Genomic DNA, 40,613 nt, shown 5'->3' on the forward strand with positions numbered 1-40,613 from the left:
CGGCCGTGACGCCCGCCGGGATCTTGCCGTTGCCGGCGACCTTCAGCTTGACCGTGGAGTAAGCCTGGACCATGCTCCGCGGGGCTCCGGTGCCGTCCCGGGTGTCCAGGAGGCGGGTCGGGGCGTACGGGGTGAAGTCCGAGCCGACCGTCGAGAGCGGCAGCTCGTTGACGGACTCCGCCTGGTTCACGGTGTCCGTGACGGTGACCTTGACCTTGTACTCGCCGAGCTCGGCGTAGCTGTGCTTGAGCGACACCTCCTGGCCCGGGTAGGCGTCGGTGCCGTCGGTCGTACCGTCGCCCCAGTCGTACGTGACCTTGAGGGTGGCGCCCGCGACGCTGACGACCTGGGCGCGCAGCTCGATGCCGTGCGCGGAGAAGCTCTTCGCGTCGAGGACGAGGCCCAGCTCCGGGTTGCCGGCGGCTGCGGTCTCCGCGCCCTGCGCGGTGGCGTTCGGGGCAGCCTTGCCCTTCGCCGCGGGCAGGGCCTTGCGGACCGAGCGCTCCTTCGGGCTGTGGAAGGTCTTGGCATCAGCCGTGCCGAGCTTGGCCAGGTCCGCTCCCGGAGCGGACACCCCCTTGGCCACCGGCGCGGACGGACCTGCGGCCGGACCGGCCGCCTGGGCCGGACCCGGGATGAAACCAACGCTGGCCGCGACGACAACGGCAGCGGAAACTACAAGACGGCGACTGCGCACCGGCCCCCCATTTTCTGTTACTGCTTGAACGCGTTCGAAAGCTCGCTCATCGTACAGAGTTCGCACAGCAGTTCATCAGAAAATATTCGGCAAGATCGTACGCATCGTGACGGGGAACCAACGGGGAACTAGCCGCGAACCGTCCGCAGACCGTCCAGGGCCATGTGGACCACCGCGTCGGCCAGCTGGTCCGCCGTCGTGCCCGGGTGCGGGCGGTACCACTCGACCAGCGAGTTCACCATCCCGAACAGCAGGCGGGTGGCCAGCCGGATGTCCACGTCCGCCCGCAGGTCCCCGTCCGCCGCCGCGGCCTTCAGGAGCTCCGCGACCTGGTGGTCGAACTCGCGGCGGCGCTCCAGGGCCCAGCGCTCGGTCCGGGTGTTGCCCCGTACCCGCAGCAGCAGCGTCACGTACGGGAGCTCGGCGACCAGGACCTCGACCGTGCGGCGCGTGACGTACTCGACCCGCTCGACCGCCCGGCCGCGCACCGCGCCCGGCTCCTCCAGCACGGCGAAGAGCCCGTCGAGCGCGCGGCTGACGGCCCGCTGCAGGAGCTCCTCCTTGCCCGCCACGTGGTGGTAGATCGACGACTTCGAGATGCCCGCCGCCTTGGAGAGGTGCTCCATGGAGGTGCCGTCGTACCCGCGCTCGTTGAAGACCTGGACGGCGACGGACAGGAGCGTCTCGGGGGTGTAGGTGTCCCGCTTGACGGTGGTCATGCAGTCTCCTCCGCGGCACTCTCGTCGCTGTCGTCGTCGCCTTCTCCGCCCTCGGTGTAGCCGAGCTTGAACAGCGCCAGCGAGGGCGCGTAGCGGCCGCCGGGACAGCGCTCGTCGAGGTGGTGGAGCAGGTCGTACGCCCAGTCGCGGCCGAGCCGGTCGTGCCATTCGGACGGACCCAGCGGGTAGTTGACGCCGAGCCGCATCGCCGTGTCGATGTCCTCGGCGGTGGCCGCGCCGCGCGCGACGGCGTCGGCGGTCAGGTCGATCAGCATCGCGACGGTGCGGGCCACGATCATGCCGGGCACGTCGCCGATGACGGAGACCTTCTTGCCGAGCTTCTGGAAGAGGCCGACCGCCTCGGCGAGGGTCCGCTCGCTGGTGTCCTCGCCGGCGGAGAGCGCGATCCGGGTGGCCCCGCGGTAGTCGAGCGCGAGGTCGAAGTAGACGACGTCGGCGAACTCGATCGAGGTCTTGCCGTCCGCGAGCACCAGTTGGCCCTCGCCGGGCAGCTGGATGTACGGACCCCCGTGCTCGGTGGAGGTGACCGCGATCCCGGCCTCCTCCAGCAGCTCGACGAGCCCGGCGGCGGGACCGAGGTCACCGACCACCGTGACCTTCTCCGGGGCCTCCTCGGGACCGGCGGTGTGCGGTGCCGCGGCCTCGGCGTCCGGGCCGTACGGGAACCATCCGTGCCCCGATTTGCGGCCCAGGCGGCCCGACTGGACCAGCCGGCGCTGCGCGAGGGACGGGGTGAACTTGGGGCTGCGGAAGAACGACTCCCACACGGACCGGGTGACGGCCTCGTTGACGTCCTGGCCGATCAGGTCGGTCAGCTGGAACGGACCCATCTTGAAGCCGCCGCACTCGCGGAGAACGGCGTCGATGGTGGCCGGGTCGGCGCCCTGCTCCTCGTACACCGCGAAGGCCTCGGCGTAGAAGGGGCGGGCGATCCGGTTGACGATGAAGCCGGGGGTGTCGGCGCAGCGGACCGGCGTCTTCCCCCAGCCCAGGACGGTGCGGTACGCGCGCTCGGCGGCGGCCGGCTCGGTCGCGAAACCGCTGACCACCTCGACGAGCGGGAGCAGCGGGGCCGGGTTGAAGAAGTGCAGGCCGAGGAAGCGGCCGGGGTGCGCGAGACCGGCGGCGAGCTCGGTGACGGAGAGGGAGGAGGTGTTGGTCGCCAGCAGGGCGTCCGGCGAAACCACCTCTTCGAGCGTTTCGAAGAGGGCGCGCTTGACGTTGGCGTCCTCGACGACGGCCTCGATGACGAGCGCGGCGCCCGCGAGGTCGGCGAGGGCGGAGGCCGCCTCGATCCGGCCGATCGCGTCCTCGGCGTCGGCGCGGTCGAGGCGGCCCTTCGCGGCCATGCGGTCGACGCGGTCCTGGACGATCCCGACACCGCCGGCGGCGAGACTGGCGTTGATGTCGTAGATCAGCACCCGGTGACCTGCGAGAAGGGCGACCTGGGCGATGCCCTGCCCCATGGTGCCGGCGCCGACGACCGCCACAGTGCGGGACCGCTCGATTGCTGTCATGTCCTGATCCTCCCGCACCGGGTTATCCACAGGCCTGCCGGGCCCTCTTGTCCCGACCGATCGTTCGGTTACTCTAACTCCAGTCTGCCTCTTCTTCACCCGCCCCTGCCTGATCTCAGTCTGCGACCCAGCCTGATCTTGCCCGGCTCAACGAGGAGTTGGTCCCTGATGGCCGCCGAGCTCACCGTCCCCCAGCTGTCCGACAAGCACCGGTCCACCCTGGACCAGGCTCTGGCGGCCATCCGCAGCCGCGCCTACTGGTCCCCGCATCCGGAGCACCCCAAGGCCTACGGCGAGACCGCCCCGGCCGACGGGCTGGCCGCCTTCGAGGCCGTCCGCGGCACCCGGTTCGACCTGGACCAGCCCGGAACCGACGGCTGGACCGGCGCGGAGGTGTCCCCGTACGGCCCCGAGCTGGCCGTCGAGTACCCGCACGCCGACCCGGACGTGCTGCTTCCCGCCATGAAGGCCGGCATGGGCGCCTGGCGGGACGCCGGGCCCGAGGCGCGCGCCCTGGTCTGCATCGAGATCCTGGCCCGGATCGGCGCGCGGACGCACGAGTTCGCGCACGCTGTCATGCACACCAGCGGCCAGGCCTTCATGATGGCGTTCCAGGCGGGCGGCCCGCACGCCCAGGACCGTGGCCTGGAGGCGGTGGCGTACGCGTACGCGGAGCAGACCCGCGTCCCCGCCCAGGCCGACTGGTCGAAGCCGCAGGGCAAGAAGGACCCGCTGGAGCTCGGCAAGACCTTCACGGCCGTTCCGCGCGGCGTCTCGCTGATGATCGGCTGCAACACCTTCCCGACCTGGAACGGCTACCCGGGCCTGTTCGCCTCCCTGGCCACGGGCAACGCGGTGCTGGTCAAGCCGCACCCGCGCGCCGTGCTCCCGCTGGCGCTGACCGTGAAGGTCGCCCGCGAGGTCCTCGCCGAGGCGGGCTTCGACCCGAACCTGGTGGCGCTGGCCGTGGAGCGGCCGGGCGAGGGCATCGCCAAGACCCTGGCCGTCCGCCCCGAGATCAAGCTGATCGACTACACCGGCTCGACCGAGTTCGGGGACTGGCTGGAGACCAACGCCCGCCAGGCGCAGGTCTACACGGAGAAGGCCGGCGTCAACACGGTCCTCGTCGACTCGACCTCGAACTACAAGGGGATGCTGTCCAACCTGGCGTTCTCGCTGTCCCTCTACAGCGGCCAGATGTGCACCACCCCGCAGAACCTGCTGATCCCGCGGGACGGCATCGAGACGGACGCCGGCCACAAGGCGTACGACGAGGTCGTCGCCGACCTCGCGGCCTCGGTCAGCGGCCTGCTGGGCGACGACGCCCGGGCCAACGCGCTGCTCGGCGCCCTGGTCAACCCGGACGTCAAGACCCGTCTGGAGGCGGCGGCGGGCCTCGGCGAGGTGGCGCTGGCCTCGCGCGAGGTGGTGAACCCGGAGTTCCCGGACGCGGTGGTCCGCACCCCGGTGATGGTCAAGCTGGACGCGGCCAAGGCCGACCCGGAGGCCCCGTACCTGTCGGAGTGCTTCGGCCCGGTGTCCTTCGCGGTGGCCGTGGACTCCACGGCGGACGCCCTGGAGCTCCTGCGCCGCACGGTGCGCGAGAAGGGTGCGATGACCGTCGGCGCCTACACCACTTCGGCGCAGACCGAGCGGGCCATCGAGGAGGTCTGCCTGGAGGAGTCGGCGCAGCTCTCCCTGAACCTGACGGGCGGGGTCTACGTCAACCAGACCGCGGCCTTCTCGGACTTCCACGGCTCGGGCGGCAACCCGGCGGCCAACGCGGCGCTGTGTGACGGGGCCTTCGTCTCGAACCGCTTCCGCATGGTGGAGATCCGCCGCCAGGCCTGACGGCGACGGCAGGGGCGGGCCCGGCGTGGCGGCGCCGGGCCCGCTTGACCCTCGACCTGGTGGAGGTCCCAGAGTCGTGGGTGTGGAGAGCGACATGCGCAGCATCGGCGAGATGGGCCGGGACAGCGGCCTGGGGGTGAGCGCCCTGCGGTTCTACGACCGCGCGGGCGTCCTCGTACCGGCGTGGGTGGACCCGGTGACCGGGTACCGCTGGTACGCGCCCGAGCAGTTCGGCGAGGCCCGGCTGCTGGCCCGGCTGCGGCGCTCCGGAATGCCGCTCGCGGACATCCGGCTGGTGCTGGCCGGCTGGGCCGGCGGGGACACCGGCCTGGTGCCCCGGCTGCTCGACGGGCATCTGCGGCGGCTCGAACGCGGGCTGGCCGACGCCCGCGAGGAGCTCTCCACCGTACGAGCCCTACTCGGACACAAGGAGACCTCCATGACCACCGCCACCGCCGGCACCCGGCTGACCGTGCCGGGCAGCGAGCTCGCGGCCGCCCTGGACGCCGTGCGCCACGCCGCCGGAACCGATCCCGAGCTGCCCGTGCTCGGCGGGATCCACTTCGACATCGAGGGCGACGCCCTGCACCTCGTGGCCACGGACCGCTACCGGATGGCCGTCGCCCGTACGCCCACCGCCGGCCACGGCGGCGGCCGGATCCAGGTGACCGTGCCCACCCCGCTCGCCGACGCGATGCGCGCCCTGCTGACCGGCGAAGCCCCGGCCCGCCTCACCGTGGACGGGGGCAAGGTGGAGCTGGAGACCGAGGGCCGCCAGGCCGCCGGGCAGAGCCTCGGCGAGGATTTCCCCGACTACCGCCGCCTCACCCGGCTGCCCGGGGGCCGCCGCCTCACCCTGGACGTACCGGCCCTGAGGCGGGCCCTCGGCGAGCAGGACGGCGAGGTGTGCGTCCTCGCCCTCACGGACACCGTGGCCGTCGGCGACGACGACGCGGCCGGGGACCGGGTGGGGGTCAACCCCGCCTTCCTGCTCGACGCGCTGGCCGTCGGGGACGAACTGCTGCTGGAGTACATCGGGCCCAAGGCCCCGCTCGTCCTGCTGCGCCCCGACGTCGAGGACGCCTTCTCGCTCCTGATGCCGGTCAGTCTCGAGGCATGACCTTCGGCCCGCCCCAGTGGAAGAGGGTCATGGCCACGCTGGTGGCCAGGTTGTAGCTGGAGACCTGCGGGCGCATCGGGAGGGAGACCAGGTGGTCGGCCCGCTCGCGCAGCTCGGGTGAGATGCCGTGGCGCTCCGAGCCGAAGGCGAGCAGGGCGTCGTCCGGGAGGGTGAGGGCGCGGATGTCCTCGCCCTCCGGGTCGAGCGCGTACACCGGCCCTGCGGGCAGGGTGTCGAGGTCCACCCGGTCCACGGTGGTGGCGTAGTGCAGACCGGCTCCGGCGCGGACCACGTTGGGGTGCCAGGGGTCGAGGTCGCCGCGGGTGACGACGCCGGTGGCGCCGAAGCCCGCGGCGAGCCGGACGACGGCGCCGACGTTGCCGAGGTTGCGGGGGTTGTCGAGGACGACCACGGGCGCGGTCCGCGGCCTCCGGTCGAGCCGGGCCCGCCCCTCGGCCCGGTCGGGCCGCACGGCCAGCGCCGCGACCCCGGTGGGATGCACCCGGTTCACGAGCACCCGCAGCTCTCCCGCGCGTACGAGCCGGGCCACGTCCGCCGCCACGTCCGGAGCCAGGTCGGCGGCCAGCGCCCGTACGCCGTCGGGATCGTCGGCCACCACCATCCGCACGTCGGCCCCGAACCGCAGCGCGTGCTTCAGCGCGTGGAACCCGTCGAGGAGTACGAGGTCCCCCCGCCCGGCGGCCTCCCGCCACTGCCGTGCGCTCTCGTCGGGACTCCCGTGCTGCTCAGTCATACCGCCGAGCGTACGGGCCGCGGCCCGGGCCCTCCGCCCCCTGCCCTCCTGCCCGCCCTTCGCTCTAGCGCGGGCTCGGGCTCGGGTCCGCCGGCGCTGCGGCCGCGGCCGCAGCGGCGTCCGGGGCTTCCGGGGCTTCCGGGGCCGCGTCCGGCGCGGGAAGCACCCTGCGCACCCCGCCCGAGGCCCTGGCGCCCAGCCAGAGGAGAAACACCGTCGGCAGGAACACCGCGTCAGCGGCGATCATCGCCAGAGAGAAGAACGGCAGCCCCAGCAGCACCGCGATCCCCGCGTGCTCCAGCATCATCAAGGCCAGCAGCACGTTCTTGATCCGCCGGTTGAACACCGTGAACGGGAACGCGACCTGCACCGCCACCGTCCCGTACGACAGCAGCATCACCATCGTCCCGCTCCCCGCCAGGACCCCGGACAGCCCCGGCCACGGGGAGAAGTAGTCCAGCCCGAGCGGGTAGTACAGCGCGGTGCCGTCCTGCCACCGCGACCCCTGGATCTTGTACCAGCCGGCCGTCGCGTAGATCAGGCAGACCTCAGCCATGATCACCAGCAGCCCCGCGTTGTGCACCAGGTTCGCCAGGACGTCCAGGACGGCCCGTCCCTCGCCCTCCGGCTCGTAGCGGTCCACCATCCACCACAGCGCGCCCACGACCCACAGCGCCGCGAACGCCGCCAGCCAGCCGAGGCCGAACCCCTCCGTCACCGCCCCGTACGCGAACACCGCGCCCAGCACGCCCCACAGCACCGGCCCGGCCGCCCCCGCCGAGGCCGAACCGCGCAGCCGCGCGCGCCGCGCGTCCAGCGACCACACCTGCGCGCACCGCGTCAGCACCAGGTAGATCGCCATCAGGTGGATGACGTTGTCCCCGCCGTCGCCCATGAACACGCTGCGGTTCTGCAGCGACAGCACCCCGACCATGAACACCACGGACGTCGCCCGCGTCCGCCAGCCCAGCATCAGCAGCAGGCTCGACAGCACCGACACCGCGTAGACGGTCTGGAACCACACTCCCGAGTCCGACCACATCAGCACGGAGAAGGCGTGGTTCGAGGCGATCAGGCGCTCCGCCAGCCCGAAGCTCCAGGGCCCGTCCGGCCCGTACAGCTCGCCGCGGTGCGGGAACTCCCGCAGCAGGAAGAACAGCCAGGTCGCCGAGAAGCCGATCCGGACGACGGCGCTCTGGTACGGGCCCAGCGCCCTCCCGCTGACCCGGGCGACCGCCCGCCCGGCGGCGGCGCGCGCCCGGGCGACCGCCGGCGTGGCCTCCGGTGCCCGCCTCACAGCGTCCACCACGGCAGCTCCCGGTAGTACGTCTGGGTGTCGGTCTTCTCGTCGCTCCACGGCGGCGCCGGCACCGCCCGCGTCGCCGAGCGCAGCTGGATCCGTACGATCTCGCCCCGCGCGCCGGTCCCGTCGTCCGTGAGCCGGCTCAGCGCGATCCGGCGCAGGTACTGCTCCGACAGTTCGCCGCGCTCGCCGATCGGCTTGTTGTCCTCGTCGTGCGAGCCGGTGAAGAAGTCCCAGGCCCGGCGCAGCTCGTTCTGCCGGGTATGGCTCGGCAGCAGGCCGTGCCGGATCGCCGCGCCGTCCTCGGCCGACAGATCGCGCCAGCCGACGGGGATCAGCTCACCGCCGAGGCGGGAGCGGACCTCGGCCCGCACCTCGACCGCGATGTTCTGCTGCAGCGGGTTGGGGGCGAAGAGCTTCCAGTTCTGTTCGAACTCGGGGTAGATCCAGCCGTCGACCGTCTGCGCGTGCTGCTTGCTCACCGTGTTGGACGGGGCGACGTGCAGGAAGACCAGCGCCAGGTGACCGCAGGCGGCGAGGCCCACGACGGCCAGCGCGAGGGCCGTGACGACGCGGTACGGGGCGGACAGGCCCGCGATCCCGGGAACCCGCGGAGGCGTCGCCCGTTCGGCGGCCCCTTCGGCGGGGGGCTCGACCGGCGGATCCGCCGGGGGACGGGCCGACGGGACGGGGGCGGCCGCCGCGGCGGCGACCGGTGGATCGATCGGCGGAACGGCCTGCGGAACGTCTGCTTCCGCGGGCTCGCGCTCGTTCGATTCCATCCCGCCCCGATCATCCGGCGTCCACAGGGTTGACCTCAGAGGTTGACACCCTACGGGCCGCCGACCCACCATTGAAGAGTACGAACCGAACGATCGGTCGGTCGGGCGGTCAACAATCTCTGGCAGGGGGCCGGGATGGTGGCAGTGACCCCGGAAACGGGGCAGGACTCAGGCCTCGGGGCTGACCTCGGGGCACAGCTCGCGGCGGCCTTCGACGCCGCGGTGGCGGCCGAGGAGCGCGTCGAGCCGCGGGACTGGATGCCCGAGGCGTACCGCGCCTCGCTGGTCCGCCAGATGGCCCAGCACGCCCACTCCGAGATCATCGGAATGCAGCCCGAGGCCAACTGGATCACCCGCGCGCCCTCGCTGCGCCGCAAGGCGATCCTGATGGCCAAGGTCCAGGACGAGGCCGGTCACGGGCTCTACCTGTACAGCGCCGCCGAGACCCTGGGCACCAGCCGCGACGAGCTGCTCGACAAGCTCCACTCCGGCAAGCAGAAGTACTCGTCGATCTTCAACTACCCCACTCTGACCTGGGCCGATGTCGGCGCGATCGGCTGGCTGGTGGACGGCGCGGCGATCACCAACCAGGTGCCGATCTGCCGCTGCTCGTACGGGCCGTACGCCCGCGCGATGGTCCGGATCTGCAAGGAGGAGTCCTTCCACCAGCGCCAGGGCTTCGAGCTCCTCATGGCCCTGTCCAAGGGCACCGAGGCGCAGCACGCGATGGCGCAGGACGCCGTGAACCGCTGGTGGTGGCCCTCGCTGATGATGTTCGGCCCGCCGGACGACGAATCGGCGCACTCCGCGCAGTCCATGGCCTGGCGGATCAAGCGGCACTCCAATGACGAGCTGCGCCAGCGCTTCGTGGACATCGCCGTTCCACAGGCCGAGGCGCTGGGCCTGACCCTGCCCGACCCGGACCTCAAGTGGAACGAGGAGCGCGGGCACCACGACTTCGGCGCGATCGACTGGGCCGAGTTCTGGGACGTGCTCAAGGGCAACGGCCCGTGCAACGAGCAGCGGATCGGCCAGCGCCGCCGGGCCCACGAGGAAGGCGCCTGGGTCCGCGAGGCGGCCGCGGCGTACGCGGAGAAGCACAGCGCACACCACGCCGCACAGAACGCGGCGACGAACGAGGAGGCAGGGGTATGACGCAGAACTGGCCACTGTGGGAGGTGTTCGTGCGCTCGCGCCGCGGCCTCTCGCACACGCACGCGGGCAGCCTGCACGCACCCGACGCGGAAATGGCCCTGCGCAACGCCCGCGACCTCTACACCCGGCGCGGCGAGGGCATCTCGATCTGGGTGGTCCCCTCCGCCGAGATCACCGCGTCCTCGCCGGACGAGCGGGACCCGTTCTTCGCCCCCTCGGCCGACAAGCCGTACCGGCACCCGACCTTCTACGAGATCCCCGAGGGGGTGCACCACCTGTGACCGGTACCGATGCCGTTCAGTCCGATGGCGTTCAGTCCGATGACGTCCGGCCCGATGTCATCCCGTCGGCGGCCCTCACGCTCGGGGACGACGCGCTGATCCTCTCCCACCGCCTCGGCGAGTGGGCGGGGCACGCTCCCGTCCTGGAGGAGGAGGTCGCCCTCGCGAACATCGCGCTCGACCTGCTCGGCCAGGCCCGCGTCCTGCTGTCCATGGCCGGCGACGAGGACGAGCTGGCCTTCCTGCGCGAGGAGCGGTCCTTCCGCAACCTCCAGCTGGTCGAGCAGCCGAACGGGGACTTCGCGCACACCATCGCCCGCCAGCTCTACTTCTCCTTCCACCAGCACGAGCTCTACGCGGAACTCGCGGCCGGCGACGGCCCGTTCGCCCCGCTCGCGGCCAAGGCCGTCAAGGAGACCGCGTACCACCGCGACCACGCCGAGCAGTGGACCCTGCGGCTCGGCGACGGCACGCCGGAGAGCCGCGCCCGCATGCGGGCCGCCCTCGACGCGCTGTGGAAGTACACCGGCGAGATGTTCCAGCCGGTGGACGGAGTCGACGGCGTGGACTGGGCCGCCCTGGAGGACCGCTGGCTGGCCGCCGTGGGCGCCGTGCTGGAGCGGGCCGGGCTCACGCTCCCCGAAGGCCCGCGCTCCGGCGCCTGGGCCGCCGGGGCGGGCCGCCAGGGTCTGCACACCGAGTCCTTCGGCCGGCTGCTCGCCGAGATGCAGCACCTGCACCGCAGCCATCCGGGGGCGTCATGGTGACCGACCGGCCGCGCACCGCGGCCCCCGCGGCCGGGCCCGGGACACCCGCGGCTCCCGAGGCCACGACCCGGCTGGAGGCGGAGCTGGCCGAGCTCGCCGGCGCCGTCCCCGACCCCGAGCTGCCCGTCCTCAGCCTCGCCGAACTGGGCGTGATGCGCGGAGTACGGATGTACGAGGACGGCCACGTCGAGGTCACCCTGACCCCGACCTACACCGGCTGCCCCGCCATCGAGGCCATGTCCGCCGACATCGAGCGGGTCCTGACCGGCCACGGAATCCCGGACGTGCGGGTGCGCACCGTCCTGGCCCCGGCCTGGTCCACCGACGACATCAGCGCCGAGGGGCGGCGCAAGCTCGCCGAGTTCGGCATCGCCCCGCCCCGCCCGCACGCGGCCGGGGGGCCGGTCCCGGTCACCCTCTCGGTCCGCTGCCCGAACTGCGGATCGACCGACACCGAGCTGCTCAGCCGGTTCTCCTCCACCGCATGCAAGGCGCTGCGCCGCTGCACCGCATGCCGTGAACCGTTCGACCACTTCAAGGAGCTGTAGATGGCCGCGTCCACGCCGTCGCCCACGTCGGGCTCCGGGCGCCCCGCGCGCCACGGCGCCTTCCACCCGCTGACGGTGGCGGCGGTCGACCGGCTCACCGACGACTCCGTGGCACTGACCCTGCGTGTCCCCGAGGAGCTGCGCGGCGAGTACCTGCACGCCCCCGGCCAGCACCTCACCCTGCGCCGCCGCACCCCCGAGGGCACGGAAGTCCGCCGTACGTACTCGATCTGCTCGCCCGCCCCGGCCCCCGCGGGCCCGGGACCGGCGGCGCTGCGGGTGGGCGTGCGGCTGGTGGAGGGCGGCGAGTTCTCCACGTTCGCCCACAAGGAGATCACCGCCGGCGACGTGCTGGACGTGATGGTCCCGGCCGGGCGGTTCGTCCTGGAGCCGGCCGCCGCCCCGGCCGGCGGGCACTACGCGGCGATCGTCGGCGGCAGCGGGATCACCCCGGTGCTGTCGATCGCCGCATCGCTGCTGGCGGCGCGGCCCGACGCCAGGTTCTGCCTGGTCCGCAGCGACCGTACGGCCGCGTCGACGATGTTCCTGGACGATGTCGCCGACCTCAAGGACCGCTTCCCCGACCGGTTCCAGCTGGTGACCGTCCTCTCCCGCGAGGAGCAGGAGGCCGGGCTGCCGTCCGGCCGCCTCGACGAGGAGCGGCTGAAGGCGCTGCTGCCCGCGCTGCTGCCGGTCGAGGAGGTGACGGGCTGGTTCCTGTGCGGCCCGTACGGGCTGGTCATGGGCGCGGAGCGGGCACTGGGCGCGCTCGGCGTGGTCCGGACCCGGATCCACGAGGAGATCTTCCACGTCGAGGACACGGCCGCACCGGCTCCTGCCGCGGCCCCGTCCCACGTGCGGGTCACGGCCCGCCTCGACGGCCGCTCCGGCACCTGGCCGGTCCAGGACGGCGAGTCCCTGCTGGACGCCGTGCTGCGCAACCGCGCGGACGCCCCGTACGCCTGCAAGGGCGGGGTCTGCGGTACCTGCCGGGCGTTCCTCGTCACGGGCGAGGTCCGGATGGACCGGAACTTCGCGCTGGAGTCGGAGGAGACGGAGGCCGGATTCGTGCTGGCCTGCCAGTCGCACGCGGTGACCGAGGAAGTGGAGATCGACTTCGACCGCTGAGGCGGCAGTCCTCCCACACTGTCCATTTCCCTCGTCCTGCTCTATCTTGACGCACCGTCAGGTCCGGACCGGGCCTGACGGGGAACCGGTGCGCGCGGGAGGACAGGCAGTGGACTTCACCTTCACCGAGGAGCAGCAGGCCGCCGTCGAGGCGGCGAAGGCCGTCTTCGCGGACGTCGCCCCGGACGGCGTGCCCAGCCCCGCACTGACCCCGGGGGCCGTCGCCGAGGACTTCGACCGCCCGCTGTGGGCCAAGCTCGCCGCATCCGACCTGCTGAGCCTGGTCCTCGCGGAGGAGCGCGGAGGCGCCGGCCTCGACGCGATCGCCCTGTGCCTGGTGCTGCGCGAGGCGGCGAAGGTGCTGGCCCGGGTCCCGTTGCTGGAGCACTGCGCCACCGCGATGGCCGTCCAGACCCACGGCAGCCCCGAACTGGCCGCCGCCCTGCTGCCCGGCGCGGGGCGCGGGACGCTCGTCCTCACCGCCGCCGCGCACGGCCGCAGCGGCCACGATCCGGCCGAACTCGCCGTCACCGCCCGCCGTGAGGGCACGCGGTGGACCCTCGACGGGGAGCAGACGGCCGTCCCGTGGGCGCACGGCGCCGACTGGATCGCCGTACCGGCCCACACCGGCGAGGGGGAGGCCGTCCTGGCGCTCGTCCCGCGCACCGCCGAGGGGCTCACTCTGGCCGACCAGGTCTCCACCAGCGGGGAAAGGCTCGCCGAACTCGCCCTGGACGGGGTACGGGTGCCCGCGAGCCACCTGATCGAGACCCCGGGCGCCTGGGAGCGGCTGCGCCAGCTCCTCGCCACCGGGACCTGCGCCCTGGCGCTCGGCCTCGGCGAGAACGTCCTCGCCATGACCAGCCAATACACCGGCAAGCGGGAGCAGTTCGGCTTCCCGGTGGCCACCTTCCAAGCCGTCGCCGTCCAGGCCGCCGACCGCTACATCGACCTGCGTGCCATGGAGGTCACCCTCTGGCAGGCCGCCTGGCGGCTCGACGCGGCGACCGGCGGAGCCGGCGGCCCGCTGCCGAGCGCGGGGGACGTCGCCGTCGCCAAGATCTGGGCCTCCGAGGGGGTACGCCGGGTCGTGCAGACCGCGCAGCACCTGCACGGCGGCTTCGGCGCCGACACCGACTACGCGCTGCACCGCTACCACGCGTGGGCCAAGCAGCTGGAGCTCCAGCTGGGCCCGGCCGCGGCCCACGAGGAGGCGCTGGGCGACCTGCTGGCCGCCCACGCCCTCGCCTGACGGACAGGGGCTAGGGGGTGTCCGCAAAGTCCCGCCTGCCCCGCGACGCCCGGTAGGCGCCCTAGAGCACGAAGGCCGGGTTCCCGTTGTCGGTCACCATCGGGCGCCCGGCGCCGTCCCAGGCCTGCATGCCGCCGTCGATGTTCACGGCGTCGATGCCCTGCCGCACCAGGTACTGGGTGACCTGCGCGGAGCGCCCGCCGACCCGGCACATCACGTGCACGCGGCGGCCGTCCTCGACGGCCTCCGTCACCTCACCGAAGCGGGCCACGAAGTCGCTCATCGGAATGTGCAGGGCACCTTCCACGTGTCCGGCAGCCCATTCGTCGTCCTCACGGACGTCGAGGACAAAACCTTCGGAGGGCACCGCGGCGGCGTCCACCGAGGGAAGCGGTCCGAAGTTCATACGTCGCCTTCTCTCATCGCAGATCTGTTTCCCCAACCTATCCAACGAGCGCGGCGAGCTCCGCCTCACGCTTCGCGACATCCGCGAGCAGCTGCTCCGCGATCTCCTCCAGCAGCCGGTCCGGGTCTTCCGGAGCCATCCGCAGCATCGATCCGATCGCGCTGTCCTCCAGCTCGCGCGCCACCGTCGACAGCAGCTCCTTGCGCCGTGCAAGCCACTCCAGCCGGGCGTAGAGCTCCTCGCTCTCGTTGAGCTGCCGTACGGCCTCGGGAACGGGACCCGCGGCCCACTCCTCGGCCAGCTCGCGCAGCAGCTGTTCCTCGCCCCGCCCGTACGCCGCGTTGACCCGCGCGATGAAAGCATCGCGGCGTTCCCGCTCGGCTTCGTCCCGGGCGAGGTCCGGGTGCGCCTGGCGGACCAGCTCGCGGTAGATGCGGCGCACCTCCTCCGTCGGCCGCACCCGCTGCGGGGGCCGCACCGGGCGGTCGGTGAGCATCGCGGACGCGTCGTCGGAGATGCCCTCCGAATCCATCCAGTCGTGGAACAGCTCGTCCACCCCGGGCATCGGCATCACCAGCGAGCGGGCCTCCCGGGCCCGGCGCAGATCCTCGGGATCACCGCTGCGCTCCGCCTTCGCTTCGGCGATCAGCGCATCCAGCTCGTCGAGCCGCGAGTACATCGGGCCCAGCTTCTGGTGGTGCAGCCGGGAGAAGTTCTCCACCTCCACCCGGAAGGTCTCCACCGCGATCTCGAACTCGATCAGCGCCTGCTCGGCGGCCCGGACGGCCCGCTCCAGGCGCGCCTCGGGTCGCTCGTCGCCCGTCTGTTCAGTCTGCTGCTCGCTCACCCGGCCAGCCTAAGGCCGGTCGGCCCGGGTCGATGTTTCACGTGAAACATCGACCCGCGAACGTGACCCGCGAACGTGACCGCGAACGTGCCCCTCGCCCGGAACCCCCGGGCCGGCCGCCGCACCGATCCGCTCAGACCCCGGCCTCCGCCTCGATCCGCCCGGACTTCACCGCCGCGACCAGGTCCGCGTGGTCCGCCTCGCTGCGGTCGGCGTACGCCACCGCGAAGGTGGCCATCGCCTCGTCCAGCTCGTCGTTCTTGCCGCAGTACCCGGCCAGCAGCCGCGGATCGGCGCTGTGCGCGTGCGCCCGCGCCAGCAGGGCTCCGGTCATCCGCCCGTAGTCGTCGATCTGGTCCGGGGCCAGTGCCGCCGGGTCCACGCTGCCCTTGCGGTTGCGGAACTGCCGCACCTGGTACGGCCGCCCCTCCACCGTGGTCCAGCCCAGCAGGATGTCCGAGACCACCTGCATCCGCTTCTGCCCGGCCACCACCCGGCGGCCCTCGTGCTCCTCGGCCGCGCTCTCGAAGCCCAGCGCGGGCAGGTACGGCAGCAGCACGGACGGCCGCGCCTCCTTCACCTGGAGCACGAGCGGCTCGCCCCGGTGGTCCAGCAGCAGCACCACGTACGAGCGGGTGCCGACGCTTCCGGTGCCCACCACCCGGAAGGCCACGTCATGGATCGCGTACCGGGCCAGCAGCGGCAGCCGGTCCCCCTGGAGGGTCTCCAGGTACGGGCCCAGCGCGGCCGCCACGGCCGCCGCCTCCCCGTCGCCGACCCGGCGCAGTACCGGCAGCGCGTCCACGAAGCGACGGGCCCCGTCCGCGTCGGCCTCGGTGGACTTGGCGGCGAACCGCGCCGAGGTGTTGTTGCGGGCCTTCTCCGAGACCCGCTCCAGGGTGCCCAGCAGATCGCGGGCGTCGGTGTGCGAGACGAGCTCCTCGTCCGCGATGGCGTTCCAGGCATCCAGCGCCGGCAGCTTGGCCAGCAGCCGCATGGTCCGGCGGTACGCGCCGACGGTGTCGTGCGCCGCGGCCCGGCAGGTGTCCTCGTCCGCGCCGGCCACCCGACCGGCCAGGATCAGCGAGGTCGCGAGCCGCTTCAGGTCCCACTCCCACGGGCCGAACACGGTCTCGTCGAAGTCGTTCAGGTCGATGACGAGCCGGCCGCGGGCGTCCCCGTACAGGCCGAAATTGGCCGCGTGGGCGTCACCGCAGATTTGTGCGCCGACGCCGGTCACCGGACCGCCGGACAGGTCGTGCGCCATCAGCCCGGCCGACCCGCGCAGGAACGCGAAGGGGTTCGCGGCCATCCGGCCGACCCGGATCGGCGCCAGCTCGGGGACCCGGCCGACGTTGGACTCCTCCACCGCCCGCACGGCGTCCGGCCGTCCGGCCGGGGCCTCGAAGTGCGCGTGCGCCGAGCGCGGCACCCGCAGGCGCAGGGCCTTGCCCGCCTCCTTGGGCGAGCCGGCGACGACCCGCGCCGCGAACCCGCCGACGGCCGGTATTCGCACACCGGACGGCGCTCCCGCCGCCGCGCCCGCCGCCCTGAAGACCGTCCGGCCCGTCGCTCCGTCCGGCTCCGCAACCCGCTGCTCCGGTACCGCCACCATCCGTGCCGCCCCCGCCCGTACCCGTCGTGCTTTTCGGCCTGACCACATGAGTTCGCCCGGCCGGACAACATCAATCCGGCCTGACCGTATCTACAGCCCGGCGTCCCTGGCCAGCAGGGCGGCCTGAACCCGGTTCTCGCAGCCCAGCTTCGCGAGGATCCGGCTCACGTACGTCTTCACCGTCGCCTCGCTCATGTGCAGCCGCCGGCCCGCGTCCGCGTTCGACAGCCCCTCGCCCAGCAACGCCAGCACCCCGCGCTCCCGCTCGCTCAGCTCCGCCACGCGCCGCCGGGCCTCCTCGCCGCGCGCCGCGCCCTGCCCCGAAGCCAGCTGGTCGACCACGTGCCGGGTCGCGCCCGGCGAGAGGTACGCGTCCCCCGCCGCGGCCGCCCGGACCGCGCCGATCAGCTCGCCCGGTGCCGAGTCCTTCAGCAGGAACCCCGCGCCGCCCGAGCCCAGCGCCCGCAGCACGTTCTCCTTCTCACCGAACGTGGTCAGGATCAGCGCCCGGACCTCCGGCGCCGCACGCCCCAGCTCGCTCAGTGCGGCGAGCCCGTCCATCACCGGCATCTGGATGTCGAGCAGCATCACGTCCGGCGTGTGCGCGCGGGCCAGGTCCACGGCCTCGCGGCCGTTCCCCGCCTCCGCGACGACCTCGATGTCCGGGGCCGAGGTCAGGATCATCCTGATGCCCGCCCGGATCAGCGGCTCGTCGTCAGCGATCACCACGCGGATCACCTTGGCTGTCACCCGTGCTCCTACTGCTCGGACTCGTACGCCTGCTTGTCGACGAGCTTGCCGTCCTTGAAGCAGAACCGGAAAACAGTATTGGTGGTCAGCCCCGAGTCATCCGACGACAGCAGTGCCAGGCAGTCCGTACCCGCGGGCCGCTCCGGGCCCTTGCGGTCCAGGCCGTCGGTCATGAAGCTGTTGCCATCGGGCAGCTTCTTGCGGACCGCCTCCTCCGACTCGCCCACGCTGACCTTGTCGTAGTCGGCCTGGCTGATCATCGCGCTGCCCGCCGAGCCCACGAGCAGCACCATCCCGGCCCCGATCACGATCACCAGCAGCACCACCGCCGCGACGGCGATCCCGCAGCCCATCGCGACGCCCCCGGCGCGGCTGCGTCCCCGTACGGTCATCTCCCGGTCCACCGCCGCCCAGTCCATCGGCGGCGGCGCCACCGCGAACCCCCGGGCCTGGGCCTGGGCCTGGGCCTGCTGCCCGAAGTCGTCGGCGATGTCCTCCACCCCGGCCGGCTCGGCCCCGTACGGGAGCACGCCGGCCACCCGGAAGCCGCCGCCCTCGGTCCCGCCCGCGTGCACCATCCCGCCGACGAGCCGGGCCCGCTCCCGCAGACCGGTGAGCCCCTGCCCGCCCGAGACCGCCGCGCCGACACCCGGCCCGGCCGCCGGCCCGTTGGCGATCTCCACCACCAGCGAGTCGTCCTCGTACCGCAGTTCCACCGTGATCGGCGCCCCCGAGGCGTGCTTGTACGCGTTGGTCAGCGCCTCCTGCACGATCCGGTACGCCGCGTGGTCACAGGCCGCGACCAGCGGCCTCGGCCGCCCCGACACGGCCATCCGTACGTCGGTCCCCGCGCTCCGCGCCGCCTCCACGATCCCGGCGATCCCGGCCACCCCGCGCGCCGCGGGCTGTGCCTCCTCGGCCGGCACCGGCGCCTCGACGCCGTCCCGCAGGATCCCGACGACCTCGCGCAGCTCGTGCATCGCCGCGACCGAGGCCTGCCGCAGCACCCCCACCGCCTCGCGCTGGCGCTCGGTGAGCTGCGGGTCCACCTCCAGGGCGCCGGTGTGCACCGCGATCAGCGCCAGCTGGTGCCCCAGGCTGTCGTGCATGTCCTGGGCGATCCGCTGGCGCTCCCGCAGCCGGGCCTGACCGGCCACCATCACGCGCTCCCTCAGCAGCTGCCCGTTGCGCTCCTGGAGCGCCTGGAGCAGGGTCCGGCGCTGCGACCAGTAGCGGCTGGCCAGACCCGGCATGACCGTCGTCGCGAGGAACATCAGCGTGGAGAACACGATCACGAGCACGGGCCGTTGGTCGGACCACGCCTGCAGCACGCCGAAGCAGACCGCGGCGAGGAAGGCCACGGTGAAGGCGGTCAGCGCCCGGCCCACCCCGACGATCCGGCGCCCCGCCGACCAGCCCAGCAGGATGGTGATCAGGAACGAGCCGGGCAGGAACGGGGAGACCGCCGACGCGACGATCAGGGTCGTCGCCGGGAGCCGGCGCCGCCCCAACGTGAGCAGCACCACAACGGCGGCGCTGGCCGCCATCCGCTTCGCGCTGCCGTTGTCGAGCTCTTCGACCCCCAGCCCGAGCAGCGCGATCACCCCGGCGAGCACCAGGTCGCCCGCCAGCATCCGCGGGGTCCAGGGCTCGGGCCCCTTCAGCCAGTCCCAGCCCGCTCGCATCCACGCCGTCGCATCCACGCGCCCGACCCTAGACACCGCCGCCCCCGCGGGACCGCCCTCTTTCGTCGCGCCCCTGCCGACGAAAGTCGTCCGGCGCACACCGGGCCCGCAGGACCCCAACTCCCCGGGCACGGACCGGGATCGCCGCGCGCGCGATCAACACCCCACCGCGGCACGGGAAATGCGAAACGGCCGCCACCGCTTTCGCGATGACGACCGTTTCGTCGATGTGGGCGAGGGGGGATTTGAACCCCCACGTCCCGAAGGACACTGGCACCTGAAGCCAGCGCGTCTGCCGTTCCGCCACTCGCCCGAGTAGCTCTCCAGCGGATCTTCCCTTTCGGGCCGTTCCCCTGGCGACGTCGAAACATTAGCACGTCGGACGGGGTGGATTCACATCGCTTTCCCGGCACCTCCGAGCCCGGGTCCGATTGCCCCTCCCGCACCGCGCTCCCGGTGCGGGACACTGTCCTCTGAGCGCCCCTACGATCCCTTGTGAGTACCAACACTCATGCGCATGGGACCCAGGGGGAACCAGCCGAATCCGCCACGCGTGGATACGATCAGTAAGCAGTACAGGGCGACAACGACGGAGGAGGTGCCCCATGGGAGTCCTGAAGCGGTTCGAGCAGCGACTCGAAGGTCTGGTGAACGGCACCTTCGCCAAGGTGTTCAAGTCCGAGGTCCAGCCCGTCGAGATCGCCGGCGCCCTCCAGCGCGAGTGCGACAACAACGCGACGATCTGGAACCGGGAGCGGACGGTCGTCCCGAACGACTTCATCGTCGAGCTCAGCACCGGCGACTACGAGCGTCTGAGCCCCTACTCCGGGCAGCTCGGCGACGAGCTCGCGGGCCTCGTCCGCGACTACGCCAAGCAGCAGCGCTACAGCTTCATGGGGCCGATCAAGGTCCACCTGGAGAAGGCCGACGACCTCGACACCGGTCTCTACCGGGTCCGCAGCCGCACGCTCGCCTCCAGCACCTCCCAGGCACCGCCGCAGGCGGCCCCCCAGAACCAGCAGGGCGGCTACGGCTACCCGCCGGTCTCCGCACCGCCGATGCCGGCCGGACCGCCCCCGGGCGCACCCGCGCGCCGGCCGGGCGCCGCCGGACCGGCCCCCGTACCCACCGGAGGCGCCACCCGGCGCCACTGGATCGAGATCAACGGCACCCGCCACCAGATCTCGCGCCCCACGCTCGTACTCGGCCGAAGCACCGAAGCCGACGTGCGGATCGACGACCCCGGCGTCTCGCGCCGGCACTGTGAGATCCGGACCGGAACGCCCTCGACGATCCAGGATCTCGGGTCCACCAACGGCATCGTGGTGGACGGGCAGCACACCACCCGCGCTACGCTCCGCGACGGCTCGCGGATCGTCGTGGGCAGCACCACCATCATTTACCGGCAAGCCGAAGGGTGAAGCGGGGGCAATGTCAGAGCTGACCCTGACGGTCATGCGGTTGGGTTTCCTGGCCGTTCTGTGGCTGTTCGTCATCGTGGCCGTCCAGGTCATCCGCAGCGACCTCTTCGGTACGCGCGTCACGCAGCGCGGCTCACGCCGCGGCGGGAACGCGTCCGGAGCGCCGGCGCAGGGCGGCCGCCAGGCCGCCGCGCCGCCACAGCAGCGCCAGCGCCGCGGAGCGCCGACCAAACTCGTCGTCTCCGAGGGCACCCTCACGGGCACCACGGTCGCCCTCGCGGGGCAGACGATCACGCTCGGCCGGGCACACGACTCAACGATCGTGCTGGACGACGACTACGCGTCCAGCCGCCATGCCAGGATCTACCCCGACCGTGACGGCCAGTGGATCGTCGAGGATCTCGGGTCCACCAACGGCACGTATCTCGACCGGACCCGGCTGACCACCCCGACGCCCATTCCGCCGGGCGCCCCGATCCGCATCGGCAAGACCGTCATCGAGCTGCGGAAGTAGTACGAGAATGAGCGAGCGGAGCGAGCGAGCCGCGGCAGTCCGGACCACCCAGGACACGGACCCGAGCGCGCTCCCGACCGGAGGGTGGGCAGTGTGGCTCGAGACCGGTTGTACCCGGAGGAATCGACTGGGCAGGTGCGCATGAGTCTGTCCCTGCGGTTCGCCGCCGGATCCCACAAGGGCATGATCCGCGAGGGCAACGAGGACTCCGGCTATGCCGGTCCCCGTCTCCTCGCGGTCGCCGACGGCATGGGCGGCCAGGCCGCCGGCGAGGTCGCCAGCTCCGAGGTGATCTCCTCCCTCGTGCAGCTCGACGACGACGTCCCGGGCTCCGACATCCTCACGTCGCTCGCCACCGCCGTGCAGCGCGCGAACGACCAGCTGCGCGTCATGGTCGAGGAGGACGCCCAGCTCGAGGGCATGGGCACCACCTTGACCGCGCTCCTGTGGACCGGCCAGCGCCTCGGCCTCGTCCACGTCGGCGACTCCCGCGCCTACCTGCTCCGCGACGGCGTCCTCACGCAGATCACCCAGGACCACACCTGGGTGCAGCGCCTCGTCGACGAGGGCCGCATCACCGAAGAGGAAGCCACCACCCACCCGCAGCGCTCCCTCCTCATGCGGGCGCTCGGCAGCGGTGACACCGTCGAGCCCGACCTCTCGATCCGCGAGGTCCGCACCGGCGACCGCTACCTCATCTGCTCCGACGGGCTGTCCGGCGTCGTCTCCCACCAGACCCTGGAAGAGACCCTCGCCGACTACCACGGCCCCCACGAGACCGTGCAGGCCCTGATCCAGCTCGCCCTGCGCGGCGGCGGACCGGACAACATCACCTGCATCGTCGCGGACGTCCTCGACACCGACAGCGGCGACACCCTCGCCGCCCAGCTGAACGACACCCCGGTCGTCGTCGGCGCGGTCGCCGAGAACCAGCACCAGCTCTTCGACGGCAACGCCATGCAGACCCCGGCGGGCCGCGCCTCCGGCCTGGGCCGCCAGGCCCCCCCGCCGGGCGCCTTCGGGCCCCCCGGCAGCGGCGAGGCCCCCGGCTACGGATACCCCGACCAGAGCCAGGGCGGCGGCGGCACGTACGGCAGCTTCGGCGAACCCGACCCGTACGAGGACGACTCGCGCTACGAGGACACGTACGACCACCCCCGCCGGCGCCGCGGCAAAGGGCGCAAGTGGACCACCCGCACCCTGATCCTGCTGATCGTCGCCGGTGTGGTCGGAGGCGGCCTCTACGCCGCCCACCGCTGGACCCAGACGCAGTACTACATCGGCGTCAAGGGCGAGCACGTGGCGCTCTTCCGCGGCATCAGCCAGAACCTCGGGCCGCTGGAGCTCTCCAAGGTGGAGACCGACCGCACCGACATCGAACTGAAGTACCTGCCGCCCTTCAAGCGGAAGCTGGTCGAGGCCACCATCACCGAGACCAGCCTCGACGGCGCCCGTCAGAAGATCGACGAACTCGGCGTCCAGGTCACCGCGTGCAAGAAGGACGAGGAGCGCCGCGCCGCGGAAGCGCAGAACCCACCGGCACCCGGCCCCAGCCTGTCTCCCACGGAGCAGTCACTGGTAGGCCTCTGCGGCAAGCAGTAGTACACACCCGCGGGCACAGGGGGCCTGCCACACCATGAGCGTTGTCACCAACACGACCACCATCGGCGCCATCGAGCTGCCGAGCCGGCGGAACACCGAGCTCCTGCTGCTCGCGTTCGCCGTGGTCATCCCGATCTTCGCCTACGCCAACGTGGGCCTGTCGATCCATGGCAAGCTGCCGCCGGGAATGATCGCGTACGGCGGCGGCCTGGCCGTCCTCGCCGGCATCGCCCACCTCGTGGTGCGCCGCTACGCGAAGTACGCCGACCCGCTGCTGCTGCCGATCGGCACGCTGCTCAACGGGCTCGGCTGCGTCCTGATCTGGCGGCTCGACCAGTCGGAGCGGCTGCAGAACCTGGCCAAGCGCCAGTTCGGCCAGTTCTCCGAGTCGGCCCCCCGGCAGATGATGTACACGGCGCTCGCCATCGCCCTGTTCGCCGCCGTGCTGCTGCTCCTCAAGGACCACCGCACGCTGCAGCGCTTCACGTACATCTCCATGGCCGCCTCGCTGGTGCTGCTGATCCTGCCCGTCATCCCGGGCCTCGGCGCCGACGTCTTCGGCGCGAAGATCTGGATCAGCGTCGCCGGCTTCTCCATCCAGCCCGGTGAGTTCGCGAAGATCGTCATCGCGATCTTCTTCGCCGGGTACTTGATGGTGAAGCGCGACGCCCTCGCACTGGCCAGCCGCCGCTTCATGGGCCTCTACCTGCCGCGCGGCCGCGACCTCGGCCCGATCCTGATGATCTGGGCGATGAGCCTGCTCGTCCTCGTCTTCGAGAACGACCTCGGCACCTCGCTGCTGTTCTTCGGCATGTTCGTGATCATGCTGTACGTGGCCACCGAGCGGACCAGCTGGATCGTCATCGGCCTGGTCATGAGCGTGGCCGGCGCGGCCGTCGTCGGTGCGACCGCCAGCCACGTCAAGGCCCGTGTCACCGCCTGGCTCGACCCCTTCGCCTGCTACACCAAGTCGGGCGCCTGCGAGCAGGTCGGCCAGTCGATCATGAGCTTCGGCTCCGGCGGGGTCCTCGGCACCGGCTGGGGCCAGGGCAACTCCGACCTCATCGGCTTCGCCGCCAACTCCGACTTCATCTTCTCCACGGTCGGGGAGGAGCTCGGCCTCGCGGGCGTCATGGCCTTCCTCCTGCTCTACGGCCTGATCATCGAGCGCGGTGTGCGCACCGCCCTCGCCGCCCGCGACCCCTTCGGCAAGCTCTTCGCCATCGGTCTCTCCGGCGCCTTCGCCCTGCAGATCTTCGTGGTCGCCGGCGGAGTCATGGGCCTCATCCCCCTGACCGGCATGACCATGCCCTTCCTCGCGTCCGGCGGTTCGTCCGTCCTCGCGAACTGGGCCCTCATCGGGATCCTCATCCGGATCAGCGACACCGCACGCCGCCCCGCCCCGGCCCCGGCACCGTCCCCCGACTCCGAGATGACCCAGGTGGTCCGCCCGTCATGAACAAGCCCCTGCGCCGCATCTCGCTCTTCTGCGGGCTGCTCGTCCTCGCACTGCTGATCCGGACCAACTGGCTCCAGTACGTCCAGGCCGAGGACCTCAGCACGCGCAAGGAGAACCGCCGGGTCCAGATCGCCCAGTACGCCACCCAGCGCGGCAACATCATCGTCGCGGGCGGCCAGGCCATCACGGGCTCCGCAGCCACCGACGGCAGCGACTACAAGTACAAGCGGGTCTACAACGAGGGCGCGCTCTGGGCTCCGGTGACCGGGTACGCCTCCCAGGCCTTCGGCTCCACCCAGCTCGAGTCCCTCGAGGACAAGATCCTCACCGGCAACGACGACCGGCTGTTCTTCGACCGCACCATCGGCATGTTCACCGGCGAGAAGAAGGCCGGCGGCAACGTCGTCACCACGCTGATGCCCGACGCCCAGAAGGCCGCGTACGAGAAGCTCGGCGACAAGACCGGTGCCGTGGCCGCGATCGACCCGCGCACCGGCGCCATCCTCGCCCTGGTCAGCACCCCCTCGTACGACCCCTCCCTCTTCGCCGGCAACTCCAAGACCGACGAGAAGAACTGGGTCGAGCTGAAGGACAGCCCCGAGAAGAAGCTCGTCAACCGCGCCCTGCGCGAGACCTACCCGCCCGGCTCGACCTTCAAGGTCGTCACCGCCGCGGCCGCGCTGGAGCACGGCGTCGTCACCGACATCAACGCGCCGACGGACACCCCCGAGCCGTTCTTCCTGCCGACGACCAAGACCCCGATGGTCAACCACGCCAAGGGCTGCGAGAAGGCGACGCTCAACTTCGCGCTCCAGGTCTCCTGCAACTCCGTCTTCGCCAACGTCGCCGACAAGGTGACCAAGGACAAGATGCTGGAGACCGCGCAGAAGTTCGGCTTCAACAACGACAAGATCGACACCCCGGTCCGGGCGTTCGCCAGCGTCTACGACAAGAACATGGACCGCCCGGGCAACTCGCTCTCCGCGATCGGCCAGTTCAACACCGCCGCCACCCCGCTCCAGATGGCGATGGTCGCCGCGGCCGTCGCCAACGACGGCAAGCTGATGAAGCCGTACATGGTCGACCAGCTCACCGCTCCCAACCTCGACGTCATCGAGAAGCACGAACCGCAGGAGATGAGCCGCCCGCTCTCCCCGGCCAACGCGCAGAAGCTCCAGCAGATGATGGTCAACGTCGTCGAGAACGAGAACGGCACCGGCGGCAAGGCCAAGATCAAGGACGTCACCGTCGGCGGCAAGACCGGCACCGCGCAGCACGGCGAGAAGAACGCCAAGCGCCCCTACGCCTGGTTCATCGCCTACGCCAAGACCGACAAGGGCTCCCCGGTCGCCGTCGCCGTCGTCATCGAGGACAGCGACGCCGACCGTGAGGACATCAGCGGCGGCGGTCTCGCGGCCCCCGTCGCGAAGGCCGTCATGGAAGCCGTGCTCAAGAACCAGAACAAGGGCTGACGGAAGGGACGCGAGGGACCGACAGCGGCGCGAGAGCCGAACCGGAGTGATCCACATCACTGTTCCCGCCCGGATCCGAGCGTACGGTACCGGTCCGGTATCAGGCTGTGGTCACGAACCGATCACCGACGATCGGCCGGTAGCCTTTGCGCGAACAGCACACCGCCGGACCACACACGGGTGCGGTCGGGACTGACGGAGAGGGCTGCAACGTTATGGAAGAGCCGCGTCGCCTCGGCGGCCGGTACGAGCTGAGCCACGTGCTCGGCCGCGGTGGCATGGCCGAGGTCTACCTCGCCCACGACACCCGGCTCGGCCGTACCGTCGCCGTCAAGACCCTGCGCGCCGACCTCGCCCGCGACCCGTCCTTCCAGGCCCGGTTCCGTCGCGAGGCCCAGTCGGCCGCGTCGCTCAACCACCCGGCGATCGTCGCGGTCTACGACACCGGCGAGGACTACGTCGACAACATCTCCATCCCGTACATCGTGATGGAGTACGTCGACGGCTCCACCCTGCGCGAGCTCCTGCACTCCGGGCGCAAGCTGCTGCCCGAGCGCACCCTGGAAATGACCATCGGCATCCTCCAGGCCCTCGAGTACTCGCACCGCGCCGGCATCGTGCACCGTGACATCAAGCCCGCCAACGTGATGCTCACCCGCACCGGCCAGGTCAAGGTCATGGACTTCGGCATCGCCCGCGCCATGGGCGACTCCGGCATGACCATGACGCAGACCGCGGCCGTCATCGGCACCGCCCAGTACCTCTCCCCGGAGCAGGCCAAGGGCGAGCAGGTCGACGCGCGCTCCGACCTCTACTCCGCGGGCTGCCTGCTGTACGAACTCCTCAGCGTCCGGCCGCCGTTCATCGGCGACTCCCCGGTCGCCGTCGCGTACCAGCACGTACGGGAAGAACCGCAGCCGCCGTCGAACTTCGACCCCGAGATCACGCCCGAGATGGACGCGATCGTGCTGAAGGCGCTGGTCAAGGACCCCGACTACCGCTACCAGTCCGCCGACGAGATGCGCGCCGACATCGAGGCCTGCCTCGACGGCCAGCCCGTCGCCGCCGCGGCGGCCATGGGCGCGCCCGGCTACGGCTACCCCGACCAGGGCCACGGGTACGGACACCAGGGCTACGACCAGCCCACCACCGCCCTGCGCACGGCCGACTCCGGCCAGACCTCCATGCTCCCGCCGATGCCCCCGGGCGACGGCGGTTACGGCTACGGGGACCAGGGCCAGGGCGGCTACGACCAGGGCGGCCACGGCCGCCGTCAGCAGAAGAAGAGCAAGGCCTCGACGATCCTGCTGGTCACGGCCGGCATCCTCGTCCTGGTCGGCGCGATCCTCATCGGCCGCTCCCTCTTCAGCAACAACGCCGACAACCGGCCCAACGTGCCCAAGCTCATCGGACAGACCCTCGAACAGGCGCAGAAGACCGGTGACAACGTCGGCCTCAAGGTCGAGAAGGAAGCCGACGAGGCCTGCGACAACCAGCCCAAGGGCAACGTCTGCTCGCAGAACCCGGAGCCCGACACCAAGGCCGACAAGGGTTCGACGGTCAAGGTCAAGATCTCCTCGGGCGCCCCGAACCTGCCGGTGCCCAACGTCGTCAACCTGACGTTCGACGACGCCGAGAAGGCGCTCAAGGACAAGGGCTTCGTCGTCGAGAAGAAGACCCAGGAGTCCGAACGGCCCGCCGGCACCGTCCTGGACCAGGACCCGAAGAGCGGCCAGGCCCAGAAGGGCTCGACCGTCACGCTGACCGTCGCCAAGGAGCAGGCCAAGTCCGAGATGCCGGACCTCCTCGGGAAGACCCGCGAGCAGGCGATCAAGGCGCTGAACGACGCCAAGCTCAAGCTCGGCAGCCAGACGGAGGTCGACTCCCCCGGAGCCGCGCCGAAGACGATCGTCCAGCAGCAGTACCAGCCGGGCGAGCAGCTCGCGGTGGGCACGACGGTCAACGTCCAGATCGCCAAGGCCTCGCAGCAGACCCAGGTGCCGCAGCTGATCGGCAAGACGGTCGCCCAGGCCAAGGCGGACCTCGCGACCCGGGGCCTGAACCTCCAGGTCATCGCGGGCCCGACGGACGACAAGGCGGTCATCGTGGCGACCGATCCCCAGGCGGGCACCCCCGTCGAAGGGGGCCGGGTGATCAACGTCCAGACGCTGGGCGGCCAGCAGAACGGCGGCAACGACGGCGGGACGCTCTTCGGCGGCCTGTCGGGCGGCGGCCGGCGCTAGTCGGCACTCTTTCCCCCAGAGACGCGGAAAAGCCCCTGTGGGCGGCCTCAGAGCCGCTCACGGGGGCTTTCCCGTATCAGCCGTCCCAGAGGTCCCCGTGCGTCAGCGCAGCTCCGCCGGGAGCGTCCGCTGCGCGTCCACCTTCTCCGTGCGCACCAGCTCGCCCCACACGACGTACCGGAACTTCGACGTGTACACCGGCGTGCAGGTCGTCAGCGTGATGAAGCGGCCAGGCGCCGTCCGCCCCGACTCCTTCGGGACCGCCGAGATCACGTCCACGTTGTACTTCGACGTCTGGCGCAGCTCCGCGAAGACCTTGTACACGTACCAGGTGTCGCGCGTCTCGAAGACGACCGCGTCCCCGTTCTTCACCTTGTCGATGTTGTGGAACTTGGCGCCGTGCCCGTCCCGGTGCGCCGCGAGCGAGAAGTTCCCCGAGGCCTCCCACGGCAGGGCCGCCTTCACGGGGTCCGTGTAGTACCCGGCCACGCCGTCGTCGAGGACGTCCGGCGCCGTGCCCTTCTTGACCAGGACCTCGCCGTTCTTCATCGCCGGCACGTGCAGGAAGCCGATGCCGTCCATGGTGTCCAGCGCCCCCGGCGCCGCGGACCCGTTCGCCCCCGGGGCCGTCTGCCACTGCTGGCGGACCTCGTTGCCGCGCGCCTGCGCCTGCCGGTCGGCGAGCACGTTCGTCCACCACAGCGAGTACGCGACGAACAGGCCGAGGACGAGGCCCACGGTGATCAGGAACTCGCCCAGCAGGCTCAGGAAACCGGCGAGCACACTGCGGTTCTGGGGCGGCGACGCGGCACGTGACACTGCTTGTTCGTCCTTACGGGCTGGCCAGCGCGGGCGGAGCACCCTGGCTGCGGGGGCGTTCGTCGGTCATCCTGCCCCATACGATCATCCGGTAGGTGCTGGTGAACTCAGGGGTGCAGGTCGTCAGCGTGATGTACCGGCCCGGGGCGGTGAAACCCGAACCCACCGGCACCGGTTTGATCACCGAGACGTTCGCCGGCGGGGTCTGCGCCAGCGACGAGGTGACCTCGTACGTGTAGTACGCGTCCCGCGTCTCGACCACGACCGGGTCCCCCGGCACCAGCCGGTTGATGAAGCGGAACGGTTCGCCATGGGTGTTGCGGTGGCCCGCCAGCGCGAAATTGCCCTGCTTGTCCGCCGGCATCGCCGACTTCAGCGCGCCGTCCGCGTAGTGCCCGACCATGCCCTTGTCGAGCACCTTCGGCTTGCTGACGCCCTCGGCCACCGGCACCTTCACGTCCAGCTTCGGGATGTGGAGGATCGCGAAGCCCTCCCCGGGTTCGAACGCCGAGACCTGCGGGGCGGCGGCCCCGCCGGGGTCGCGTTCCCAGTTCTGCCGCAGCGAGCCGGCCGCCCCGTCCGCCGTCCGCTCCGCCAGTACGTTCGTGTACCAGAGCTGGTAGGCGACGAACAGCAGCATCACCACGCCCACCGTGATGAACAGCTCACCGGCGAGCCGGCTCGCCACGACCACCGGACCGCCCGACGCGGGCCGCCTGCGCCGACGGCCCCCGCTGCGCCTGCGCGTGCGCCTCGCGGCCTCCTGAGCTGCCCTGCGCCGCGCGGCCCGGCCCTCCGTGGGCGCGGACGGCGCGACCGCGGTCACGCGACGGCCTTGCCCACCACCGGGGCCAGCCCCACCGAGCGCTCGACGGCCCCCGCGTCCCCGCAGCGCACCAGCCAGTTCGCGAGCATCCGGTGGCCCCACTCGGTCAGCACCGACTCGGGGTGGAACTGCACGCCCTCGACGTCGTGCTCCCGGTGCCGCAGCCCCATGATGATCCCGTCCTCGGTGCGCGCGGTGACCTCCAGCACGTCGGGCAGGGTCGCCGGCTCGGCCGCGAGCGAGTGGTAGCGGGTCGCGGTGAAGGGCGAGGGCAGCCCCTCGAAGACGCCGAGGCCCTCGTGCACCACCGGCGAGGTCTTCCCGTGCAGCAGTTCGGGCGCCCGGTCCACGACGCCGCCGTACGCGACGGCCATGGACTGCATGCCGAGGCACACGCCGAAGACCGGGACACCGGTGTCGGCGCAGTGGCGGACCATGTCGACGCAGACGCCCGCCTGCTCCGGAGTACCCGGTCCGGGCGACAGCAGCACGCCGTCGAAGCCGTCCTGCGCGTGGGCGAGTTCGACCTCGTCGTTGCGCAGCACCTCGCACTCGGCGCCGAGCTGGTACAGGTACTGGACCAGGTTGAAGACAAAGCTGTCGTAGTTGTCGACAACCAGAATGCGCGCGCTCACGGAGTGGCTCCCGATCCCTCGTCCACCGTTACGTCGTTGAACGGCAGGAGCGGCTCGGCCCACGGGAAGACGTACTGGAAGAGCACGAAGACCACTCCGAGGACCAGTACGAGAGAGATCACCGCGCGAACCCACGCGTTGCCCGGCAGATGCCGCCAGATCCAGCCGTACATGCCGTCTGTTTCCTATCCGTCCACGATCGACCAACGCACCGCGGGGGCGGTACGCGAACAGACTAAAGGCAGCGGCCCGGCCGGGTGGGTCAGCTCGGCAAACCCTCGGGCCGCCCCTGGGCGACCGTGCGGGTCTGCGTCAGCTCCGCCCAGACGACCAGCCGGTGGCTGTGGCCCCACTCCGGATCGCAGGTCGTGAGCGTCAGGTACCGCCCGGGCCCGGTGAAGGGGGACCGGGGCGGCACGGGGTCGACCACCCCGATGTCGGTGGGCACGGTGCGCAGCGGCTCGCTGCGGACGGTGTACGTGTACCAGGCCGTCGCGTCCTTGAGGATCACGGCGTCTCCGGGGCGCAGCTCGGGGAAGTCCTTGAAGGGGTCCCCGTAGGTCCTGCGGTGTCCGGCGACCGAGAAGTTCCCGGTGCCGCCGAGGCGGGCGGTGCCCTCGTAGTGGCCGAGGCCCTTCTTCAGCACCTCGGCGGCGGTGCCTTCCAGGACCGGCTTGTTCCAGTCCGTGCCGAAGCGCGGGACGTACATCTCGGCGAAGGCCCGGCCGGGCGGGTATCCGGGCCGCTCCTGCGCCGGCGGCCCGGTCTGCGGGGGCGGTGTCGGCTGCTGCGGGGCGGCGGGGGTGGGGGCGGGGGTGGGGGCGGGGCCGGCGGGCGCGGCGGCCGGCGCCGCGGCCCAGCGGTCGCGCATGCGGGCCATCTCCCCGTCCATGGCCCGGTCGGCCTTGACCCCGGTCCACAGCAGTACGTACGCCACGAACAGCACGATCAGCGTGCCCGCCGTCAGGCACACCTCGCTGAACGTCCGCACCGCCAGGCGCAGTACGACGTCACGGCGTACTGCTCGCGGAGGTGGCGTCCAGCGGCTTCGCATAGTGGAGGTCCACTGTGCCGGAGTAGCCGGGGAGTGTCAGCTCCTTGTGCTCGTCCACTTTCCAGCCCAGCCCGTAGGCCGACACGTACAGCTGGTAGTTCTGCAGGGCCGGGGAGGCCGCCAGCGCCTTGCGCAGGGCGGCCGGGTCCCCGACCGCGCTCACCTTGTACGGGGGCGAGTAGACGCGGCCCTGGAGGATCAGCGTGTTGCCGACGCAGCGCACCGCGCTGGTGGAGATCAGCCGCTGGTCCATGACCTGGATGCCCTCGGCGCCGCCCTGCCACAGGGCGTTCACGACGGCCTGGAGGTCCTGCTGGTGGATCACCAGGTCGTTGGGCTGCGGCTCGGGCACGTTGGGGATGCGGGCGGTGGCGTTCGGCGGGGCGTCGTTCAGGGTGACCGTGAGCCCCTTGCCGGTCAGCGGCTCGGTGCCCGAGGCGGCCCGCAGCGCGGCCAGCTTGGCGTCCTCCGCCTTGGTGCTGCCGTCGTCGCGCTCGGCGAGGGTGTCCACCCGGCCGCGGACGGCGGCGGTGCTCTGTTCGAGCAGCGCGTTGTTCTGGCTGCGCTCGTGGATGAGGTCCGAGAGCTTGAGGAGCGAGGCGTCCGTCCGGATGTTCGTACCCTTGGAGGTGTTGAAGCTGGTGACGAAGATGAGACCGGCCAGGGCGAAAACGGCGGCCGTCAGCAGCCGGACCGGCCTGGCCCGGCGACGGGGACCCGCGGAGGAGTCGTCGGAATTGCTCAACGTACCCTTCTCCTTCAACGCCACAGGTCCACTACGCTAACGGACGCCCGGGGCAGGCAAGGTCCCCAGCGCATCGACAGGAGAGCCCCTCGTGCCGAAGTCACGTATCCGCAAGAAGGACGACTACACGCCGCCGCCGGCGAAGCAGGCGCAGCAGATCAGGCTGGGGAGCCGCGGCTGGGTCGCCCCGGTCATGCTGGCGTTCTTCCTGATCGGTCTCGCGTGGATCGTCGTCTTCTACGTGACCGAGACCCAGCTGCCGATCGAGGCGCTGGGCAACTGGAACATCGTGGTCGGATTCGGCTTCATCGCGGCGGGATTCGGCGTGTCCACGCAGTGGAAGTGACCGGCCCCTGATCAGTCGCCGCAAGCACAGGCGCACCAGGTCCGGCAAGCTCTCCCCATGAGTTATCCACAGCGTCATCCACACCTGAGGAAAAGACAGAAGATCTGTGGATAACTCTGTGGAGTGTTGACGCCGGTGTGATCAGGTGAGTTCGGCCGTACGCACCAGGACCACCGCCGCTGCCAGCAGGAACGCCGCCGCGCAGGTCCCCCATTGGATCAGTGTGCGCGTCCTGCCGGCGGCCGGTCCGACCATGCCCAGACCGACCAGCAGGCCGGTCACCAGGCCCCCGATGTGGGCCTGCCAGGACACGGACAGGCTGCCGCCGAAGGGCACGAAGGTCAGCACCAGCATCAGCACGACCATGGTGATCACCGGCCGCATCTCGTAGCGCAGACGGCGCACCAGCACGACGGTCGCGCCGAGCAGGCCGAAGATCGCGCCGGAGGCGCCGAGGGTCGGCGTGTTCGGCGCCGTCAGCAGATAGACGAGGGCGCTTCCGCCCAGGCCGGACAGCACGTACACGGCGAGGTAGCGGACCCGGCCCAGAGCCGCCTCCAGCGGGCCGCCGATCACCCACAGGGCCAGCATGTTGCCCCCGATGTGCCACCACTCCACGTGCAGGAACACCGAGCTCAGCAGCCGGTGGTACTGGCCGGTGGAGACCCCTTCGACGGGGCCGCCGAAGTATTCGACGTACCGCCCGAGCAGCTCCAGCTGCACGACGACCGCCGGTGCCAGCATGCCCACCAGGAACACCGCGGCGTTGATCCCGATGAGGATCTTGGTGACGAGGTGCGGGTCGGCGGCGACCACTCCGCCCGCCACGGTGCGCGGCACGCTCGCGGCCGGGGCGTGCCCCGTGCCGGAGCCGTCACGGACGCATTCGGGGCACTGGAAGCCGACCGAGGCGCTGATCATGCACTCGGGGCAGATGGGGCGCTCGCAGCGCGTGCAGCGGATCCCCGTGTCGCGGTCCGGGTGGCGGTAGCAGCCCGGCAGACGGTCGGTGTCCATCGGTCCCCTCGATCAGCGGCGGGGCGGGCGGTGCACCCCGCCGGTCGTCCGGCTGTGGCCCCATCGGTTCCCACGCAAGCAGGACGGACGGGCGGGTCGGAAAGGTTCCCGGGGCGGCGCGGGCGGTCAGCGCTTCTCGACGACGACGGACTGGATGATCACGTCGTCGAGGGGGCGCTCGGTGCGCGGGTTCGTCTTCAGGCTCGCGATGTCGTCCACGATCTTCTGGCTGGCCTTGTCGGTGACCTCGCCGAAAATGGTGTGCTTGCGGGTCAGCCAGGCGGTGGGCGCGACGGTGATGAAGAACTGGGACCCGTTGGTGCCCGGCCCGGCGTTGGCCATGGCGAGCAGGTACGGCTTGGTGAAGGCCAGGTCGGGGTGGAACTCGTCGGCGAACTGGTAGCCGGGGCCGCCGGTGCCGTTGCCGAGCGGGTCGCCGCCCTGGATCATGAAGCCGCTGATGACGCGGTGGAAGACGGTGCCGTCGTACAGCGGATCGGTGGTCTTCTGGCCGTCGGTCGGACGGGTCCATTCGCGGGCGCCCGTGGCCAGCTCCACGAAGTTCTTGACCGTCTTCGGAGCGAAGTTCGCCAGGAGCTCGATCTCGATGTCGCCGTGATTCGTCTTCAGGGTGGCGTAGAGCTTCTCGGCCACGGATCTGCCTTCCATAGTCATCACTGTCGGTTCCAGATCCTCCCACGGAGCGCTGCGCGGCACAGAAATCCTCCACCCGTATGCCCTGTCACGCATGCCGCCCGGCGGTATGGCAGGCATGATCCGACAAAGGGTGGAAAGGTGAACTGTGTCCGCCACCGAGGAGGAGGATCCTGTGACCCGCAAGGACAGCGTGCACCTGGCCGCCGAAAGCGCCAGGGAATCGGCGAGGCACGCAGCGGAAGCGGTGGCGCCGTACGCAGCGGCCGCCAGGGAAGCCGCTGCGCACTACGCGGCCGAGGCGAACGAGCGGCTGGCACCGAAGGTCTCGTACGTGACCGCCGAGGCCGCCCGGCAGGCCCGTACGGCGTACGACGAGCATCTGCACCCGAGGATGAGAGCGGCCCGCACGCACGTGCCCCCGAACGTGGACCGGGCGGCGACGATGGCCGTGCACCAAACGCGCCGCGCGGCGCGGCAGGCGGCCGATTACACGCAGCCGAAGCTGGAGAGCGCTCTGGCCGCGGCCCAGCCGGTGGCCGAGGAGGCCGCGTCCCGGTCGGCGGCGGCCCTGGCGGCGCTGCGCGGCCAGGTGTCGGCCAAGGAGGTCCAGCGGCTGGTGAAGCGCCACGAGCGGCGGTGCCGGGCCGGCCGGGCGTTCAAGTACGTGGCCGTGGTCGGCCTGGTGGCCGGCGCCGCGTACATGGCGTGGCGGTGGTGGGACCAGCAGTCGAACCCGGACTGGCTCGTCGAGCCGCCGGCCGCCACGGAACTGTCGCGCGAGCGCGAGCAGGCCAGCTTCGACGACGAGCTGGCGGCGAAGGAGCGCGAGTCCTCCTCGGGCCCGGCGGACGAGTGAGCGGACCCTGACCGCGGGACGGTTGCCGACCGCGGACGACGAGAGGGCCCGGATCCGTCGGATCCGGGCCCTCTCGCGCGTCGTCAGTTGGGGAGGGTGAGCACCTGGCCGGGGTGGAGCAGTTCGGGGTTCGAGCCGACGACCCCCCGGTTCATGGCGTAGAGCTCGCGCCAGCGGGCCTCGTTGCCCAGCTCCAGGCGGGCGATCGAGGAGAGCGAGTCGCCCGACCGCACCGTGTACGTACGCTTCTCGGCCGCCGGCATCGGCATCGGCGCCGGAGCCGCCGGAACCGCCTTGTGCGCGGCGGACGTGGGCGTCGGGGTGTGCGGCATCGGCTTCGGCCGTGACGCCGCGGCCATGCGCTCGGCGGCGGCCTTGGTGGCCGAGACGGCTTCGGTGTACTTCGCCGCGTAGCCGGCGGACGCGGCCGCCGCGGCCTTCTCCGCGGCCTCGTGCTTCTTCTTGTCGGACTTGAGGAAGTCGAAGAGTCCCATGGTCTGTACGCCTCCGGCGTGGTGTCGCCCCCTGGCTCGGTGCCTTCCCCCACTGTCGGACAGCCGGGGCCGCCCGGCCCTGTGACAGGGCCAACCGGGGGACCCGGGCACGGCCCGCCCTGCTGTTACCGTCGACGGATGCCCGAGCTCGTCTTCCCCTCCTCCCGGCTGCACGCCTCCTGGCTCGAAGCCCGCGAGGAATGGGGCCCCGACGCCCACATGGCCGGCGCCGGACTCGGCTACGACGACGACGTGGACAGCCCCGCGGGCTTCGCCGCCTGGACGGAGCGGCTGCGCGGGTACGGGGACCGGACCCGCCCCGTCGAGCAGGGCAGCGTGCACGCCACGTACTGGTGGATCGCCGAGGGGGACACCTATCTGGGCGCCATCGACCTGCGCCACTACCTGAACGGCTTCCTCCTCGACGCCGGCGGCCACATCGGATACGGCATCCGGCCCTCCGCGCGACGGCGCGGGCTGGCCGGCTGGGCGCTCGGCTCGGTCCTGTACGAGGCCCGGCTCCTGGGGATGGACCGGGTACTCCTGACGTGCGACCCCGGCAACACGGGCTCCGTGCGCACGATCGAGCGCGGCGGCGGCGTCCTGGAGGACGTCCGCGACACCCTCATAGGCCCCAAGCGCCGCTACTGGATCGACCTCTAGCCGGGCCGCCACGGGGTGCACCGCACCGTGCACCGCACCACGCAAAGAGGCCACCTGACCTGCGTTTCCGCTGGTCAGGTGGCCTCTGGCGCTGTGGAGCTTAGGAGATTCGAACTCCTGACATCTGCCTTGCAAAGGCAGCGCTCTACCAACTGAGCTAAAGCCCCGAAAAGAGGGACGCGACCGCCTCCCGTGAGGGTGTGGCCGTTCCGCAGAACAGAGTACCGGTTGTACCCCCGCATCTCGCAAAATTATGGGGGCTCCCGCCACGCGACCACGCTCCGTAAGATGCTCGCGAGGTTCGCACCAGCGAAGTAGGGGAGTACTGAGAGTGGACGCTGTTCAGCAAGAGGCCACGGCCAGAGCCAGAGAGCTTCAGCGCAGCTGGTACGGGGAGCCCCTGGGCGCTCTCTTCCGCCGGCTCATAGATGACCTCGGCTTGAACCAGGCCCGCCTCGCTGCGGTCCTCGGACTGTCGGCGCCCATGCTGTCCCAGCTGATGAGCGGCCAGCGGGCCAAGATCGGGAACCCGGCCGTGGTGCAGCGCGTCCAGGCCCTCCAGGATCTCGCGGGCCAGGTGGCGGACGGAAGCGTCAGCGCGGCCGAGGCCACCGACCGGATGGACGAGATCAAGAAGACCCAGGGAGGCTCCGTCCTCAGCAACAGCGGCCAGACGACCACCGGTTCGGGCGCGCCCACCGTCAAGCGCGTCGTCCGCGAGATCCAGTCGCTGCTGCGCTCGGTCTCCGCGGCCGGCGACATCATCGACGCGGCCGACTCCCTCGCCCCCAGCCATCCCGAACTGGCAGAGTTCCTCCGGGTCTACGGCGCGGGCCGCACCGCCGACGCGGTCGCCCATTACGAGTCCCACCAGAACTGACGCGACACCACGCGCACGGGGCGCACGCACGGACGCACGCACGAGACGGGGGACGGGCGCAGCGATGGGTGAGATCTTCGCCGGTCGGTACGAACTGATCGATCCGATCGGGCGCGGTGGCGCGGGCGCCGTGTGGCGGGCCTGGGACCACCGGCGACGCCGGTACGTCGCCGCGAAGGTCCTCCGGCAGAGCGACGCCCACACCCTGCTCCGGTTCGTCCGCGAGCAGGCCCTGCGCATCGACCACCCGCACGTACTGGCCCCGGCCAGCTGGGCGGCGGACGACGACAAGGTCCTGTTCACCATGGAGCTCGTCGCCGGGGGCTCCCTCGCCCACGTGATCGGGGACTACGGCCCGCTGGCGCCGCGCTTCGTGTGCACGCTGCTCGACCAGCTCCTGTCGGGGCTGGCGGCGGTGCACGCGGAAGGCGTCGTCCACCGCGACATCAAGCCGGCCAACATCCTGATGGAGGCCACCGGATCCGGACGGCCGCACCTGCGGCTGTCCGACTTCGGCATCTCGATGCGCAAGGGCGAGCCGCGCCTCACCGCGACCGACCTCGTGGTGGGCACGCCCGGCTACTTCGCCCCGGAACAACTGCTCGGCTCCGAACCGGACTTCCCCGCCGACCTCTTCGCCGTCGGGCTGGTCGCCCTCTACCTCCTGCGGGGCAGCAAGCCCGATTCCCAGGCCCTGGTCGAGCACTTCTTCGCCCACGGCACCCCCGCCGCCCCCGAGGGCGTTCCGGCGCCGCTCTGGGACGTCATCGCGAACCTCCTCCAGCCGGACCCCCGGAGCCGGTTCAAGACCGCCACGGGGGCCCGCAAGGCCCTTGCCGAGGCCGTGGAGCTGCTCCCGCCGCCCGCGGCGGACGAGGACCCGGTGGAGGTGTTCGACCAACTCGGCCCGCTCCCGCCCGGCTTCGGGCCCCAGGGCCCGCAGAGCACGGCCGCGGTGACCCCCGGGGCGCCCACGGCGGCGGGGGTCCCGGTGCAGGCTCATGCGGCCGCGGGGGTCCCGGTGCAGGCCCACGCGGCCGCGGCCGACCCCGTACCGGCCGCCCCGGCGGGGTTCGGCCCACCGCCGGCCGGGGTCTCCGGTCCCTCGGAGACGGGCAGCTTCCACCTCCCGCCGCCGGTGGGCTCCGGTGCGCCCGGCACGACCGGAGCCACCGCCACCACCCTCGCCCACGAGGCCGCCACCGCGCCCGGCCCGGAGCCCGTGCGGACCGGCGGCATCGCCCCGCCGTCGGCGAAGGTCACCGCCGGGATCCTCAGCGCCGCGCTGCTGTGCTTCGCGGTGGGCGTCTGGGCCCTGACCCGGATCTGAGCCGCCCTACGCGCGCCGGCCGCGCCGGGCCAGCAGCGTCCAGCCACCCAGTACGAGGAGCAGCGCGGTCCCGGTGCCGAAGCCCGCGGCGGCCACCACCCGCATCGCCGAGCGCCCCTCGGCGGCCTCCGCCGCCTCCGGGGCGGTGAGCCCGTCCTGGGCCGCGGCCCGCTCGTCCGCGCCCACCCCGAACCCGGCTGCGGTCAGGCTCTCCTTGTACGCCGGCCCCTTGGCCGGGCCGCCGGTGACGTCCATGCGCAGCGTCAGCGGCACCGGGCTCGCGTCCTGCGTGAACTCGGCGACCTTCCCGCCCAGGGTCACCGCGATGTAGTACCAGCCCGCCAGCCGGGCCCCCCGTACCGCGTCGGCGTCCGAGAAGCGGTTCTCGTACGCCACCGGCGCCGTCTTCGGCAGGGTGAGCCCCGCCTGCTTGCCGCCGTACGAGATGTCCTTGTCCTCGACCAGGCCCCGGTACGGGCTGTACAGCGCGACGCTGAGCCCGCCCGCGGCCGAGCCGTACGGCTTGGTCATCCTGGCGTCGGCGAGCTCGGCGCTGAGCCCCAACTGCTGCCCCCAGTCGAGCGGGACCCGGTAGAAGCGGGTCTGCCCGGGCCGCAGGTCGTCCCGCCAGACCCCGCTGCCCAGCGCCCGGGCGTCGTTGAAGCCGGTGCCCCCGCTGCGCGCCACCGGCTCGCTGCCGGGCAGCGTCGGCGAGGCCGAGGGCCACACCCCGGGCGCGGTGGTGGGGGCGCTGCCGGCGGTGAGGCCGGGCTCGCGCTGCAGCAGCAGTTCCACGGGCCACTCACCCGGGGCGGAGCCCTTGGCGGCGGTGCGGGTGACCTTCGCGAAGTAGACGCCGGCGCCCTGGCATTCGGCGTCCTCCTCAAGCCTCCGGACCGCGACCGCGCCGAGGGGGACCGGGTCGTACCCGAAGCCGGCCCGGCCGGGGTTGTTCGGGCAGCGCTCGCCCTCCTTGGACATGATCTCGACTTCGAGGCCGTCGCCGTAGGCGACCTTGGCTCCGTGCGGGGGCTGCAGAACGGCGGAGAAGTACGCGCTGGAGGCGTCGTCGAGAGTGAGCCGGTAGAAGCGCTCGCCCGGACCGAGGGTGTCCGCGTAGACCTGCCCGGCGGCCACGAGCGGGGCGTCCGCGCTGCCGGGCGTGCCCTCGATCCTCTTGGCGCCTTCGGCTCCCCGGTACGCGGGCACCGGCCGCGGGGGCGCCACGGCGGCGTGCACCGCCCCGGGAAGGCCCCAGGCCAGCCCCAGGGCCGCCGCCCCCGCCAGCACCGTCGTCCGTACCCGCCCCATCACGCCACCCTGATTTTGCTAGCGCAAGCCAAATCTTTGCATAACGTAACTTTTTGTCACAGAACAGCACAAAGCCCCGGCCGCAGCGGCAGCCGGGGCTTCATGAGATCAGCTTTGGGTCTCACACACCGGAACCAGAGGGCACGGAGTCAGTTGCCTCCGTCCACAGGTCCTGCTCGGCGCGGTCCGCCTGGATCTGGCGGTACACGAGGAGCCCGCCGATGGCGGCCAGTGCGACCAGGAGCAGCTTCTTCACCGCGCGACCTCGTCTTTCATTGACGTTGGGGACTTCTGACGGCCAACAATACACACGCACCGATACCGTTCGGTGACCTGGGAAGCCCTCAACTGACCCTACGAAGAAGACCCCCAGGCCGGGGGCCTGGGGGTCTTCTTCACTGTGGGGCTAACAGGATTTGAACCTGTGGCCTCATCCTTATCAGGGATGCGCTCTAACCAACTGAGCTATAGCCCCATCCGCGCTGCGCGCTGACTCCTGAAGATTAGCGCACAGACACGGTCGAGCCAAAATCCGTTCCCCGGGGCAGTCCCCGCAGGTCAATCAGCGGTCATTCGTCCTCGGCGAGCGTGAGCTCCACGCCGCCGACGAAGCCCGCCGACAAGTTGTAGATGAACGCGCCCAGCGTCGCCAGCGCCGTCGCCAGCACCACGTCGATGACCGCGATCACCGACGTGAAGATCAGAACGCGCGGCAGCGACAGGAACGACTGGAGGTCGAAGCCGTTGCTCTCGTTCGATCCGGTCGCCTCGCTGATGGTGCCGCCGACGGTCGAGAAGACGCCCATGGCGTCCATGACCATCCACAGCACCGACGCCGCCACGATCGTGCACACGCCGAGCGCGATCGACAGCAGGAAGCTGACCTTCATCACCGACCACGGGTCGGCCTTGGCCACCCGCAGCCGCGCCTTCCGCGTCCTGGGCGTCGTACGGGCCCCCGTACGCGCCTTGCGCTGCGCCCCGGCGTCCCCGGCACCCCGGGGCGCGCCCGGGGCCGCAGGCGCCGCGTACGCCTGCGGCGGGTGGTACGGCTGCTCCGCCGGCCGGGCG

General features: G+C 71.7%; 41 protein-coding genes, 3 tRNA genes and 1 pseudogene (1 of these 45 running past the window's edge). 19 read left to right on the forward strand and 26 right to left on the reverse strand.

Going from position 1 to position 40,613, the window contains the following annotated elements:
* The 3 genes from K7B10_RS20370 to K7B10_RS20380 form a co-directional block, all read right to left on the reverse strand.
* Positions 1-586, reverse strand: partial view of a PKD domain-containing protein gene (locus tag K7B10_RS20370; protein ID WP_229337833.1) — the 5' portion only. Its footprint begins 1,001 nt before the window's first position; only the first 586 of its 1,587 coding nucleotides appear in the window; it begins with the start codon at positions 584-586; its stop codon lies off the left edge, out of view.
* 239 nt (positions 587-825) lie between these two features.
* The gene (locus K7B10_RS20375; protein ID WP_030857624.1) at positions 826-1,416 is read right to left on the reverse strand and encodes a TetR/AcrR family transcriptional regulator; all 591 of its coding nucleotides are present in this window, start codon (positions 1,414-1,416) and stop codon (positions 826-828) included.
* A complete protein-coding gene (locus K7B10_RS20380) occupies positions 1,413-2,954 on the reverse strand; it encodes a 3-hydroxyacyl-CoA dehydrogenase (RefSeq protein ID WP_229337835.1) in 1,542 nt (513 codons plus the stop codon). The genes K7B10_RS20375 and K7B10_RS20380 overlap by 4 nt, the downstream gene beginning before the upstream one ends.
* 168 nt (positions 2,955-3,122) lie before the next feature.
* Here K7B10_RS20380 and paaN point away from each other — a divergent pair, with 168 nt between their 5' ends.
* Positions 3,123-4,805, forward strand: a complete 1,683-nt coding sequence (paaN, locus tag K7B10_RS20385) for a phenylacetic acid degradation protein PaaN (RefSeq protein WP_229337838.1) — start codon at positions 3,123-3,125, stop codon at positions 4,803-4,805.
* Between the two features lie 94 nt (positions 4,806-4,899).
* The gene (locus K7B10_RS20390; protein WP_229337840.1) at positions 4,900-5,925 is read left to right on the forward strand and encodes a DNA polymerase III subunit beta family protein; all 1,026 of its coding nucleotides are present in this window, start codon (positions 4,900-4,902) and stop codon (positions 5,923-5,925) included.
* Here K7B10_RS20390 and K7B10_RS20395 read toward each other — a convergent pair.
* The 3 genes from K7B10_RS20395 to K7B10_RS20405 form a co-directional block, all read right to left on the reverse strand.
* Entirely contained in the window at positions 5,909-6,679 is a 771-nt protein-coding gene (locus K7B10_RS20395) for a TrmH family RNA methyltransferase (RefSeq protein WP_229337842.1), read from the reverse strand. The two genes, K7B10_RS20390 and K7B10_RS20395, sit on opposite strands and share 17 nt — an antisense overlap.
* Before the next feature lie 64 nt (positions 6,680-6,743).
* Positions 6,744-7,976, reverse strand: a complete 1,233-nt coding sequence (locus K7B10_RS20400) for an HTTM domain-containing protein (RefSeq protein WP_229345240.1) — start codon at positions 7,974-7,976, stop codon at positions 6,744-6,746.
* Positions 7,973-8,764 (reverse strand): DUF5819 family protein, encoded by a 792-nt coding sequence (locus K7B10_RS20405; RefSeq protein ID WP_229337844.1) that lies wholly within the window; start codon positions 8,762-8,764, stop codon positions 7,973-7,975. The genes K7B10_RS20400 and K7B10_RS20405 overlap by 4 nt, the downstream gene beginning before the upstream one ends.
* A 135-nt stretch (positions 8,765-8,899) precedes the next feature.
* Here K7B10_RS20405 and paaA point away from each other — a divergent pair, with 135 nt between their 5' ends.
* The 6 genes from paaA to K7B10_RS20435 all read left to right on the forward strand — a co-directional run bounded on the left by paaA (position 8,900) and on the right by K7B10_RS20435 (position 13,895).
* Positions 8,900-9,919, forward strand: coding sequence for a 1,2-phenylacetyl-CoA epoxidase subunit PaaA (gene paaA, locus K7B10_RS20410; RefSeq protein ID WP_229337846.1), 1,020 nt, complete (start codon positions 8,900-8,902; stop codon positions 9,917-9,919).
* Complete coding sequence (paaB, locus tag K7B10_RS20415; RefSeq protein ID WP_132758176.1) at positions 9,916-10,200, forward strand: 1,2-phenylacetyl-CoA epoxidase subunit PaaB; 285 nt, start codon at positions 9,916-9,918, stop codon at positions 10,198-10,200. The genes paaA and paaB overlap by 4 nt, the downstream gene beginning before the upstream one ends.
* Before the next feature lie 59 nt (positions 10,201-10,259).
* Positions 10,260-10,967 (forward strand): 1,2-phenylacetyl-CoA epoxidase subunit PaaC, encoded by a 708-nt coding sequence (gene paaC, locus K7B10_RS20420; protein ID WP_229345242.1) that lies wholly within the window; start codon positions 10,260-10,262, stop codon positions 10,965-10,967.
* Positions 10,961-11,515, forward strand: a complete 555-nt coding sequence (gene paaD / locus K7B10_RS20425; RefSeq protein WP_229337848.1) for a 1,2-phenylacetyl-CoA epoxidase subunit PaaD — start codon at positions 10,961-10,963, stop codon at positions 11,513-11,515. Before paaC ends, paaD begins: the two co-directional genes overlap by 7 nt.
* A complete protein-coding gene (locus K7B10_RS20430; RefSeq protein ID WP_229337850.1) occupies positions 11,516-12,643 on the forward strand; it encodes a 2Fe-2S iron-sulfur cluster-binding protein in 1,128 nt (375 codons plus the stop codon).
* A 109-nt stretch (positions 12,644-12,752) separates the two neighbouring features.
* Positions 12,753-13,895 (forward strand): acyl-CoA dehydrogenase family protein, encoded by a 1,143-nt coding sequence (locus K7B10_RS20435; RefSeq protein WP_229337852.1) that lies wholly within the window; start codon positions 12,753-12,755, stop codon positions 13,893-13,895.
* A gap of 61 nt (positions 13,896-13,956) precedes the next feature.
* Here K7B10_RS20435 and K7B10_RS20440 read toward each other — a convergent pair whose 3' ends face one another.
* From K7B10_RS20440 to K7B10_RS20465, 6 genes are all read right to left on the reverse strand, one after another.
* Entirely contained in the window at positions 13,957-14,301 is a 345-nt protein-coding gene (locus tag K7B10_RS20440; RefSeq protein ID WP_030857649.1) for a rhodanese-like domain-containing protein, read from the reverse strand.
* A 37-nt stretch (positions 14,302-14,338) separates the two neighbouring features.
* Entirely contained in the window at positions 14,339-15,148 is an 810-nt protein-coding gene (locus K7B10_RS20445; protein WP_229337854.1) for a J domain-containing protein, read from the reverse strand.
* 133 nt (positions 15,149-15,281) lie between these two features.
* Positions 15,282-16,763, reverse strand: a complete 1,482-nt coding sequence (locus tag K7B10_RS20450; protein WP_372481436.1) for a DUF2252 domain-containing protein — start codon at positions 16,761-16,763, stop codon at positions 15,282-15,284.
* 90 nt (positions 16,764-16,853) lie between these two features.
* The gene (locus K7B10_RS20455; protein WP_308284611.1) at positions 16,854-17,513 is read right to left on the reverse strand and encodes a response regulator; all 660 of its coding nucleotides are present in this window, start codon (positions 17,511-17,513) and stop codon (positions 16,854-16,856) included.
* An 8-nt stretch (positions 17,514-17,521) separates the two neighbouring features.
* Complete coding sequence (locus tag K7B10_RS20460) at positions 17,522-19,198, reverse strand: sensor histidine kinase (protein ID WP_229345248.1); 1,677 nt, start codon at positions 19,196-19,198, stop codon at positions 17,522-17,524.
* Between the two features lie 230 nt (positions 19,199-19,428).
* A tRNA-Leu gene (locus K7B10_RS20465) sits at positions 19,429-19,511 on the reverse strand.
* 292 nt (positions 19,512-19,803) lie between these two features.
* Between K7B10_RS20465 and K7B10_RS20470 the strand changes: the two genes are divergently transcribed.
* The 6 genes from K7B10_RS20470 (at position 19,804) to pknB (ending at position 27,909) form a co-directional block, all read left to right on the forward strand.
* On the forward strand, positions 19,804-20,619 hold the full coding sequence (locus K7B10_RS20470; RefSeq protein ID WP_048477937.1) for an FHA domain-containing protein: 816 nt from the start codon (positions 19,804-19,806) through the stop codon (positions 20,617-20,619).
* Positions 20,620-20,629: 10 nt separating this feature from the next.
* Entirely contained in the window at positions 20,630-21,133 is a 504-nt protein-coding gene (locus K7B10_RS20475; protein ID WP_030857660.1) for an FHA domain-containing protein FhaB/FipA, read from the forward strand.
* Between the two features lie 141 nt (positions 21,134-21,274).
* Complete coding sequence (locus K7B10_RS20480) at positions 21,275-22,735, forward strand: Stp1/IreP family PP2C-type Ser/Thr phosphatase (RefSeq protein ID WP_229337858.1); 1,461 nt, start codon at positions 21,275-21,277, stop codon at positions 22,733-22,735.
* A 34-nt stretch (positions 22,736-22,769) separates the two neighbouring features.
* Positions 22,770-24,194, forward strand: coding sequence for an FtsW/RodA/SpoVE family cell cycle protein (locus tag K7B10_RS20485; protein ID WP_030153129.1), 1,425 nt, complete (start codon positions 22,770-22,772; stop codon positions 24,192-24,194).
* Positions 24,191-25,666, forward strand: a complete 1,476-nt coding sequence (locus tag K7B10_RS20490) for a peptidoglycan D,D-transpeptidase FtsI family protein (protein ID WP_229337860.1) — start codon at positions 24,191-24,193, stop codon at positions 25,664-25,666. The genes K7B10_RS20485 and K7B10_RS20490 overlap by 4 nt, the downstream gene beginning before the upstream one ends.
* Before the next feature lie 215 nt (positions 25,667-25,881).
* Positions 25,882-27,909: a Stk1 family PASTA domain-containing Ser/Thr kinase gene (pknB, locus tag K7B10_RS20495; protein ID WP_229337862.1), complete on the forward strand. Its 2,028-nt coding sequence runs from the start codon at positions 25,882-25,884 to the stop codon at positions 27,907-27,909.
* Positions 27,910-28,011: 102 nt separating this feature from the next.
* On the opposite strand, the gene K7B10_RS20500 is transcribed toward pknB, so the two are convergent.
* The 6 genes and pseudogenes from K7B10_RS20500 to K7B10_RS20525 all read right to left on the reverse strand — a co-directional run bounded on the left by K7B10_RS20500 (position 28,012) and on the right by K7B10_RS20525 (position 31,988).
* Positions 28,012-28,728 carry a class E sortase gene (locus K7B10_RS20500; protein WP_229337864.1) on the reverse strand — a complete coding sequence of 239 codons (717 nt, stop codon included), beginning with the start codon at positions 28,726-28,728 and terminating at the stop codon, positions 28,012-28,014.
* Between the two features lie 13 nt (positions 28,729-28,741).
* Positions 28,742-29,425 (reverse strand): annotated as a pseudogene (locus K7B10_RS20505) (class E sortase); the annotation flags it as partial.
* Positions 29,426-29,550: 125 nt separating this feature from the next.
* A complete protein-coding gene (locus K7B10_RS20510) occupies positions 29,551-30,189 on the reverse strand; it encodes an aminodeoxychorismate/anthranilate synthase component II (RefSeq protein ID WP_053687828.1) in 639 nt (212 codons plus the stop codon).
* Positions 30,186-30,362 carry a hypothetical protein gene (locus tag K7B10_RS20515; RefSeq protein ID WP_030857677.1) on the reverse strand — a complete coding sequence of 59 codons (177 nt, stop codon included), beginning with the start codon at positions 30,360-30,362 and terminating at the stop codon, positions 30,186-30,188. Before K7B10_RS20515 ends, K7B10_RS20510 begins: the two co-directional genes overlap by 4 nt.
* 89 nt (positions 30,363-30,451) lie before the next feature.
* The gene (locus tag K7B10_RS20520; protein ID WP_229337866.1) at positions 30,452-31,243 is read right to left on the reverse strand and encodes a class E sortase; all 792 of its coding nucleotides are present in this window, start codon (positions 31,241-31,243) and stop codon (positions 30,452-30,454) included.
* Complete coding sequence (locus K7B10_RS20525; RefSeq protein WP_229337868.1) at positions 31,200-31,988, reverse strand: DUF881 domain-containing protein; 789 nt, start codon at positions 31,986-31,988, stop codon at positions 31,200-31,202. The genes K7B10_RS20520 and K7B10_RS20525 overlap by 44 nt, the downstream gene beginning before the upstream one ends.
* A gap of 91 nt (positions 31,989-32,079) precedes the next feature.
* Here K7B10_RS20525 and crgA point away from each other — a divergent pair, with 91 nt between their 5' ends.
* Complete coding sequence (crgA, locus tag K7B10_RS20530) at positions 32,080-32,334, forward strand: cell division protein CrgA (protein ID WP_030857683.1); 255 nt, start codon at positions 32,080-32,082, stop codon at positions 32,332-32,334.
* A gap of 141 nt (positions 32,335-32,475) precedes the next feature.
* Here the strand turns inward: crgA and K7B10_RS20535 are convergent, their stop codons facing one another.
* On the reverse strand, positions 32,476-33,351 hold the full coding sequence (locus K7B10_RS20535) for a rhomboid family intramembrane serine protease (RefSeq protein ID WP_229337870.1): 876 nt from the start codon (positions 33,349-33,351) through the stop codon (positions 32,476-32,478).
* Between the two features lie 126 nt (positions 33,352-33,477).
* On the reverse strand, positions 33,478-34,005 hold the full coding sequence (locus K7B10_RS20540) for a peptidylprolyl isomerase (protein ID WP_229345251.1): 528 nt from the start codon (positions 34,003-34,005) through the stop codon (positions 33,478-33,480).
* A gap of 175 nt (positions 34,006-34,180) precedes the next feature.
* Here K7B10_RS20540 and K7B10_RS20545 point away from each other — a divergent pair, with 175 nt between their 5' ends.
* Positions 34,181-34,864 carry a DUF5324 family protein gene (locus K7B10_RS20545; RefSeq protein ID WP_229337872.1) on the forward strand — a complete coding sequence of 228 codons (684 nt, stop codon included), beginning with the start codon at positions 34,181-34,183 and terminating at the stop codon, positions 34,862-34,864.
* Positions 34,865-34,947: 83 nt separating this feature from the next.
* On the opposite strand, the gene K7B10_RS20550 is transcribed toward K7B10_RS20545, so the two are convergent.
* A complete protein-coding gene (locus K7B10_RS20550) occupies positions 34,948-35,358 on the reverse strand; it encodes a LysM peptidoglycan-binding domain-containing protein (protein WP_229337874.1) in 411 nt (136 codons plus the stop codon).
* Between the two features lie 138 nt (positions 35,359-35,496).
* Here K7B10_RS20550 and K7B10_RS20555 point away from each other — a divergent pair, with 138 nt between their 5' ends.
* Positions 35,497-36,021 (forward strand): GNAT family N-acetyltransferase, encoded by a 525-nt coding sequence (locus K7B10_RS20555; protein WP_229337876.1) that lies wholly within the window; start codon positions 35,497-35,499, stop codon positions 36,019-36,021.
* A gap of 94 nt (positions 36,022-36,115) precedes the next feature.
* Here the strand turns inward: K7B10_RS20555 and K7B10_RS20560 are convergent.
* A tRNA-Ala gene (locus K7B10_RS20560) sits at positions 36,116-36,188 on the reverse strand.
* A 164-nt stretch (positions 36,189-36,352) separates the two neighbouring features.
* On the opposite strand from K7B10_RS20560, the gene K7B10_RS20565 reads away from it, so the two are divergent.
* Positions 36,353-36,901 (forward strand): helix-turn-helix domain-containing protein, encoded by a 549-nt coding sequence (locus K7B10_RS20565; RefSeq protein WP_030857694.1) that lies wholly within the window; start codon positions 36,353-36,355, stop codon positions 36,899-36,901.
* A 64-nt stretch (positions 36,902-36,965) separates the two neighbouring features.
* Positions 36,966-38,231, forward strand: a complete 1,266-nt coding sequence (locus K7B10_RS20570) for a serine/threonine-protein kinase (RefSeq protein WP_229337878.1) — start codon at positions 36,966-36,968, stop codon at positions 38,229-38,231.
* Between the two features lie 6 nt (positions 38,232-38,237).
* Here K7B10_RS20570 and K7B10_RS20575 read toward each other — a convergent pair whose 3' ends face one another.
* The 4 genes from K7B10_RS20575 to K7B10_RS20590 all read right to left on the reverse strand — a co-directional run.
* Entirely contained in the window at positions 38,238-39,542 is a 1,305-nt protein-coding gene (locus K7B10_RS20575; RefSeq protein WP_229337880.1) for a hypothetical protein, read from the reverse strand.
* A 121-nt stretch (positions 39,543-39,663) separates the two neighbouring features.
* Complete coding sequence (locus K7B10_RS20580; RefSeq protein WP_208809277.1) at positions 39,664-39,798, reverse strand: DLW-39 family protein; 135 nt, start codon at positions 39,796-39,798, stop codon at positions 39,664-39,666.
* Positions 39,799-39,943: 145 nt separating this feature from the next.
* Positions 39,944-40,017 (reverse strand) — tRNA-Ile (locus K7B10_RS20585).
* Between the two features lie 94 nt (positions 40,018-40,111).
* On the reverse strand, positions 40,112-40,613 hold a 502-nt coding region (locus tag K7B10_RS20590), incomplete at its 5' end, for a DUF3566 domain-containing protein (RefSeq protein ID WP_229337883.1).

Origin of the sequence: Streptomyces flavotricini, from assembly GCF_020639365.1 — a bacterium.
GTDB lineage: Bacteria > Actinomycetota > Actinomycetes > Streptomycetales > Streptomycetaceae > Streptomyces > Streptomyces flavotricini.

Bases quoted from the DNA above. Each gene is read 5' to 3' on its own strand.
- K7B10_RS20375 (WP_030857624.1), bottom strand. From the start codon at position 1,416: ATGACCACCGTCAAGCGGGACACCTACACCCCCGAGACGCTCCTGTCC.
- K7B10_RS20380 (WP_229337835.1), bottom strand. From the start codon at position 2,954: ATGACAGCAATCGAGCGGTCCCGCACTGTGGCGGTCGTCGGCGCCGGC.
- paaN (WP_229337838.1), top strand. From the start codon at position 3,123: ATGGCCGCCGAGCTCACCGTCCCCCAGCTGTCCGACAAGCACCGGTCC.
- K7B10_RS20390 (WP_229337840.1), top strand. From the start codon at position 4,900: ATGCGCAGCATCGGCGAGATGGGCCGGGACAGCGGCCTGGGGGTGAGC.
- K7B10_RS20395 (WP_229337842.1), bottom strand. From the start codon at position 6,679: ATGACTGAGCAGCACGGGAGTCCCGACGAGAGCGCACGGCAGTGGCGG.
- K7B10_RS20405 (WP_229337844.1), bottom strand. From the start codon at position 8,764: ATGGAATCGAACGAGCGCGAGCCCGCGGAAGCAGACGTTCCGCAGGCC.
- paaA (WP_229337846.1), top strand. From the start codon at position 8,900: ATGGTGGCAGTGACCCCGGAAACGGGGCAGGACTCAGGCCTCGGGGCT.
- paaB (WP_132758176.1), top strand. From the start codon at position 9,916: ATGACGCAGAACTGGCCACTGTGGGAGGTGTTCGTGCGCTCGCGCCGC.
- paaD (WP_229337848.1), top strand. From the start codon at position 10,961: ATGGTGACCGACCGGCCGCGCACCGCGGCCCCCGCGGCCGGGCCCGGG.
- K7B10_RS20430 (WP_229337850.1), top strand. From the start codon at position 11,516: ATGGCCGCGTCCACGCCGTCGCCCACGTCGGGCTCCGGGCGCCCCGCG.
- K7B10_RS20440 (WP_030857649.1), bottom strand. From the start codon at position 14,301: ATGAACTTCGGACCGCTTCCCTCGGTGGACGCCGCCGCGGTGCCCTCC.
- K7B10_RS20450 (WP_372481436.1), bottom strand. From the start codon at position 16,763: ATGGTGGCGGTACCGGAGCAGCGGGTTGCGGAGCCGGACGGAGCGACG.
- K7B10_RS20460 (WP_229345248.1), bottom strand. From the start codon at position 19,198: ATGCGAGCGGGCTGGGACTGGCTGAAGGGGCCCGAGCCCTGGACCCCG.
- K7B10_RS20470 (WP_048477937.1), top strand. From the start codon at position 19,804: ATGGGAGTCCTGAAGCGGTTCGAGCAGCGACTCGAAGGTCTGGTGAAC.
- K7B10_RS20475 (WP_030857660.1), top strand. From the start codon at position 20,630: ATGTCAGAGCTGACCCTGACGGTCATGCGGTTGGGTTTCCTGGCCGTT.
- K7B10_RS20480 (WP_229337858.1), top strand. From the start codon at position 21,275: ATGAGTCTGTCCCTGCGGTTCGCCGCCGGATCCCACAAGGGCATGATC.
- K7B10_RS20485 (WP_030153129.1), top strand. From the start codon at position 22,770: ATGAGCGTTGTCACCAACACGACCACCATCGGCGCCATCGAGCTGCCG.
- K7B10_RS20490 (WP_229337860.1), top strand. From the start codon at position 24,191: ATGAACAAGCCCCTGCGCCGCATCTCGCTCTTCTGCGGGCTGCTCGTC.
- pknB (WP_229337862.1), top strand. From the start codon at position 25,882: ATGGAAGAGCCGCGTCGCCTCGGCGGCCGGTACGAGCTGAGCCACGTG.
- K7B10_RS20515 (WP_030857677.1), bottom strand. From the start codon at position 30,362: ATGTACGGCTGGATCTGGCGGCATCTGCCGGGCAACGCGTGGGTTCGC.
- K7B10_RS20520 (WP_229337866.1), bottom strand. From the start codon at position 31,243: ATGCGAAGCCGCTGGACGCCACCTCCGCGAGCAGTACGCCGTGACGTC.
- K7B10_RS20535 (WP_229337870.1), bottom strand. From the start codon at position 33,351: ATGGACACCGACCGTCTGCCGGGCTGCTACCGCCACCCGGACCGCGAC.
- K7B10_RS20550 (WP_229337874.1), bottom strand. From the start codon at position 35,358: ATGGGACTCTTCGACTTCCTCAAGTCCGACAAGAAGAAGCACGAGGCC.
- K7B10_RS20555 (WP_229337876.1), top strand. From the start codon at position 35,497: ATGCCCGAGCTCGTCTTCCCCTCCTCCCGGCTGCACGCCTCCTGGCTC.
- K7B10_RS20570 (WP_229337878.1), top strand. From the start codon at position 36,966: ATGGGTGAGATCTTCGCCGGTCGGTACGAACTGATCGATCCGATCGGG.
- K7B10_RS20575 (WP_229337880.1), bottom strand. From the start codon at position 39,542: ATGGGGCGGGTACGGACGACGGTGCTGGCGGGGGCGGCGGCCCTGGGG.